Origin of the sequence: Pseudomonas sp. ERMR1:02, from assembly GCF_002277815.1 — a bacterium.
Classification (GTDB): Bacteria; Pseudomonadota; Gammaproteobacteria; order Pseudomonadales; family Pseudomonadaceae; genus Aquipseudomonas.
The window spans coordinates 516,505-573,603 of sequence record NZ_NKJI01000001.1; the positions used below are offsets into that span (position 1 = coordinate 516,505).

Consider the following 57,099-nt stretch of genomic DNA (forward strand, 5'->3'; position numbering starts at 1 on the left):
GACAAATCGCACAAACGTGCGCTGATCGCCATCGTCGATGTACCGAGCCAGGCTTATGGTCGCCGCGAAGAAGCGCTGGGGATTCATCAGGCTTTAGCTGGCGCGGCGGACAGTTATGCGCGTGCCCGTCTGGCCGGGCATGCAGTGATCGGTTTGCTGGTGGGTAAGGCGATGTCCGGGGCATTTCTGGCTCACGGTTATCAGGCCAACCGACTCATTGCCCTGCGTGATCCAGGCGTGATGGTGCATGCCATGGGCAAGGCGTCGGCGGCGCGGGTGACGCTGCGTAGCGTCGAAGAACTGGAAACCCTGGCCGCCAGCGTGCCGCCGATGGCGTATGACATTGACAGCTACGCCAGCCTTGGTCTGCTTTGGGAAACCTTGTCGGTGGAACAGATTGAACAGCCAACCGCCACCGATGTAAGTCGTGTGACTGAATGCCTGACCCAGGCCATTGGTGATGTCACCGAGAAAGGCCGTGACCTGAGCAGCCGTTTGGGCGCGAGCAACCGCGCGGCATCGAGCCATGTTCGCCAGCTTTTGAGAGAACAGTGGTGAACACGTTAATGGCCCACGACCTGCTCTGGGGCATGACCCTGCAGCAGTTGCCTGCGGATGCGCCGGCGTGGGTGGTTGAATCCATCAGCGCGGGGCAGCCGGTGGTGGTGCGCCGTGCGGTATCGGCTGCGGGGCAGGTCGCGGTCGGGGTGCGTGGACGTTTGCGTGAGCAGCGTTATGCAGCGTCGATGGCGATCACCTCGGTTTCGCGCCGGGTGCAGCCGGAACAACTCCGTCATGTCGATATCGACCGGGATTTGCCGGCAGTTCGAGCCCTGAAGCAATTGCGCCCGATGCTCGACGGCTGTGGTTGGAAATGGGGTGTCAGCGGCAGCGCCGGGTTTGAACTGGCCAGTGGATTTTCGGCTCTGCACGAGGGCAGCGATCTCGACCTGATTCTGCGTACGCCACAGTCATTGTCACGTGCTCAAGCGCGAGAGCTGGTGACTCGGCTTGATGCGGCGGCGTGTGTGGTAGACATGCAATTGCAGACTCCCTTCGGCGCCGTCGCCTTGCGCGAATGGGCCGGTTCTTCGAGCCGGGTGCTGCTCAAGAATGCCACCGAAGCCAGTCTGGTGTTTGATCCGTGGAACCCGCAGGAGCAAGCGGCGTGAGCAGCTTGTTGGTGTTCCCGGGCCAAGGCGCGCAGCAGCCGGGCATGCTCCAGCGTGTGCCGCGTGAAACCCTGTGCGAGGCAAGCGATGTGCTCGGTGAAGATGTATCGCTGCTCGATTCTGCCGAAGCATTGCAATCGACAAGGGCAGTGCAGCTTTGCCTGCTGATCGCTGGCGTGGCGGCTTCGCGGCAGTTGGCGATGCCGGCGGATTACGTCGCCGGATTGTCCATCGGTGCCTACCCGGCAGCGGTGGTGGCCGGCGCCTTGAGTTTCAGCGATGCATTGCACTTGGTCAGCCTGCGCGGTGAGTTGATGCAGCGGGCTTATCCACAGGGCTACGGCATGACTGCGATCATCGGTCTCGATCTGGCGACGGTGGAAGACTTGTTGGCGCAGGTTCACAGCGTCGATTCACCGGTGTACCTGGCCAACATCAACGCGGATGACCAGCTCGTGATTGCTGGCAGCGACGGCGCGATGAAAACGGTGGCCGTGTTGGCGAAAGAGCGCGGTGCCGGTCTGGCCAAGCGCCTGGCGGTGAGCGTGCCGTCGCATTGCCCGTTGCTGGAAAAGCCGGCAACCGTTCTGGCGGAAGCTTTTGCCAAGGTGTCGCTGAAAACACCCACGCTGGGATATCTGAGCGGCAGCCGTGCACGGCCCGTCACAAGCATAGAAGCCTTGCGCGACGATTTGGCCTTCAACATGTGCCGCATCGTGGATTGGCGCGGCACCGTACAAAGCGCTTATGAGCGTGGCGTACGTCTACAAATCGAACTGCCGCCCGGTGCGGTACTGACCGGGCTGGCGCGCCGGGTGTTCGAGCAAGGTACCGTGATCGCATTCGACGGTGCCCGCCTCGATACCCTGCAGGCGCTGTTGCGTGAGGAGGGAAGCCGCCAAATCTAAATCACCGACTCAGGCCTTCGAACAACAAAAAGAACATTCGACGATGCACTTTGAGGACGACAACAATGATTATTTACGGTGTGGCGCTGTTGGCGATTTGTACGCTGGCAGGGGTGATCATGGGCGACATGCTCGGTGTTTTGCTGGGCGTCAAATCCAACGTCGGCGGGGTCGGGATCGCGATGATCCTGCTGATCTGCGCGCGGCTGTGGATGCAGAAACGCGGCGGCATGACCAAGGATTGCGAGATGGGCGTTGGCTTCTGGGGCGCCATGTACATTCCGGTGGTGGTGGCCATGGCCGCGCAACAGAATGTGGTCACGGCCCTGCATGGCGGCCCGGTGGCGGTGCTGGCGGCGATCGGTTCGGTGGTGGTTTGCGGTTGCACCATTGCCTTGATCAGCCGGACCCACAAAGGCGAACCGTTGCCCGATGAACCGCCCGAAGTTACTCCGGTCGGCACTCCAGTAGGAGGTCGCTGATATGTGGGATCTCATGGAGAAAGGCTTGGTAAATAACAGTCTGGTCACGGCGTTCGCGTTCGTTGGCGTGATCATGTGGGTATCGGTCATTCTTTCGAAGCGCCTGACCTTCGGGCGCATTCACGGCTCGGCGATTGCCATCGTCATCGGCCTGGTCCTGGCCTGGGTCGGCGGCACCCTGACCGGCGGGCAGAAAGGTCTGGCGGACCTGACGCTGTTCTCCGGTATCGGCTTGATGGGCGGCGCGATGCTGCGGGACTTTGCCATCGTCGCCACGGCATTCGAAGTGCAGGCCACCGAAGCGAAGAAGGCCGGATTGGTCGGCGTGATCGCGCTGCTGCTGGGCACGGTGCTGCCGTTCATTGTCGGTGCGTGCATGGCCTGGGCGTTCGGATATCGCGACGCGATCAGCATGACCACCATCGGCGCGGGCGCGGTGACTTACATCGTCGGCCCGGTAACCGGCGCGGCGATTGGCGCGAGCTCGGATGTGATGGCGCTGTCGATTGCTACCGGGTTGATCAAGGCGATTCTGGTGATGGTCGGCACACCGATGGCGGCGCGCTGGATGGGCCTGGATAACCCGCGTTCGGCGATGGTGTTTGGTGGTTTGGCCGGGACGGTCAGCGGTGTGACAGCGGGGCTGGCGGCGACTGATCGGCGGTTGGTGCCTTATGGGGCGTTGACCGCGACCTTCCATACCGGGCTTGGGTGCTTGCTTGGGCCGTCGTTGTTGTACTTCATTGTTCGCGCGATTGTTGGTTAAGTTTCGAGCGAGAGTCGACTGACCTGACGCCTTCGCGGGCAAGCCTCGCTCCTACAGGTTTTGTGTCGTGCACAAATATTGCGGCATACGCAAATCCTGTAGGAGCGAGGCTTGCCCGCGAAGGGCGCGACTCGGGTTCAGATCTGGCGATTGGCATACATCCGGCATTCCGCCAGCAACGCCAGCAGATTCGGGTCGCGCTCCTTGGCCTTCATGAACACCACGCCAATGTGCTGCTGCATTCGATACTTCTCCTGCAACGGAATCAGCTTCACCCGGTTCTCATACACCGCCGCAATCCTCCCCGGCAGCAACGCATAACCAACACCGGAGCTGACCATGCTCAGCAAGGTGAAGATGTCATTGACCTGCATCGCCACCTTCGGCTCGAACCCTGCCTGGCTGAATACCCGATTGCTATCCTGATGCGTGGCGAAGCCCTGGGTCAGGGTGATGAAAGTTTCGTCGCGGACCTCGGCCAGGTCGACTTCGCTTCTTTGGGCAAACCTGGAATCGGCTGGCGTGGCCAGGAAGATATCGTCGGAAAACAGCGCGATGTGCTCCAGGTCCGGGTCGTTGATGCTGTCGTCCAGGGACACCAGAATCGCATCGACCTCCATGTTCTTGAGCTTGTACAACAGGTCGAAATTCGAGCCGAGAATCAGATCGATGTTGAGCTCACTGCGCCGGATTTTCAGGCCCATGATCAATTGCGGCACGGTCTTCACCGTCAGCGAATACAGCGAGCCCAGCTTGAAGCGCTCGGCGGAAAAACCGGCGGCCTCGCGGGTCAGGCGCACGCTTTCGACCACGTCCTGAATCAGCTTCTGCGCTCGCTCCTCCAATACGTAGGCGCTTTCCAGCGGTGTCAGGTTGCGGCCTTCGTGCTTGAACAACGGGCAGCGCAGGGCGCTTTCCAGGGAGTGGATTGCCCGGTGCACGCTGACGTTGCTGGTCTGCAACTCGGCAGCGGCCCGGGCCAGATTGCCGGTGCGCATGAAGGCCAGGAACACCTCGAGTTTTTTCAGGGTCAACTCTTCGTCGATCAGCATGGTGCAGACTCTTTTTGGAATGACCCGATTGTGCCCGCTATTGGCGGACCTTTGTAGGAGCTGGCTTGCCAGCGAAGGCTGTCTTTGAAACAACGCTAAATTCAAGGGACCCTTCGCCAGCAAGCCGGCTCCTACAAGGGCCTTGTGTTCTGAAACATTGCGCTTTTACGCTTGAGGCGTATTAACGATTTTCGAGGTGGGGAAACGATGTATCACGGGGAAAGATTGAACGCCTGGACGCATCTGGTCGGGGCATTGGCGGCGTTTGTCGGCGGTGTGTGGCTGATCGTTGTCGCCAGCCTGGACGGCAATCCGTGGAAAATTGTCAGCATGGCAATCTACGCCTTTACCCTGTTGGTGTTGTACAGCGCATCGACCGTGTACCACAGCGTGCGCGGGCGCAAGAAAGCGATCATGCAGAAGGTCGATCACTTCTCGATCTACCTGCTGATTGCCGGCAGCTACACGCCGTTCTGCCTGGTCACCCTGCGCGGACCGTGGGGCTGGACGCTGTTCGGAATTGTCTGGGGACTGGCGCTGATTGGCATCCTGCAAGAGATCAAACCGCGCTCGGAGGCGCGGATTCTGTCGATCGTGATTTATGCGGTGATGGGCTGGATCGTGCTGGTGGCGGTCAAGCCATTGCTGGCGGCGCTGGGCGGCGCCGGCTTCACCTGGCTGGCATCGGGCGGGGTGTTGTACACCGTGGGCATTATCTTTTTTGCTCTTGATCATCGGTTGCGGCATGCCCATGGGATCTGGCATTTGTTCGTGATCGCCGGGAGCTTGCTGCACTTTGTGGCGATCTTGTTTTACGTCCTCTAATCATGAACACATAGACCTGTAGGAGCGAGGCTTGCCCGCGAAGCTTTTGGCGGCCTTAAGGGCCCCTTCGCGGGCAAGCCTCGCTCCTACAGTTTTTTTGTGACCATATTCAAGAAGGTGTCGGGATCAGGCGATCGAGTTGTTCCTGGGCCCGGCGGCTGAAGATCTGTAACAGGTCGTTCAAAGTATGGGGCGGTGGTTCGGTGGCGCGGGTCACTGCGTACAGGGTGATGGGCAGCGGCGGCGCCAGTGGGCGAATGGTAGTCGTAGCAGGGGACGCGCCGAGGGCCGTGAACGGGTCGATCACCGCCAGCCCTGCTCCGGATTCCACCATCGCCCGGGCCAGCGAATAAGTCTGCACGGCGATGCGCACCCGGGGCGGCGGCTCGACCGCTTCGAGGTAGCTGTCGAGCCGGGCGGCCAACGGGTCGGCACTGGACAAGCCAATCAAGGGCGCATCGGCAAGGGCCATCAGTGGCAGCGGTTGGCCGACGTTCTCGTCCGGCCAGTAACCCTTCGGCGCCAATGCCACCAGTACCCCGGACGCCAAGGCCTGGGCCTTCAATCCCGGATGATCCGGTCGTTGCAGGGTCAGGGCGACATCCACTTCGCGCATCAGCAGGTTCTGCACCAGCTCGCGGCTATGGGCGCTGGACAGTTCGCAGGCGATGTCCGGGTAGCGCCCGGTCCATTCGTGAATGGCCGGCGGCAGTAACGAAAGGGCCAGCGCCGGGGTGGCGCCGATTCGCAGGCTGCGGCCCGGCGCGCGGCGCAGGCTCTGGGCAAGGCGTCGCACGCCTTGCAGGCTTTCGCTGACCTTATCGACCTCACGCTCCAGCTCCAGCGCTTCGGGCGTCGCCTGCAACTTGCCGCGTACGCGCAAGAACAACGGGAAACCCAACTGCTGCTCGGCATGTTGCAGCACTTTGGTCACCGCCGGTTGCGAGACGTGCAGCAATTGCGCGGCCGCGCTGATCGAACCGGTCTGGCGGATGGCCTGGAAAATCTCGATGTGACGAAGACGCATGGCAAGTCCATAACCTTTGTTTATGGGTCTGGCATCTTTATTCATTGTCCGCCGCCTGTCACCTGGCTCTAACCTCGGCCTCGACTTAACAACGGTTTTAAGGACGAATATGGCTCGTGTGTGCATCATCGGCGGCGGCGTGATTGGCCTCGCAACGGCCTATGCGCTGGTGCGCGACGGCTTTGAAGTGACAGTGGTCGAAGCCCGTGACTCGCTGGGCAGCGAAACCAGTTTCGCCAACGGCGGCCAGCTCTCCTATCGCTACGTTGCGCCGCTGGCTGACGCCGGTGTGCCGCTGCAAGCCATCGGCTGGATGCTGCGCGGTGATTCGCCCTTGAAGCTGCGCCCGCGTCTGGACCCGGTGCAGTGGCGCTGGATGGCTTCGTTTCTTGGCGCTTGCCGCCGCTCGGTGAACCGCGAGAATGCTGCGCACTTGCTGCGCCTTGCGCTGTTCAGTCAGGACACATTGAGGACTTGGCGTGAGGACGATGAGCTGACGGGCTTCCAGTGGCGGCGTAACGGCAAACTGGTGACTTTCCGCAGCGCCGGCAGCTTCGAGCATGCACGCAAGAGTCTCGCCGATCCGCAACAGCAGCAGGTGCTGTCGGCTGTCGAGTGTGCCGATCTAGACCCGGCGCTGGCCGATGGGCCGTTTGTGGGCGCGATCTATACGCCGGACGAAGAGGTCGGCGATTGCCACGGTTTTTGTCAGCAACTGGCGGCGCGGTTAAAAACATCTGGCCGTTGCGAATTTCGCCTTGGTCAAGCGGTGACTGGAATCCGCCACAGCAACGGAGCGGTCAGCGCTATCGAGCTGGGTAAAGAGGTGCTGCCGGTCGAACACCTGGTGATCGCCGCCGGCCACCGCAGTCCGCTGCTAGCGCTACCGGGCCTGCGCCTGCCGCTGTATCCGCTGAAGGGCTACAGCTTGACCGTGCCAATCGGCGCCGAACATCGGGCGCCGGACGTGAGCATCACCGACTACGACCGCAAGATCGTCTACGCGCGTATCGGCGAACAGCTGCGAGTGGCGGCGATGGTCGACATCGTCGGTTTCGACCCCGCTGTCGATCCCGAGCGTCTGGCCTTGATCAAGCGCCAGGCCCGCGACACATTCCCTGATGCCGGCGACTACGAGGCGGCCGTGGAGTGGGCCGGCATGCGCCCGGCGACGCCCAACGGTGTGCCGCTGCTGGGTGCCACGGCATATCGCAATTTGTGGCTCAACCTCGGCCATGGCGCGTTGGGTTTCACCTTGGCGTGCGGCAGCGGTCGGCTGCTAAGCGAGCTGATTGGCCAGCGCCAGCCTTCCATCGACCTGCACGGTTTCAATCACCGCGCTGCGTGAATTCCATTCGAAGAGGACATTGCAATGACCATTACCCGACTGCACAGCAACCCGCGCCTGTCTGGCGCCGTGACCTTTGGCGATTTGGTGTTTCTCTCCGGCCAGGTGCCGGGCTATGCCCTGGATGCGGGCGGCCAGACCCGCGAGGTGCTGGCGAAAATCGACACCTTGCTGGCCGAGGCTGGCAGCGACAAGGATCATCTGCTCAGCGCGACCATTTACCTGCAAAACATCACCGAAGATTTTGCCGCGATGAACGAGGTCTGGTCGGCGTGGCTGTCGCCGGGACAGGCGCCAAGCCGCACCACTGTTCAGGCTGAACTGGCGCGGCCGCATGTGCTGGTGGAAATCGCCGTCACCGCCGCCCGAATCTGATAAAAACACTACCCACAACGGAGAATAACAATGCAAAAAATCACGTTGCTCGGCTGCACGCTCGGTCTGTTGCTCGGCGGTCAGGTTCAGGCCAATGAAGCGCCACTGACCGGCACCCTGAGTAAGATCGCCAGTGCCAAGACCATCACCCTGGGCTATCGTGATGCGTCGGTGCCGTTCTCTTATGTGGGTGATCACACCGGCAAACCGATGGGTTATTCGGTGGATCTGGCGGGCAAGATTGTCGAGCGTATCCAGCAGCAACTGGCACTGCCGGATCTCAAGGTGAATTACAACCTGGTGACCTCGCAAACCCGCATTCCGCTTGTGCAGAACGGCACCGTGGATCTGGAGTGTGGCTCCACCGGCGTGACCGCCGAGCGGCAGAAGCAGGTGGCGTTCTCCTACGGTTTCATCTACGTCAAAGGTCAGTTGCTGACCGCTAAAGACAGCGGCATCAAAAGCTTCGCCGACCTGCGCGGCAAGAACGTGGTGACAACCGCCGGCACCACCAATGAGCGCTTCCTGAAGAGTTACAACATCGACCACAAGATCGACATGTTCGTGATCAGCGCCAAGGACCACGGCGAAGCCTTCCAGATGCTGCAGTCGGGTCGGGCGGCGGCGTTCTACATGGATGACGCGCTGCTATACGGCGAGCGGGCAAAGGCTCATGACCCGCATAAGTGGGTGGTGGTTGGGGAGGAACAGTCGCGGGAAATCTACAGCTGCATGGTGCGCAAGGACGATCCGCAGTTCCTGGCGCTGGTCAATGGTGCGCTGGCCGATCTTTACAGCTCAGGGGAAATCAACGGCATCTACCAGCGCTGGTTCGAACAGCCAATCCCGCCGAAAGGTTTGAACCTTGAGTTTCCGATGACTAGCGAACTGAAGGCGATCATCGCCAAACCGGTAAGTGATCCGGTGCAGTAGCGCCTCAAAGATCGTCCTCTAGACCGCGCCGCGGCCATTCGCGAGCAAGCCCGCTCCCACCTTTGACTTCTGCCGAACACAAATTTTGCATTCGCTGAAGTTCTAATGTGGGAGCGGGCTTGCTCGCGAAGAGGCCCTAGAAGTCGCCCCAAAGCTGTTGGGCTACCGCCAGCGCTACAACCGGCGCGGTCTCGGTGCGCAACACCCGCGGACCGAGGCGGGCAGCATGAAAATCGCTGGCCTTGGCCTGATCCACTTCAGCGTCCGACAGCCCACCCTCCGGGCCGATCAGGAACGCCAGGGTCGAAGGCTTGGCATGACTGACCAGCGGCTCGGCTACCGGATGCAATACCAGCTTCAATTCAGCTTCGGTCTGTTTCAACCAGTCGGCCAACAGCAACGGTGGATGAATCACCGGCACCCTTGAACGCCCGCATTGTTCGCACGCGCTGATTGCCACCTGACGCCAGTGCAACAGGCGTTTATCGGCACGTTCATCCTTGAGCCGGACTTCACAGCGTTCGCTGAAAATCGGCGTGATTTCACTGACGCCCAACTCGGTGGCTTTCTGAATGGCCCAATCCATGCGCTCGCCACGGGACAGGCCTTGGCCGAGATGAATTTGCAACGGCGACTCGACCTGGCCAGCGAAGCTTTCATCGATTTGCACCACAACGCGTTTCTTGCCGACTTCGACTAGCGTGGCCCGAAACTCATGACCCGAGCCGTCGAACAGCTGCAAAGCATCGCCTTCGGCCATGCGCAGCACTCGACCGATGTAATGGGCCTGGGCTTCGGGCAGTTCGTGCTCGCCGATGCTCAGGGGGCGTCGATAAAGAAGCGGGACAGTCTCATGCTGGGTCTCTGAAAAAGGTGTAAATCATCTGAAGGTCGTGCCGACCTTATCGCTAGCAAGCCAGCTCCTACAACGACCGCGATCCCCTGTAGGAGCTGGCTTGCCAGCGAAAGCGACAGACCAGGCACCACAGAAATTCCGCTGAAATCAATCAGCCCGGATCACGGAAACCCGGATGAAAGTCCTTCGGTACCGCCACGCTGACGCTGTCGCGGGTGGCGATGTCGATGCCTTCGCTGGCCACTTCGGCCAGAAAGTCTATCTGCTCCGCAGTGATCACATACGGCGGCAGGAAATACACCACGCTGCCCAATGGCCGTAGTAACGCACCGCGTTCCAAAGCGTGCTGGAACACCTTCAGGCCACGGCGCTCTTGCCACGGATAAGCTTCCTTGGTGGCCTTGTCCTTGACCATTTCGATGGCCAGCACCATGCCGGTTTGACGCACTTCGCTGACGTTCGGGTGATCGGCCAGATGCGCGGTGGAGGAGGCCATGCGTTGCGCCAGGGCCTTGTTTTTCTCGATGACGTTGTCTTCTTCGAAAATATCCAGCGTCGCCAAGGCTGCCGCGCATGCCAGCGGGTTGCCGGTGTAGCTGTGCGAGTGCAGGAAGGCACGCAGGGTTGGGTAGTCGTCGTAGAAGGCGCTGTAGACCTCGTCGGTGGTCAGGCACGCGGCCAGAGGCAGGTATCCGCCGGTCAGCGCCTTGGAGAGACAGAGGAAGTCCGGACGGATACCGGCCTGTTCACAGGCGAACATGGTGCCGGTGCGGCCGAAGCCCACGGCGATTTCATCGTGGATCAGGTGCACGCCATAGCGGTCGCAGGCTTCGCGCAGCAGCTTGAGGTACACCGGGTGGTACATGCGCATGCCGCCGGCGCCCTGAATCAGCGGCTCGACGATTACCGCCGCGACGGTGTCGTGGTGCTCGGCCAGGGTCTGTTCCATCGCGGCAAACATATTGCGCGAATGTTCTTCCCAGCTCATGCCCTCCGGACGCTGGTAGCAATCCGGACTCGGCACCTTGATGGTGTCGAGCAGCAGCGCTTTGTAGGTTTCGGTGAACAGCGGCACGTCGCCCACTGACATCGCCGCCATGGTTTCGCCGTGATAGCTGTTGGTCAGGGTGACGAAGCGTTTCTTGTTCGGCTGGCCGCGGTTGAGCCAGTAGTGAAAGCTCATTTTCAGCGCGACTTCGATGCAGGACGAGCCGTTATCGGCGTAGAAGCACCGGGTCAGGCCTTCCGGCGTCATCTTCACCAGACGCTCGGAGAGCTCGATCACAGGTTGATGGCTGAAGCCGGCGAGGATCACGTGCTCCAACTGATCGACCTGATCCTTTATGCGCTGGTTGATCCGCGGGTTGGCGTGGCCGAACACGTTGACCCACCAGGAACTGACGGCGTCGAGGTAGCGCTTGCCTTCGAAATCTTCCAGCCAGACACCTTCACCGCGCTTGATCGGGATCAGCGGCAGTTGTTCGTGGTCTTTCATCTGGGTGCAGGGATGCCACAGCACAGCGAGATCGCGTTGCATCCACTGATTATTCAGGCCCATTTTCACTCTCCTCGAGGCGATCCGTGACACGCGCGGACATACAATCGCGCAAGCCTATGCAATGCGTGCCGTTGGAACAACCCATTGTGTCGATTGAGCTACTTTGTATAGACCGTTAGACGTTGCTGGCGGGCGTCTGAGGGCTGACGTATCCTTCGCGGTTCTTTGAGTCGTCTGACTCGCAAAACAGTTTTTTCCTACGTGTTTTTCCGGAGTTCGCTGAATGTCTGTCGGTTGGCTACGCGCCTGTGCGCTGGTGATGTTGGGGCTGTTCAGCGTGTCTGCGCTGGCCAAGGATAAAACCGCGATCGTGATCGGTGGCGGGGTTGCGGGCCTCACCGCCGCTTATGAGCTGCAAAACAAAGGCTGGCAGGTCACGCTGCTGGAAGCCAAGCCGAGTCTGGGCGGTCGGTCCGGCATGGCCACCAGCGAGTGGATCGGCAACGACAAGACCCAACCGGTCCTCAACAAGTACGTATCGACTTTCAAGCTCAGCACCACGCCGGCGCCTGAGTTTGTACGGACCCCTGGCTATCTGATCAACGGCGAATACTTCAGCGCTGCGGATCTGGCGACCAAGCAGCCGGCCACCGCCGAAGCACTCAAACGCTACGAAAAAACCCTGGATGACCTGGCGCGTTCTATCGACGATCCGCAGAACCCGGCATCCAGCAACACACTGCATGCCCTGGATCAGATCAATGTGTCCAACTGGCTCGATCGCCTGAACCTGCCGGCCACTGCCCGTGAGTTGGTGAATCAGCAGATTCGTACCCGTTATGACGAGCCTTCGCGCCTGTCGCTGCTGTATTTCGCACAACAGAGCCGCGTATACCTTGGCGTTTCCGACCGTGACCTGCGCGCTTCGCGTCTGGTCGGTGGCAGCCCGGTGCTGGCCCAGGCCTTCGTCAAGCAACTGAAAACCATCAAGACCAATTCCCCTGTCTCGACCATTACCCAAGATAAGGACGGTGTCACCGTCAAGGCCGGCAGCGCCGATTACAAGGCCGACTACGTGGTATTGGCCGTGCCGTTGCGCGCCCTGAACAAGATCCAGATGACCCCGGCGCTGGATGCTCAGCACCTGGCGGCGATCAAGGGCACCAACTACGGCTGGCGTGACCAGATCATGCTGAAGTTCAAGACGCCAGTGTGGGAAAGCAAGGCGCGCATGTCCGGCGAGATCTACAGCAACACTGGCCTGGGCATGTTGTGGATCGAGCCTGCCTTGAAGGGCGGCGCCAACGTGGTGATCAACCTGTCCGGCGATAACGCCCGCGTAATGCAGGCGTTCGGCGACAAACAGATGGTCGATCAGGTACTGATTCGCCTGCACGAGTTTTATCCACAGGCGCGCGGTTCGTTTACCGGCTATGAAATCCGTCGCTACAGCACCGACCCTTCGATGGGCGGCGCTTACCTGGCCTTCGGCCCGGGGCAGATCAGCAAGTTTTGGCGCCTGTGGGAGCGTCCTGTTCAGCGTGTAGCCTTTGCCGGTGAACACACTGACACCTTGTATCCGGGCACCCTGGAAGGCGCGTTGCGTACTGGCCAGCGTGCGGCCAGCCAAGTCGAAGACCTGGCGGCCGGCAAGTCGTTTGAACCGACCAAGGCCGTTCCAGTGGTAGCCGCAGCGGCAGCCGGCGCCGTGGCAGCGAAGAAGGGCAACTTCTTTAGCAACCTGTTCGGTGGTTCGGATGATGAGAAGAAGGTGGAACCGGTCAAGGCGCCTGAGCCTGTTGTGCCGCCTGCACCAGCCCCGACTCCAGCTCCGGTAGTTGCGCCAGCACCAGTCGAGGCACCGAAGCCTGCTGTGCCGGTGAAGGCCGAGCCTGCCAAGAAGGCGCCGGCGAAAGCGCCGGTGAAGAAACCGGCAGCCAAGACCGAGGCGAAAAAAGCCACGGCCAAGGCACCGGCGAAAAAAGCTGAGCCGGTGAAGAAGCCAGCGACCACACCGACCACTGAGACCAAGGCTCAGTAAAGGTCAGGCGTAAAAAAGCGCGGCCCGAGGGTCGCGCTTTTTTTTGCTCGTGAGACATGCCCGCTTTGCCTGTGCAATGTCCGGAATTGCACACCTCACAATCCGGTCCTACAGGTTTTAGCGATACATCAGATACTTCCCACAAAATAATCAGAAACAAATGATAGGTAACGCCCGAATTGAAAATATATGCTCTTCAAAAACTGGAGGACATATGAAAGCACTAGTAACGATATTGATATTTATAATACTTGCTGGCTGTGCAAATGGCCGTTTCTTTCCTGGAGGACTTGGTTCGGAACTGGCGCATAAATGCCATATTGATCCGTACCATCCTGATTGCCTAAACCCGCCTCCAGTCTTCAAAAGCTACTAATTGCTAAGTCATTAATAATAATTAGAGCGGACCTAGTGAAAATTTCCATTCATAAATTTCTTTACCATCCGGTAGCACTTTGGTGAATCTTTCCGTTGGTTTTGGGATACGACCAGGAGCAAATCCAAAGCGGGCCCAGCGCAGATCTCCCGTGCGTTGATCGTAAATGACCAGATTTCCATCATCTTGAATAACCATACAAGTGTTGTACCAAAGCGATTTATCAATGCTATGGGTGCTTTCGGCAATCCACATACGCCTTCTGGCAGGATCGTATAGCATCCCGTTATTGGCGATCACAAACCGCAGAGGCTCATTCATTTTTTTCTGATATAGGGTCCTGCTATAAGGTTGGTTGTCATCTGCAACCCAAATTACAACTTCACCATCTTTAATAACCAAGTTTCCGTCAGCCTGTAATAGTAAGCTGAACCGCCTGTTATCGGACAAAAGAAACTGTCCGGGCGACATCGTTTGATTTGGAGGCAGCACCGAAGTGCCACTTGCTTGGAATGGGGTAAACGTAACAGCCATGTTTTCACCTTGATCAATGAATTGTTGAGCGCTCAGTTAATCAAGTTCAAACACGGAAATGGCGATACATATTTATGGCTTGTCTTAAATACATTTATCGCTGGGGCATGATGCCGGTCAGTTATGGAAGTAACCCTGTAGGAGCCGGCTTGCCGGCGAAGGCATCCTGATTGTCGATGCAAGACTCGAGGCCGCCTTCGCTGGCAAGCCAGCTCCTACAGAGATCGGACGTTTGCTGATCCAGGCTCAAGGGCCACGCTTTTCATGCATGAAGAAAAACCAGTGGCCGCCAATCGAATAAATTTTGTGCCAAGGTGTTCTTGGGTTGGGCTACATTCTTTTTCACTCATTGGCCTTTTAATCTCGCCTTAACTCAGCCATTTCAGACTCTTGATCGTATTTCTCGATATTTCAAAGCGAAATTTTCGGCTTTAATTCGATAGATAACTCGATAGTCTTGGGCCAGCACTTACAGGATCTAGGCAATGCAGCTACGTAACTCTACTTCCCGCTACGGCGGGGTCAGCATCTTTCTGCACTGGGCTGTGGCGCTGACGGTTTTCGGTTTGTTTGCCCTGGGCCTGTGGATGGTCGATCTCGGCTACTACGATCCCTGGCGCAAGGCAGGACCGGATATCCACAAGAGCATCGGTCTGATTCTGCTGGCGGTCATGGTGTTGCGCGTGTTGTGGCGCTTCATCAGTCCACCTCCACCGACGCTGACAAGCTACAGCCGCATGACGCGCCTGGGCGCCAAGTTCGGCCATGGCTTTCTGTATCTCTGTTTGTTCGCTGTGATGATTGCCGGTTACCTGATTTCCACCGCAGAGGGTGTCGGGATCCCGGTGTTTGATTGGTTTGAAGTGCCTGCACTGGTTTCCGGACTGCCGGACCAGGCAGATAACGCCGGTGCGATTCACCTCTACCTGGCGTGGGCGCTGGTAATTTTTTCCGGACTCCACGCGTTGGCAGCATTGAAGCACCACTTTATCGATCGCGATGTGACCCTCAAACGAATGCTGGGTCGCAAAGCCTGAAGCTCAACCTCGACTCCCAAGGAAAACAAAGCATGTTGAAAAAGACTCTCGCCGCTCTGGCAATCGGTTCCGCGCTGCTGTCCGCCGGTAACGTAATGGCCGCTGACTATGTCGTCGACAAACAAGGCCAGCACGCCTTCGTCAACTTCAAGATCAGCCACCTGGGTTACAGCTACATCTACGGTACTTTCAAGGACGTCGACGGCACGTTCAGCTTCGACGCTACCAAGCCTGAAGACAGCAAGATCACCTTCAATGTGAACACCGCCAGTATCTTTACTAACAATGCCGAGCGCGACAAGCACATCTCCAGCAAAGACTTCCTGGAAGTGGACAAATTCGCCAAGGCCACGTTTGTTTCCACCAGCGTCAAGTCCACCGGCAAAAACGCCGAAGGCAAAGACACTGCCGACGTGACCGGCGACCTGACTATCCATGGTGTGACCAAGCCGGTCGTGGTCAAGGCCATTTTCGTGGGTGAAGGTAAGGATCCATGGGGCGGCTACCGTGCCGGCTTCGAAGGCACTACCAGCATCAAGCGTTCTGACTTCGGCAAGATGATGGACCTGGGTCCACAGTCCGACGAAGTAAAACTGATCATCTCGTTTGAAGGTGTGAAAGCGAAATAATTTTCGCGCATGACAAAAAACGCCCGCTGCTCTCACGAGCGCGGGCGTTTTTTTATTGCCGTGCACAAAACCCTGTAGGAGCGAGCCTGCTCGCGAAAAACCCGAGAGCACCACTGGGTGTCAGGTTTCCAGCGTTATCGTTGACTACCATCGCGAGCGAGCTCGCTCCTACAGGGAAATGTTGGTGCATAAAAAATGCCCCGGATCTTTCGATGCGGGGCATTTTTCATTTCAGCGATAAATCAGCGGTTGCGAGTCAGCAACGCTGGTTTTTCGCCGCGAGGTCGGCTTGGTAGTTGATCAAGCTGTTCAGGTGTCGGGAAGCGATCAGCCTTCGACTCCTTGTGCATGATCTTCGGTGCCGGACCACGCGGGTTCTGCACGGCCGGTTCCGAAAGCGGCTTGTCGTCACGAGCCGGACGGCGGTTGCGCGAATCTTCGCGACGAGCCTGACCGTCACGTGGCGCACCATTGCGTGGACCATTGCGTTTGGCTGGCGGCGTACCGGTAGTGGCGCCATCGCTGTTGCGCGGACCGTTTTGGCGACCCTGTGGCTTGCCGCCACGTGGCGCGCCCGAACCGGCTGCCGTGCCTTGTGCCGGAGCACCCGGACGGCGGCCACGGCCTTGGGCCGGTTTCTGTTGTGGCACGTAGTCGACGCGGTTACCGAAGTTATCAACATCGTCGTCCAGGAACTCGTCCGGAGCGCGATCGGCAGCGGCGCGCGGCGGCTGGCTTGGCTGACGCTGCTCACGGGCCGGGGTGCCTTCGCGTGGCTTTTGCTGGCGAGCCGGGCGCTCACCGCGTTCGCCGGCAGGTTTTTCCTTGCCCTTTTCCTGGCCCTTGTCTTTGCCCTTGTCTTTACGACCGCCACCGCTGCCATTCGGACCGTCACCGCGAGGGCCACGTGGATTACGCGGGGTACGCATGTCCGGACGTTCGCGGGTTTCCGGTTTTTCGGCTTCCACGGCGCTGGCATCGAAGCCCATCAGGTCGCCATCGGCGATTTTCTGCCTGGTCATGCGTTCGATGCTTTTCAGCAGTTTTTCTTCGTCCGGCGCCACCAGCGAAATCGCCTCGCCCGAACGACCGGCACGGCCGGTACGGCCGATGCGGTGCACATAATCTTCATCAACGTTAGGCAGTTCGAAGTTGACCACGTGTGGCAACTGATCGATGTCCAGGCCGCGAGCGGCGATGTCGGTGGCGACCAGGATGCGCACAGCGCCGGCCTTGAAGTCAGCCAGGGCTTTGGTGCGGGCGTTCTGGCTCTTGTTGCCGTGGATCGCGACGGCGCTCAGGCCGTGCTTGTCCAGGTACTCGGCCAGGCGGTTGGCGCCGTGCTTGGTGCGGGTGAACACCAGCGCCTGTTCCCAGGCGCCTGCGGTGATCAGGTGCGCCAGCAACGAACGCTTGTGGCTGGCGTGCAGGCGGAACACACGCTGTTCGATGCGCTCGACCGTGGTGTTCGGCGGCGTGACTTCGATGCGTTCCGGGTTGTGCAGCAGCTTGCCGGCGAGATCGGTGATGTCCTTGGAGAACGTCGCCGAGAACAGCAGGTTCTGCCGTTTGGCCGGCAGACGGGCCAGGACTTTCTTCACGTCATGGACGAAGCCCATGTCGAGCATGCGGTCGGCTTCGTCCAGCACGAGGATTTCCACGTGGGACAGGTCGACGCTGCCTTGGCCGGCGAGATCGAGCAGGCGGCCTGGGCAGGCCACCAGCACGTCTACGCCACGGGACATGGCCTGTACCTGCGGGTTCATGCCGACACCGCCGAAGATGCAGGCGCTGACGAATTTCAGGTCACGGGCATAGACCTTGAAGCTTTCATGCACCTGGGCCGCGAGTTCGCGAGTGGGGTCAGGACCAGTACGCGCGGTTGACGCGGGCCGTGACGCTGGGATTTGTCCGGATGACCGTTGGGGAACAACCGCTCCAGGATCGGAAGGGCGAAACCGCCGGTTTTACCAGTACCTGTCTGTGCCGCGACCATCAGGTCGCGACCTTGCAACACGGCGGGAATGGCCCGCTGTTGCACCGGAGTAGGCTCGGTATAGCCCGCTGCCTCGATGGCGCGGACTAAAGCCTCGGAGAGACCGAGGGAAGCAAAGGACATGAGTAATCCTGTTTTAGTTAGGGCTTGGCCCAATGGGAGTCTTGCCTGGCGCGAATGGCGTTTAAGAGGACGCTATCCCGTCCGGTCCTGCTGGGTTTCGAAGGCTCGTCTGGGGCGCTCGCGCGGGCTGAAAAGCTGCGCTGTAGCGGGGTCGAGATGCCTTGAACGATTCCGAGCGTCCGGGCGTGAGCCTGGCGGGAAGGCCGGAGTATAACAGAGCAATCACTGTGCGCCGCTTTCCTGCTGCTCAACGGTTTTTGCACGGGTGGCGGTGGCATTTACGGCACTCGCTGCGCTCGCGGGATTTGCCGGGGCGGCGCCGTAGCGGGCGCTCAGCTCCGCGTAGGCGGGTTCGCGCTTGAAGCGTTTGAGCTCGGCACCGAAGCGCTGCACCAGCAAATCCATGCCGGCATTGCGACGCACCGCCAGAAACTGGCTCTGCTGGCTGATGACGGCCGGGTTTTCGGTAATCTTGTCGCGGATTTTTAACTCGTCGAGCAAATGCTGGCCTACCCGTCGGTCGGTAATCAACAGGTCGATCCGTCCGCGAACCAGTTTGCCGAAGTTGGCTTCATGGCTCGGTGCCGGTTCGCGGGTGAACAGCGTCGAGTCTCTGAAATCCTGGCTGTACAGGTAGCCCGGCGAGGTGCCGATGGTCAGGCCGCGCAGTTCGTCGAGGGTGCGAAAGGGGTGCGGTCGCTCGTTGGCGTAAAACATCACGAACTGGACTTCCGAGAGCGGTTCGCTGGGGTAGAGGAGGGTCGCGTCGCGCTCATCGCTGTGAAAAATGTCCAGCACGCCATCGGCCTGCCCCGTTTCGAGCATCGACAGGCAACGTTTCCACGGCAGGAACTGCCATTCCACTTCGATGCCCAGGCGCTTGAAGACAATTGCGGTGGTTTCGTAGTCCAGCCCAAGGGATCTACCGTCCTCCTCATAGACGTAAGGAGCCCACGGTTCCGTGACAATACGCAGTTTCTCGCCCCGAGCGGTGAAGCTCAGGCAAGTAAAAAGCACAACGGTCAGCAACTTGAAAATGACAGGCATCGCCTGAGATTAGTACGCTGGGCGCCTAATGAGAAGCTCTGGCTTGCATGTTTAGCCCTGACTTGAGCAGATTGGGCGCGACGTCTCTATTTACTCGGCGAATTGAGCAGGTGTTCATGGATCGCGGTGCGTCGCTGCCCAAGGATCAGCTTTACCAGCGTATGGGTGAACCAATCCTCCAGCAGGTGCCGGGAAACCGGAGTGCCAAGTCGTTCCTGCTGGTTTTGCAGCGCCTTGTCCCACCAGACAGGACCGCAGGCTCTGTCGAACTCGTTGGGGTGGTCGTAGCAGCCATAGAGGATTTCTCGGATGAACTGGCGCAAATGTACGGGCAGCGCCAGGGTGATGAGTTTGTAGAGCACTCGCTGGGAGCGTGGCGGCCGTGGAAGTCGCGCCGAAACGCGGCGGGTGTCGTCCAAAGCTGCCTGGCTGATGGGCTGGCCAGCATGTTTGCTGACCCAGGCCTGGACCTTGGCTCTGAACAATTGCTTGCGGCTCCAGTAATGATGGATCAGGTCCGGACACTTTCTGACTTCCAGCGTGCGGTAGGCCGCCACCGACAGGCAGAATTCTTCAAGGGTGTATGCACCCCGTGCGCACGGGAACAATTCGTCCATCAGGGCAATCGAGCGATCAAGCACCTGAGCATCATTTTGGTGCAAACCGATGACTCCGGAGTTGAGCAGCATCATCTGATCGTCAGCCAGCCCTCGTTCCACGAGGGTTGCCGACAGCGCGCTGTAAAGCAGGTTTTCTTTGTTGTTGCCGTACTGGGTGTAGTAGTCGTTGCACAGCAGGGTGCCGGGTTGTACACGCTCGAACAATTTGAGCGGTGAGCAGTGGAAGAAGGTGTCGGTGTCGATCAGTAGCGCGGTTTCGTACTCTTCCAGCACCGTGCGCAGGGCGACGTGTTTGGCGCGGAAGTGATAGCCATGGGGTTCGCTCCAGCGTCGGCGTGTCGCCTCGTCGAGTGGGCGTACGCGTACCGGCAATTTTTCGTATGGCTGTGGGTTATCGCTGAAAACCTGGATGTCGAGTGCAGCGTCCGGCGTTTCACGCAGCCATGCCAGGGCACTGGCGATACTGAACACGGCTTCCTGATGATAGGTCTCGGAACCGAAAACCAGATAGACGAGTTGAGGGCGTTGTGTCGAGGACGTCATCGCTACAGCATTCCGTTTTTAGTTCTGAATAAAAAAGACCCTCCGAAGAGGGTCCATGTTCCTGCGGGATGACAATCAGCGGGGAAGCTTCAAGTTATTCCACACAGCCAGGCTGGCTTCGGCCTGGTTGAGAGTATAGAAATGCAGCCCCGGTGCGCCGCCCTGCAACAAACGATCACACATTTCGGTGATGACCTGCTCACCGAAGCGCTGAATGCTTTGGGTGTCGTCGCCGTACGCTTCCAGTTGCTTGCGGATCCAGCGCGGGATTTCCGCACCGCAGGCGTCGGAGAAACGTGCCAGTTTGCTGTAGTTGGTGATTGGCATGATGCCCGGCACGATCGGGATGTTCACGCCCAGCGCCCGTACACGCTCGACAAAGTAGAAGTAGCTGTCGGCGTTGAAGAAGTACTGGGTGATCGCGCTGTCGGCGCCGGCGTTGGCCTTGCGCACGAAGTTGGCGATATCGTCTTCGAAGTTGCGCGCTTGCGGGTGCATTTCCGGATAGGCGGCAACTTCGACGTGGAAATGATTGCCGGTCTCTTCACGAATGAATTCGACCAGATCATTGGCGTGGCGCAATTCGCCGCTAGCCATGCCCATGCCTGAAGGCAGGTCACCGCGCAGGGCGACGATACGAGTGATGCCGGCGGCCTTGTACTGGCTCAGCAAGGCGCGCAAGTCGGCCTTGCTGTCGCCCACGCAAGACAAATGCGGCGCTGCAGGGATTTTGACTTCGCTTTCAAGCTGCAACACGGTGTTAAGGGTGCGATCACGGGTCGAACCGCCCGCGCCGTAGGTGCAGGAGAAGAAATCGGGATTGTACGTGGCCAGCTGACGAGCAGTGGCGAGCAGCTTTTCATGCCCAGCGTCGGTCTTCGTAGGGAAGAACTCGAAGCTGTAGCGACGATCTTGGGACATGGTCATATCCTTGGAAACACATAATGCGGACGCTGGCCCTTGTAGGAGCGAGCTCTGCTCGCGAAAAACCTGAAGACAACGCATTTATCCAGACAGCACGCGTTATCGTTAACGTCCATCGCGAGCAAGCTCGCTCCTACACAGGAAGAACCGGCCGATCAGTAGCGGTAGGCGTGCGGCTTGAACGGGCCTTCGACGGTCACGCCGATGTAATCGGCCTGGGTCTTGGTCAGTTGAGTCACAACACCGCCGAAGCCGCGGACCATTTCCAGGGCCACTTCTTCGTCGAGTTTCTTCGGCAGTACTTCAACGGTCAGGCGCTCGGCTTTCTGGGCTTGCGACAAGTCGGCGTATTTCTGGCCGAACAGGAGGATCTGCGCCAGAACCTGGTTGGCGAACGAACCGTCCATGATGCGGCTTGGGTGACCGGTTGCATTGCCCAGGTTAACCAGACGGCCTTCGGCCAGCAGGATCAGGTAGTCGTCGTTCTGGGCATCGAATGCACCAGCGCCGGTACGGTGGATCTTGTGAACCTGTGGCTTCACTTCTTCCCATGCCCAGTTCTTGCGCATGAAAGCGGTGTCGATTTCGTTGTCGAAGTGGCCGATGTTGCAGACAACAGCGCGTTTCTTCAGGGCCTTGAGCATGTTCGAGTCGCAAACATTGACGTTACCGGTGGTGGTCACGATCAGGTCGATCTTGCCCAGCAGCGCTTTGTCGATGCTCTCTTCAGTGCCGGTGTTGATGCCGTCGATGAACGGCGAAACCAGTTCGAAACCGTCCATGCAGGCTTGCATGGCGCAGATCGGGTCAATTTCGGAAACCTTGACGATCATGCCTTCCTGACGCAGGGACTGAGCGGAGCCCTTGCCCACGTCACCGTAACCGATGACGAGTGCTTGCTTGCCGGACAGCAGGTGGTCGGTACCGCGCTTGATCGCATCGTTCAGGCTGTGACGGCAGCCGTACTTGTTGTCGTTCTTGCTCTTGGTGACCGAGTCGTTGACGTTGATGGCCGGGATTTTCAGCTCGCCCTTGGCCAGCATGTCCAGCAGGCGGTGAACGCCAGTGGTGGTTTCTTCGGTCACGCCGTGGACGCGGTCCAGGACAGCCGGGTATTTTTTGTGCAACAGCTCGGTCAGGTCGCCGCCGTCGTCGAGGATCATGTTGGCATCCCAAGGCGCGCCATCTTTGAGGATGGTTTGCTCCAGGCACCACTCGTACTCTTGCTCGGTTTCACCTTTCCAGGCGAAAACCGGAATGCCAGCAGCAGCGATGGACGCAGCAGCCTGGTCCTGAGTCGAGAAAATGTTGCAGGACGACCAGCGCACTTCGGCACCCAGGGCAACCAGGGTTTCGATCAGTACGGCAGTCTGAATGGTCATGTGGATACAGCCGAGGATCTTCGCGCCCTTGAGCGGTTGCTCTTCGGAGTACTTGCGGCGCAGACCCATCAGGGCCGGCATTTCGGATTCGGCGATGATGGTTTCGCGACGGCCCCAGGCAGCCAGGGACATGTCGGCGACTTTGTAATCGTTAAAATCTGCAGGCGTGATAACAGCGCTCATGAGAGCCTCCATTCGTAATGTATGCGAATGGGCGCCGTTGTGCGTTTAGTGTCGGGCCGATCAAGGCCTGGCAACGCCCCATCCGAGCCTGACAGGTCTAGCCTGCTGCAGCGCCCCTCGGACAGGTGGCGGGAAAACGGTAGCAAGTGGAAGTTACCGTTTTGAAACGGTGGCGATTATAGCGGGCTATGCTGATCTTCCAAAGGGTTTCTGTCGGTCAATGTGCGAACGGTAATAGAGGCTATAGAAGATGCCGAATAGAGCCCTGGCTCGGGGTCTGCCAAGATACCGTCCATCATTCGGCAAGACGCTCAGGAGTGAACATGAATTTCCACACCCGCAAATGGGTTAAACCCGAAGACCTCAACCCCAATGGCACGCTGTTCGGTGGCAGTCTTCTGCGCTGGATCGACGAAGAAGCGGCCATTTATGCCATCGTCCAGTTGGGCAACCAGCGCGTCGTGACCAAATACATTTCCGAAATCAACTTTGTCAGCGCTTCGCGCCAGGGCGACATCATCGAACTGGGCATCACCGCCACCGAATTCGGTCGCACCTCAATCTCCCTGACGTGCGAAGTGCGCAACAAGATCACCCGCAAAAGCGTCCTGACGGTAGAGAAAATGGTCTTCGTCAACCTCGGCGAAGACGGTTTGCCAGCGCCGCACGGCCGGACCGAAATCAAGTACGTCAAAGACCAGTTCAAGGACGATGACATCGACGAATGATGCAAGACCCTGTAGGAGCGAAGCTTGCTCGCGAAGGCGTCATTTGTACCACCGCCGAAACCAAGGTGAACCCTTCGCGGGCAAGCCTCGCTCCTACAGGGACGGGTTCGTTTGATGGAACGGTGAACAGCTCCGAACCGCGCGTGTCGTAAATAAATCGCACGCCAACGGTTCAGGAGCGTTATGGACACTCAAAAAGCCGGCAAGACCCCCGACCTCTCGGCAAAAGAGCAGCAGGAGGTCGAAAAGAGCCAGCCACCGCGTGCGGCGGTGCTGCATGAAATCATCCGCATCCAAGGCGATCAGGAACTTGAACGCAGCGTTGCCGCGCTGTGGTGGTCGGCGCTGGCCGCCGGCTTGAGCATGGGGCTGTCGCTGATGGCCATGGGTTTGCTCAATTCCCGTTTACCGGATGGCGAAGGTTTCAAAGTGATTACCAGTTTCGGCTACTGCGCCGGGTTTCTCGCGGTGATCCTCGCCCGCCAGCAATTGTTCACCGAAAACACGCTGACCGCCGTGCTGCCGATCATGAGCAAACCCACGCTGGGCAACTTCGGTCGATTGCTGCGTCTATGGACGGTGGTGTTGGCCGGCAACCTCTGCGGCACCTTGCTGGTGGCTTACGTGATGCTGGAGCTGCCGATTTTCGATAGCAAGACCGACATGGCCTTCCTCGACATCGGCCGCAAGGTCATGGAAAACCACACCGGTCAGATGTTCGCCAAGGGCATTATTTCGGGCTGGATGATCGCCACCATGGTCTGGATGATCCCGTCGATGGAAAGCGCCAAGATGTGGATCATCATCCTCATCACCTACTTCATGGCGCTAGGGGATTTCACCCACATCGTAGTCGGTTCGCTGGAGGTCTCGTACCTGGTGTTTGCCGGTGAATTGCCTTGGAAGGATTTCTGGCTAGTGTTCGCAGGGCCCACGCTGGCGGGGAACATCATCGGTGGCAGTTTTATCTTCGCGTTGATCAGCCATGCACAGATCCGCAGTGAAAGCGGGCCGCCGAAAGGCACTGCGGATCAGGACAAAGAACTGTAACGCACTCTTTGTAAGCTGCTGCTGACGTATCGCGAATAAATTCGAGCTAGCGCCTACGATGGATTGGGTGACTTTAAAAGGAGTGTGCCGTGCTTGCGACGGCCCTGGTGTTAGTAGCAGCGTTGTTGCACGCGGCGTGGAATACCCTGATCAAATTCAGTGCCGAACGGCTGCTGGTGGTGGCCTGCATGGACAGCGTGGCGATGTTGTTTGTCGCCGTAATGCTGCCGTTTGTGACGTTGCCGCCGCTGGACATCTGGCCGTGGATTCTGGCCTCGGCCGCATTCGAGCTGATCTACCGCTATTTGCTGATTCAGGCGTACCGGGTCGGCGACCTCGGGCTGGTCTATCCGCTGATGCGAGGGTTGTCACCGCTGGTGGTGCTGGCGCTGACACTGATCTTCGCTGGGGAGGCGCTGACCGATCAGCAGATCTTCGGGATTCTGCTTATCCCGCTCGGCATGCTGTGCTTGCTCTGGCAGGGCGGAGGTGGGGCACGCCTGCCTTGGTCGATGTTACCCGTGGTGGCGCTGATCGGTCTGTGCATCGGTTGCTACACCTATATTGATGGCCAAGCGCTGCGGCGCTGGTCGCATCCGCTGGATTATCTGGTTTGGGTGACGCTGCTCAGCGCCTGGCCGTTCCCGATGCTGGCATGGGTGCGCAAGCGACCGGCGTTCAGGTTGTTCTGGCGCGAGCAGTGGCGATTGGGGCTGGCGGTCGGGTTCTGCGTGTTGTTCAGCTACGCTCTGGTGCTGTGGGCGATGCAGCTGGGGTCGATTGCCGAAGCGGCGGCCTTGCGCGAGATCAGCGTGATTCTGGTGGTGCTGTTCGGCGTGCGTTATCTGAAAGAACCTTTCGGCAGGCCCAGGCTTCTGGCGTGTGGGCTGGTGCTGATCGGCATGCTGGTGATGAAATTCTGACTGCTCTGACAATGTGAAGAAGGGACTGCTTTATGACGGTTGCTCTGTGGTGCATTTTGATCGCGATTTTCCTGCCCTATATCTGCACGGGCGTCGCCAAGGTCAGCGGCGGGTTTGGTCTGAAAGACAATCATGACCCCCGGGACTTTCTCGAATCACTGAATGGCTTGGGCAGACGCGCGCATGCGGCGCAATTGAACAGTTTTGAAGTAACCCTGCATTCGCGGCAGCCGTGATCGTGGCGCACCTGGCCGGCAATGCCGAACTGGTAACGATCAATGTGCTGTCGGTGTTGTTCATCACCAGTCGGCTGCTGTACATCATTTGCTATCTGGCGGACTGGGCGGTGTTGCGGTCGTTGGTGTGGTTTGTGGGGATGGGCTTGATTGCGGCGTTTTTTGTTGTGTCTGTTTGAATATTCTTTGTCGGTGAGGGCCCCTTCGCGAGCAAGCCCGCTCCCACAGGGGCATGCATTCCAATGTGGGAGCGGGCTTGCTCGCGAAAGCTATCTAACTGCCAACGCTAGTCTCAGGGTTTAGTCTTCTCTGCATCGGCAACCTGCGGCACTTGCGGCAGTGCGGCACCTTTGGGCCACAGCATCCAGATCTGCCCTTGCTGCTTCATGTCCCCGGCAAGTTGCCCGGCCGCATCACCGGTGCCCCAGAACAGGTCTGCGCGAACTTCGCCGGCAATCGCGCCGCCCGTATCTTGCGCCGCCACCGGCCGTACCAATGCTGTGCCGTCCGGTTTGGTTGTGGATAACCACAACAGGCTGCCCAACGGAATGACCTTGCGGTCCACCGCCGCGCTATAACCAGCAGTCAACGGCACGTTCAATGAGCCACGAGGCCCTTCGTTGCTGTCGGGATTGCGGGTGAAAAATACATAGCTGGGATTGCTGCCAAGCAGTTCCGGAATGCGCGACGGATTGGCTTTGGCCCAGTCGCTGATCGCGCCCATGGTCACGTCTTCTTTTTTCAGCGCACCTTGTTCCACCAGCCAGCGTCCGATCGGCCGATACGGATGGCCGTTCTGGTCGGCATAAGCGATACGCAACTGGCGACCAGTGTCGAGCTGGATGCGCCCCGAACCCTGGATTTGCAGAAACTGCAGGTTCATCGGATCGGTCAACCACGCCACCACCGGCGCCTTGACCCCTTGGTTTCAATTGTTGCGGCATCGTCGTAAGGCTTGAGCACGCGACCTTCAAGTCGGCCGCGCAGGCGTTTACCTTTGAGTTCCGGGTAGATACTGTCCAGGGCGACGATGATCATGTCATCGGGCACGCCATACACCGGGATGTTTGCGGTTGTGGTCTGGGTCAGGCTGCCGGGGTAGACCGGTTCGTAGTAGCCGGTAATCAGGCCATTGGCGTTGTCATTAGCGGCGCGCAAGCCGTACACATCGAGGTTCTGCTTGAGAAAACCGCGGATGTCGCTGGCGTTTTGCGCAACGTTGGCTGCAGCTGCGCAAGTACCACCCCAGACCGGGTCGGCCTTGAGTCGCGTGCAGGCGCTGCGCCACGAGCCGAAACCGGCGACGAGGTCGTTATCGGAAACCGCCGGCAGTGCTTCCCATGTGGCGCTGGAGTAGGTGGCCAGGGCATGGGTTTTCGGTTGCTTGTTGTCGCCGCCGGTGCAACCTGCGAGCAGGGCGACCATCGGCAGGGTCCAGGCAAGGCTTTGACGCCACGCCTTGAAACGGCTGTTCATGGAGTAATTCCTTTGCCGGTTGCCTGAGTGTTCCATGCGTTCATGCAACCCGTATTGATAATAGGGCTATTGGTGTTTGCCGGGGACGCGAGGATACTGGCCGCCGTTTCCCGTGACTTGAAGCCACCATGACTCTTAAAAGACTTTCTGTTGTATTGCTGGCCTGTCTGACGTTGTCCGCTTGCGGCGGTGTCGATCCTAATTCGCCGCTCGGTCAGCGCAAGGCCATTTTCAAGCAAATGCTCAAGACCGGTGAAGACCTGGGCGGCATGTTGCGTGGTCGTATTGCGTTCGATGGCCCGAAATTCGCTGACGGTGCGGTGAAGCTCGACGCGTTGTCCCATGAACCATGGAAGCACTTCCCGCAGGTGCGTGAACAAGACCACACCAGCGCCAGAAGCGATGTATGGCAGCAGCAGGAGCGCTTTCAGGAAATGGCTCGCAGCCTTGAAACCGCCACTGGTGAATTGGTGACCGCCAGCCAGGTTCAACCCTACAACGCCAGCAACCTGGGGCCGGCGGTGCAGAAGGTCGAAGATGCCTGTAGTGCGTGCCATAAAAAATTTCGGGATCATTGATTGGCGGCGTCGGGTATTGATCGTTCCCACGCTCTGCGTGGGAATGCAGCCCGTGACGCTCCGCGTCACTGGACGCAGAGCGTCCCTTGAGGCATTCCCACGCAGAGCATGGGAACGATCATATCCCCGGGATTACTTGTCGAGCTCATCGACGGCTTCCTGCAATTCCTTGCGGGACTCGGCGAGTTTGTCTTTGCGCTTGTTGATCTTGTCCGGATCGCCTTTTTTCATGGCCTTGTCGAGATCCGCCTGACGCTTGCTGACTTCGTGCTTGGCGTCGAGCACCTTGTTTTCCCGTTCTTTTTTCAGCGAGGCATCGGTGCAGTTGGCAGTGACTTCGCTCAGGGCTTTTTCCAGGCCTGCCTGCTGGTCAGCATTGCCGTGGGACTTGGCCAGTTCGATCTGGTTGATGATGCCTTGTTTCTTGGCGGCACAGCCGGTGAGCTCTGGCGCCTCTTCGGCGGCCATCAGCGGGGCGGCCATCACACTGCAAAGAGTCAGCAGGGCGAGCGGTGAAAAAAATTTCATAAAAGCTCCATGTGAAAAGGCAATCGGGTCGATGCGGCGATGGCTTGTTTGAGCCCATCGGTACTACAGGGTTCCCGGGCGCCAAGACATTGCCGGCCGCTAAAAACCGTCAATCCCTGCATCCCGTAATGTTTCACTCAAGGCCAGGACATGCGGGTCGCGGAAAAACGCGCTCAATTGCGCTGCGCGTCCCGGTCCGATCCCGGCTTCGGCCTGCCATTGTTCGGTGTCTCGTTGCGCCAGTGCCTGCCATGAATCAGCGAGGTTCGCCTGGCCTGTCGGCGGCATGCCCAAGGCTTTGAGCCAGCGGGCGAAAGGGCGTTGCCGGGCACTGTCGAAACTGGTCAATAGACGCGCGGCACTGCGCTCGCCCAAACCATCAATGTTAGCAAGCTCTTGAGCATCGAGGGTCAACCAATCCAGCAGACTGTTCAGGTGGCCTGCTTGAAGAAGTTTTTCCCAGGTGCCGGGACCGACATGGGGCAAAGCCAGGCCCTGCTTGCCACTGAGCCAGGTCAGGCGTGCGAGAAACTGGCCTTCGCATTCGGGTGTGGGCTGCCAACAACTCAGTGGATGAAAGTCCGCTGCCAGCGGCACGTTCAGTTCCGGGCGCTCAGTACTACGTAACAGCACACCGTCCAGCCTGGGAATGGTCAGGCCGGCCAGGCTGATGGCGACCTGGTCGCCAGGTCGAATGTCCAGCGCTTGCCAGCGTTGCAGGGAACTCACACTGACGCGTTTGATTTGCCGGTCATCGAGCATCACCGGCGTCAGTTCCAGCACCGGGGTGATCCGCCCGGTCCTGCCGATCTTGAAGTGCACCTTGCGTACCTGCGCCAGGGCCTGGGCGAAGGGATACTTCCAGGCAACGCTCCAGTAGGACGGTTTGGTTTGCCAGCGCTCGGCGAGTGGGCGTTGCGCCTGACGCAGGACGATGCCGTCGCTGGCAAACGGCAGGGGCGAGCGATACCAGTGATCACGCCAGCGCTGCGCATCGGCCAATGCGCTGATTGGCTGGCTATACGGCGCGGTAACTGGAAAACCCAACTCATCCAGCGTCGCGACGCGCTCTGGCAAGCTTGCCGGACCTTGGGGCCAGTCCCAGGCAAAGAGGCCTATCCCGGATGCCTGCTCTGCATTCAATGTCTTGCGGGCCATCAAGCCGGCGACCACGGCCCGGGCATTGAGGCTGCCGGCCTGAGCCTGCACGTGCTCGGTCAGGCGCCAGTAGAGTTCGCCTTGCACCAGCAGGTCCAGCGGCTGGGACAGCTGCTGGGGAATGGCAGCAATCTGGCGTGCCGAAGCCGTCCAGTCCTGGCCATGTGAACCGTCGCCGCGGCTGATCGCCTGGTTCAGCAGGCCATTACGGTAAATCAGGGTCACGGCAACGCCGTCGACCTTGGGTTGGACCCAGACATCCGTACGATTTCGCAGCCAATGTTCGACGGCTTGCTTATCGTGCAGTTTTTCCAGGCCGGTGTGGGCGATGGGGTGGGCCATTGTGCCGCGCGCAGTGCGCAGCGGATCAGTGGGGATCCCCGGATTGAAGCATTGGCGCCATTGGGAAAGGCGTGCGCGGGACTGGTCGTAGAGTTCGTCGGTGACGAGGGATGTTCCTGTGCGGTGATAACTGTCGTCCCAGGTGTCGATCTGTTTTTGTAGCGCGGTGACTTCGTTTGAGGCGCGTTCGGGTGGCCAGTCGGGGCATTGGGTGGCGTTGGCGTTCAGATAGGAAAGGGCCAGTAGGCAAGTGACAAACAGGCGCAGGGTGAGGGGCATCGGGAGCTTCCTTGCTCATTGGGATGCATCAAGGCTAGGTCAGTATGGGGGGGCTCAAAGTATGGGTGTTTTGCCGAATATTTTTGCTGGCATTGCCGGCCTCTTCGCGAGCAAGCCCGCTCCCACAGGGGATCTCGGTCGTACACAAATTCTGTCTTCACTGAAGAGCAAATGTGGGAGCGGGCTTGCTCGCGAAGGGGGCGCCACGGTCTCAGCGTAAGCCAATAAAAAGCCCCACACGGAAAAACCGTGCGGGGCTTTTGGTACAGCCGGGAAAGGCTTACAGGCCGGCAGCAGAACGCAGGGCGTCGGCGCGGTCGGTTTTTTCCCAAGTGAAGGTGGTGAAAGTATCGTCACCCACAGTCTTGGTCGCCGGGGTGCGACCGAAGTGGCCGTACGCAGCGGTTTCCTGGTACATCGGGTGCAGCAGGTCGAGCATTTTGGTGATCGCGTATGGACGCAGGTCGAATACTTCGCGAACCAGTTTGACGATCTTGTCGTCGCTGATCTTGCCGGTGCCGAAGGTGTTCAACGAGATCGAAGTCGGTTGCGCGACGCCGATGGCGTAGGAAACCTGGATCTCGCAACGCTCGGCCAGGCCAGCAGCGACGATGTTCTTGGCCACGTAACGACCGGCGTAGGCAGCCGAACGGTCAACCTTCGATGGATCTTTACCGGAGAATGCACCGCCGCCGTGACGGGCCATGCCGCCGTAGCTGTCAACGATGATCTTGCGACCGGTCAGGCCGCAGTCGCCTACCGGGCCACCGATGATGAACTGGCCGGTCGGGTTGATGTGGAACTGGGTGTCCTTGGACAGCAGCTCGGCAGGCAGAACGTGCTTGACGATCAGTTCCATCACGCCTTCGCGCAGGTCGGTGTACGACACTTCCGGGTTGTGCTGGGTCGACAGAACTACGGCGTCGATACCGACAACCTTGCCGTTTTCGTAGCGGCAGGTCACTTGCGACTTGGCGTCCGGACGCAGCCAAGGCAGCAGGCCGGATTTACGGGCTTCAGCCTGGCGCTGCACCAGCTGGTGCGAGAAGGTGATCGGTGCAGGCATCAGCACGTCGGTTTCGTTGCTGGCGTAGCCGAACATCAGGCCCTGGTCGCCGGCACCCTGATCTTCAGGCTTGGCACGGTCGACACCCTGGTTGATGTCAGGAGACTGCTTGCCGATGATGTTCATCACGCCGCAGGTCGCACCGTCGAAACCGACGTTGGAGCTGGTGTAGCCGATGTCGGTGATCACGTCACGAACGATCTGCTCCAGGTCAACCCAGGCCGAGGTGGTGACTTCGCCGGCGATGATCGCCACGCCCGTTTTTACCAGAGTCTCGCACGCCACACGGGCGAACTTGTCTTCAGCGATGATGGCGTCCAGCACCGCATCAGAAATCTGGTCGGCGATTTTGTCCGGATGCCCTTCAGACACGGACTCGGAGGTGAAAAGGGAGTATTCGCTCATCTCGATGTTTTCCTGAAATTACCGATGGTGAGTGTCGCCAGCCGGCCGCTGAAAATGGCGGACCTGAATCTGGAAACCATTACGTAAGCCTACATAGAGGCTTTCCCCGGGAACGAGTCCCGCAGCGGTGGCCCAACGGGCCAGATCGTCCTGTTCAAACCCCAACCACAGATCACCGCAGGCTTCCCTGGCCCAACTCTGGTTGTGGCTACATAACTCTGTCACTAACAGGCTACCGCCTGGTTGCAGCAAATTGGCCATGTGCTTGAGCGCATCGGCCGGCGCGGCGAAATGGTGCAGCACCATGTTCAGTACAACGCAATCGGCCTTGAGACTCACGCCGTTCAAGGCATCGGCCAATTGCAGGCTGACGTTAGTCAGCATTTGACGTTCACACACCTGGCGCGCCAGTTCGAGCATCGCCTGGCTATTATCCAGCGCCGTGACCTGGGTGAAGCGGCGCGCCAGTTCCGGTAGAAAAGCGCCGTCGCCGGGGCCGACCTCGATGGCTGTAGCGCCTTCGCTGAAACTCAGCTTTTCGAGCAGGGCCACCACGCTATCGCGGTACTGCGGCAGGCCGGCGATCAAGTCTTGCTGGGCGCGAAACTTTTCCGCGACCCGTGAGAAAAAGTCCTGGCTGGCCGCTTCTCGTTGCCCATGGACCTGAGTGATCCGTGACTGCACATCGGCAGGCAGGGCCAGGTCATCCACTTCTTCAAGCAAGGCTGCATGCAGTTTGCCGCCGAGCAGGTCGGTGTGGGGCAGGGCGCGACGGTAGAAAATCGCGTTGCCTTCACGGCGGGTCGCCACCAGGTCGGCCTGGGCCAATACCTTAAGGTGATGACTCATGCCCGATTGGCCGATGCCAAAGATCTGCGCCAGCTCCAGTACGCCAAACGAATCGTTGGCCAGCGCGCGCAAAACATTCAAACGCAACGGATCGCCGCCGGCCTTGCATAGGGCCGCCAGCTCATCGCAATCGTCATGGCGAATGGAAGGCACGCGTAAGTTCATAAGGCCGGCAGTCTAGTCACGCACCGGAAGCATCGCAAGAGCAATATCAAAAAGTTTTGATATTGCTCGATAGATGGCACTTCTTAACGTTAGCTTCAGTCAACAAACGAATGGCGGAAAGGTTTCATCAACCGAAACCTTGGTTATCCATTGGAAAAACCCCTCCAGATGACTATCTGTCATTGCCCCGAGGCGGCTCGGTGAGGGAAAATGCTCGCCTTTTTTCCGTTTCGTTTTATTCACTCTCGTTTCAGAACCCGCAGGAGAACAGCGATGCCTAGCCGTCGTGAGCGTGCCAATGCCATTCGTGCCCTCAGCATGGATGCTGTGCAAAAAGCCAACAGCGGCCATCCCGGTGCCCCTATGGGTATGGCGGATATCGCCGAAGTGCTTTGGCGCGACTACCTCAAGCACAACCCGAGCAATCCATCGTTCGCCGACCGTGACCGCTTTGTGCTGTCCAACGGTCATGGCTCGATGTTGATCTACTCGCTGCTGCACCTGACCGGCTACGACCTGTCGATCGAAGACCTGAAACAGTTCCGCCAACTGCACAGCGGCACCCCGGGTCACCCGGAACTCGGCTACACCCCAGGCGTTGAAACCACCACCGGTCCACTGGGCCAAGGCCTGGCCAACGCTGTTGGTTTTGCCCTGGCTGAAAAAGTCATGGCGGCACAGTTCAACCGTCCTGGTCACAACATCGTCGATCACCACACCTACGTTTTCCTGGGTGATGGCTGCATGATGGAAGGCATTTCCCACGAAGTCGCTTCTCTGGCCGGCACCTTGGGCCTGGGCAAGCTGATCGCCTTCTACGATGACAACGGCATCTCCATCGACGGCGAAGTCGAAGGCTGGTTCACCGATGACACGCCGAAGCGTTTCGAAGCCTACAACTGGCAGGTGATCCGCAACGTTGACGGCCACGACCCGGAAGAGATCAAGATTGCGATCGAAACCGCTCGTAAAAGCGCTCAGCCAACACTGATCTGCTGCAAGACCACCATCGGCTTCGGTTCGCCGAACAAGCAAGGTAAAGAAGACTGCCACGGCGCTCCACTGGGTGAGGCGGAAATCGCTCTGACCCGTAAGGCGCTGAACTGGAACTACGGTCCTTTCGAAATCCCGGCCGACATTTATGCCGAGTGGGATGCCAAGGAAGCAGGCAAAGCGGTCGAAGCCGAGTGGGACCAGCGTTTCGCTGCCTACTCCGCTGCTTTCCCGACCGAAGCCAACGAACTGATCCGTCGCCTGAGCGGCGAGCTGCCGGCTGACTTCACCGAGAAGGCCGATGCCTATATCGCCGAAGTGGCTGCCAAGGGCGAAACCATCGCCAGCCGTAAAGCCAGCCAGAATGCCCTGAACGCGTTTGGCCCGCAGCTGCCAGAGTTCCTCGGTGGTTCGGCTGACCTGGCAGGTTCCAACCTGACCCTGTGGAAAGGCTGCAAAGGCGTCACCGCTGAAGACGCCAGCGGCAACTACATGTACTACGGCGTGCGCGAGTTCGGCATGACCGCCATCATGAACGGCGTTGCCCTGCACGGCGGCCTGGTGCCTTACGGCGCGACCTTCCTGATGTTCATGGAGTACGCCCGCAATGCCGTGCGCATGTCGGCTTTGATGAAGCTGCGTGTGATCCACGTCTACACCCACGACTCCATCGGTCTGGGCGAAGACGGCCCGACTCACCAGCCAATCGAGCAACTGGCAAGCCTGCGCTGCACGCCGAACCTCGATACCTGGCGTCCAGCCGATGCCGTTGAATCGGCGGTGTGCTGGAAGTACGCGCTGGAGCGTAAAGACGGTCCTTCGGCCCTGATCTTCTCGCGTCAGAACCTGCAGCACCAAACCCGCAATGCTCTGCAGATCGCTGATATCAACCGCGGCGGTTACGTGTTGAAGGACTGTGCTGGCGAGCCTGAGCTGATCCTGATCGCTACCGGTTCGGAAGTGGGCCTGGCTGTTCAGGCCTTCGACAAACTGACCGAGCAGGGTCGCAAGGTGCGTGTGGTTTCCATGCCTTGCACCAGCGTGTTCGACGCCCAGGACGCCGGCTACAAGCAATCGGTTCTGCCGTTGCAGGTCAGCGCGCGTATCGCCATCGAGGCCGCTCACGCGGACTACTGGTACAAGTATGTCGGCCTGGAAGGTCGCGTAATCGGCATGACCACCTACGGCGAGTCGGCACCTGCGTCGGCCTTGTTCGAAGAGTTCGGTTTCACCCTGGAAAACATCCTGGGTCAGGCTGAAGAGCTGCTGGAAGACTAAAACACAACGCGGCAGTTTCCGAACCGCCGCGATCCCCTGTAGGAGCGAGCCTGCTCGCGATGGTCGTTAACGATAACGCGGGGCGCCAGAATGCCCGCGTTGTCTGGGCCTCCATCGCGAGCAGGCTCGCTCCTACAGGGGGGATGTGTTGTTAACGAGAATTCGTTTGCCTGCGTCTATCGAGAACCCCCATGCCTCAACCGCGTCCCTACAAAGTTGCACTCAACGGCTACGGCCGGATTGGTCGTTGCGTCTTGCGTGCGTTGTTCGAGCGCGGCGAGAAGGCTGGGTTTGAGATTGTCGCGATCAACGATCTGGCCGACATGGCCAGCATCGAATACTTGACACGCTTCGACTCCACTCACGGGCGCTTTCCCGGTGAGGTGAAGGTCGACGGCGATTGTCTGCATATTAATGGTGACTGCGTGAAGGTCCTGCGCAGTGCCACTCCCGAAGGCATCGATTGGGCGTCGCTGGGCGTCGATCTGGTGCTGGAGTGCTCGGGTGCTTATCACACCCGTGAAGACGGCCAGCGTTTTCTCGACGCCGGCGCGCCGCGCGTGCTGTTTTCTCAGCCGATGGCCAGCGAGTCGGATGTCGACGCCACCATCGTCTACGGCGTGAATCAGGATTGCCTGACCGGCGACGAGCTGTTGGTGTCCAACGCCTCCTGCACCACCAACTGTGGCGTACCGCTGTTGCGCCTGCTCGACCAGGCCATTGGCCTGGAGTACGTGTCGATCACCACGATTCACTCGGCGATGAACGATCAGCCGGTGATCGACGCCTATCACCACGAAGACCTGCGCCGCACCCGTTCGGCGTTCCAGTCGGTGATTCCGGTGTCCACCGGTCTGGCGCGCGGCATCGAACGCCTGTTGCCGGAACTTGCCGGGCGAATTCAGGCCAAAGCCGTACGTGTGCCGACGGTGAACGTGTCTTGTCTCGATATTACGATGCAGACTGTGAGTGATACCGACGCCACCGAGGTCAACCGGATTCTGCGCGAGGCTGCCTCCAGCGGCCCGCTCAAAGGCCTTCTGGCCTATACCGAGTTGCCTCATGCCAGCTGTGATTTTAACCACGACCCACATTCGGCCATCGTCGATGCCAGTCAGACCCGCGTTTCCGGCCCACGGCTGGTGAACATCCTGGCCTGGTTCGACAACGAATGGGGTTTTGCCAACCGAATGCTGGACGTTGCAGAGCACTATCTGCAAACAGCTATTTCAAAAAAACCTGCTCTCTAAGAACAGCTATTCAGGAAATGCGACCCATGACCGTGTTGAAGATGTCCGACCTCGATCTGCAAGGTAAACGCGTACTGATTCGCGAAGACCTCAACGTCCCAGTCAAGGACGGTGTAGTCACCAGCGATGCGCGAATCCTGGCTTCGCTGCCGACCATCAAGCTGGCCCTGGAAAAAGGCGCGGCAGTGATGGTTTGCTCGCACCTTGGCCGTCCTACCGAAGGCGAGTTCTCCGCCGAGAACAGCCTCAAGCCAGTCGCCGACTACCTGACCAAGGCCCTGGGCCGTGAAGTGCCGCTGGTGGCCGACTACCTGAACGGTGTCGACGTAAAAGCCGGCGACATCGTGCTGTTCGAAAACGTGCGCTTCAACAAGGGCGAGAAAAAGAACGCCGATGAACTGGCCAAGCAATACGCGGCCCTGTGCGACGTATTCGTAATGGACGCCTTCGGCACCGCGCACCGTGCCGAGGGTTCGACCCACGGCGTGGCCAAATTCGCTAAAGTCGCAGCGGCAGGTCCGTTGCTGGCGGCTGAACTGGACGCACTGGGCAAAGCCCTCGGCGCCCCGGCCAAACCAATGGCTGCCATTGTTGCCGGTTCCAAGGTTTCGACCAAACTCGACGTGTTGAACAGCCTGAGCCAGATCTGCGACCAGCTGATTGTCGGCGGCGGCATTGCCAACACCTTCCTGGCGGCTGCCGGTCACCCGGTTGGCAAATCCCTGTACGAGCCTGACCTGCTGGATACCGCCCGCGCTATTGCAGCCAAGGTCAGCGTTCCGTTGCCGGTGGATGTAGTAGTTGCCAAAGAATTCGCCGAAAGCGCTGCGGCCACTGTGAAACTGGTCGCTGACGTTGCTGCCGACGACATGATTCTGGACATCGGCCCGCAGACCGCAGCGAATTTCGCTGAACTGCTGAAATCGTCGAAAACCATTCTGTGGAACGGCCCGGTGGGCGTGTTCGAATTCGACCAGTTCGGTAACGGCACCAAAGTGTTGGCCCAGGCCATCGCGGACAGCGCGGCGTTCTCCATCGCTGGCGGCGGCGACACCCTGGCGGCCATCGACAAGTATGGCATTGGCGAACAAATCTCCTACATTTCTACTGGCGGCGGCGCATTCCTCGAATTCGTCGAAGGCAAAGTGCTGCCAGCCGTTGAAGTCCTGGAAAGCCGGGCCAAGGCCTGAGGGCCGCCCGTTTGACCAGGCAAGGGAGTGTTGACATGGTCAAGACGTTAGCGCTGTTGATCGTCGCGGGTTCGCTGGTGGCTTGCGGGAGTAACCCGAAAGCCCCGGAGGTGCCCGAGACGCCTGCACAGGATAAAGGCTGCTATCAGGCCGACTGGCAGGCGGAAACCAATCCGGTGCTCAACAAGCGTTCCGGACCTGACGGCCTGGACAAATACGAGACACAGACCCCCGCCAAGGAACGTGGTTGTCCTTGATGGGTCTGATTCTTCACGCAGGGCCGGTGGCGTGCGCTGTCGGCCGAGGAACACGGATGAAAGGATTTATCGCCATTACGGCGCTGGCACTGTTGGCCGGGTGCGCTAACTTGAACCCGTTCAAGTCGTCCGCCCCGGCTGACAACTGGACCACCTGGACCTGCGACAGCCAGGCCAAAGTGGTTTGGCGCTACACCGATGACAGCCACAAGGACGTCGACGTGCGACTGGGTGGCGCCGATCAGGTCTACCGCTTGAAGCAGGAGCCAGGTGCGTCGGGTTCGCTGTATAGCAACGACATGCTGGCGTTTCACATAAAAGGTGAGGAAGGCCTGGTTTACTGGGTTGCCACCAATGATTTGATTGGCCGCGGCTGTCACCTGTAGGAGCGAGCATGCTCGCGATGGTCGTCAACGATAACGCTGGGCGCCTGAATGCCCGTGTTGTCTGGGCTACCATCGCGAGCATGCTCGCTCCTACAGGGGGGGCAGCCACCAGATGCAACACCGAATTCGCAGCCCGGCTTAACCCCCGATCTGCAATAACTTGAATAGCCGCCGCCGCTCCGGCAGGCTGGCACGATTAACGACCCTCAACCGGGAGAGACACACACAATGGCACTTATCAGCATGCGCCAGATGCTGGACCACGCAGCCGAGTTCGGCTACGGCGTTCCAGCCTTCAACGTCAACAACCTTGAGCAGATGCGCGCCATCATGGAAGCCGCTGACAAGACTGACTCCCCGGTGATCGTCCAGGCTTCGGCCGGTGCTCGCAAATACGCCGGCGCGCCGTTCCTGCGTCACCTGATCCTGGCGGCAATCGAAGAATTCCCGCACATCCCGGTGTGCATGCACCAGGACCACGGCACCAGCCCTGACGTCTGCCAGCGCTCCATCCAACTGGGCTTCAGCTCGGTCATGATGGACGGTTCCCTGGGCGAAGACGGCAAGACACCGACCGACTACGACTACAACGTGCGCGTTACCCAGCAAACCGTGGCCATGGCTCACGCCTGTGGCGTTTCGGTAGAAGGCGAGCTGGGCTGCCTGGGTTCGCTGGAAACCGGCATGGCCGGTGAAGAAGACGGCATCGGCGCCGAAGGCGTTCTGGATCACAGCCAGATGCTGACCGACCCGGAAGAAGCCGCTGACTTCGTCAAGCGCACCCAGGTCGATGCCCTGGCCATCGCCATCGGTACCAGCCACGGTGCGTACAAGTTCACCAAGCCACCTACCGGTGACGTATTGGCGATCGACCGCATCAAGGAAATCCACAAGCGCATTCCGAACACTCACCTGGTGATGCACGGTTCGTCTTCGGTTCCGCAAGAGTGGCTGGCGATCATCAACCAGTACGGCGGCGACATCAAAGAAACCTATGGCGTGCCAGTTGAAGAAATCGTTGAAGGCATCAAGCACGGCGTGCGCAAGGTCAACATCGACACCGACCTGCGTCTGGCATCCACCGGTGCGATGCGTCGCCTGATGGCCACCAACCCGAGCGAGTTCGACCCACGTAAATTCTTCGGTGCCACCGTGACTGCGATGCGTGATGTTTGTATCGCTCGCTACGAAGCATTCGGCACCGCCGGCAACGCTTCGAAGATCAAGGCGATCTCGCTGGAAGGGATGTATCAGCGTTACCTGAAAGGTGAGTTGAACGCCAAGGTCAACTAAGCCCTGAGCGCTTAAGTCCCACAAAAAACCCGCAGAAATGCGGGTTTTTTTATGGTTCAAGATCGTTCCCACGCTCCGCGTGGGAATGCAGCCCGGGACGCTCCGCGTCCCACTCGAGAGCTGGAACGCGGAGCGTCCCTTGAGGCATTCCCACGCAGAGCATGGGAACGATCACTGTAAGGCTACTTATCGTGATCAATATCCAGCTTGCTGAACGTCGCTTTCCCGCCCTCGCTGGTGTACCCGGTGTTGTCCTGCACATACACCCCGGCCTTGAAGTACAACGGCTTGTCGCGCCATGTCGCGCTGATCTTGGTGTCCCACTGGTAGCCCGCGGCGCTGAGGCCCAGGGCCCCGCCGGGGCTGAGGTGGATCAGGTAGGAGAATTCACGGTCCAGTTTCACGCCGGTAGCGATGGTGATGACCCGACCTTCATCGTCATCGGGATGCATGCGTACTTTGGCGACGATGTTGCCGGTTTGGGTCTTGGTCTTGTATTGGTATTCGAGTTTCACCAACGGTTTTTGGCTTTCATAGGCATGGATCTGGCCTATCACGATCTTGCCCGAACTCGGCACCTGGTTCACGGTCAAGGTGGCACGCAGGGTGTTGTCGGCGTCCGGGTAGTACCAGTTTTTCAATGTGCCGTTGCTGTAGGTTTCCCGCAGTTCCGTGCGTGGATAGATAGCGTTTTCAGTGCGAGAGCCAGTCACCGGGGCCCAGAAAAACAGAGTGCCGGTGTCGGAATGAAAGTACTGATCCTTGAAGCCTTTCACCAGTTTGGAGGTTTCTACGGTGTACGGCGGGTTGCCGACAGGAACGCTGAGGTTCCAGGATGCGAGGTCGATCATAGGCAAAGCTTCCACGGATTTTTGCAGCACGGACGTACCAGAAGCTCTAGCACGCGCCTTTGGGGCGGCCTTTATAAGCCTGGAAGGCTTTTTTGTTAATGCTGGCCTGACAAAAGGGTGACGTCAAAATCCTGTTAAAAGGCCATCCTTCCCGGTTTTAGCGGTCTTCAGACGTGACCGTTAGTCGGCAAATGAACGCATTGGTTAAATGATGGCGTACTGACACCTTCTGCTTTCCGGGATCCAGGTCTAGAGTGAAGTATTAGAAATTGTCCGGTTTTCACGAGAGACCGACCTGACGTCCTGAACAAAGAGAAGCAGCATGGAATGCGCGCAATCCCAGCCAACTGAAGGCCGTTCAACGTTATTAATTGTCGACGATTACCCTGAAAGCCTGATCAGCATGCGCGCATTGTTGCAGCGCCAGGACTGGCAGATCATCACCGCTGCCTCGGGTTTCGAGGCGCTCAGTCTGTTGCTTGAACACGATATCGATCTGGTGCTGCTGGATGTGCAGATGCCAGGCATGGACGGCTTCGAAGTAGCGCGGCTGATGCGCGGCAGTCAGCGCACCCGCCTGACTCCGATCATTTTCCTCACCGCCAACGAGCAGTCCCAGGATGCCGTGATCAAGGGCTATGCCAGTGGCGCCGTGGATTACCTGTTCAAACCATTCGACCCGCAGATTCTCAAACCCAAGATCCAGGCGTTGCTGGAGCATCAGCGCAATCGCCGGGCTTTGCAGCGCTTGAGTCATGATCTGGAAGTCGCTCGCGCCTTCAATGCCTCGGTGCTGGATAACGCCGCCGAAGGCATCCTGGTGGTGAATGAGGACGGTCTGATCCGTTTTGCCAACCCGGCGATGTCTCGGCTCCTCAATGCCATGGTGCAGGAGCTGCAAGGCAAGGAGTTTCTGGATTTCCTGCAAAAACCGCATATCCCGGTGTGGGCGGATTCGGATCTGCTGGCCGGATACAAGCGCGGTGAGACGTTACGCCTGCACGACGCAATGTTACGCACCGCGCCCGGCCAACAGGTGCCAGTGGCGCTGTCCTGCGCGCCATTGCCCTCGGAACAGCGCGCCATGGTGGTGACGGTGCTAGATATGTCGGTGGTGCGCCACCTGCATCAGCAACTCGAGTTCCAAGCCGTTACCGACCCGCTGACCGGATTGCTTAATCGCCGGGGTTTTTACCAGACCGTGGAAAACCTGCTGCTGCGCGGCGAACGCACTGACAGCACCTGGGTCCTGTTGTACCTGGACCTCGACGGTTTCAAGCGGGTCAATGATTCGCTCGGTCATGATGCTGGCGATCGTGTATTGCGTTGGGTATCCGAGCAGTTGAAGGCCTGTCTGCGGCCCTTCGACATTCTGGCGCGCATGGGCGGCGACGAATTCACCGCATTGCTGGACCTGGAGTTCCCTGAACAAGCGGCGAAGATCGCGGAGAAACTGATTGAGCGCGTGTCGATCTGTCAGCAAATCGATGGTCTGGATATCGTCTTGGGCGCCAGCATCGGCATTGCTACGTACCCTGATTGTGGGGCCAATCTGGACGGTTTGCTGCGGGCGTCCGACATCGCCATGTACGAAGCCAAGCGCGCCGGCCGCCAGCAATATCGCTTCTACGATCACGAAATGAATGGCCGCGCACGCTCGCGGCTGATGCTCGAAGACAGCGTGCGCACAGCCATCGAGAACCGCGATTTCAACTTGGTCTATCAGCCGCAGGTGGCCATTGCCGGTGGGCAGATTCGCGGGTTCGAAGCGCTGCTGCGTTGGCAGCACCCAAGCGTCGGTGACGTTCCTCCGGGGCTGTTTTTACCGTTGCTGGAAGAGGCGCGATTGATCAGTCGCTTGGGCAGCTGGATTTATCAGCGCGGCGCCGGACAACGCAAAGCCTGGGAAACCCTGTTCGCCGAGGATCTGGTGCTGGGCGTCAGTTTGAGCGGCACACAGTTCGCCATGCCCAATCTGGTCACCGAGTTGCGCCAGGTGCTGGAGCGTCATGGTTTGCAGTCCCGTCACCTGGAAGTCGAGATCACGGAAGAGGCCTTGACGCTCAACCCGGAAGAAACCCGCAAACAGTTGCGTTTGCTGCGTAACCTGGGGTGAGGGTGGCGCTGGATGATTTCGGATCCGGGGCTTGTTCGCTGGCTCATCTGCGCGATCTCGAGCTGGACACGCTCAAACTCGATCGCCATTTGATCGCCCGACTGCCGGAGTCCTCTCGGGACGCAGCGCTGGTGCGCAATGTGATCGAACTGTGTAAGCAGTACGGCATTCTGGTGATCGCCGAAGGGGTGGAAACCATGGCGCAATACGATTGGCTGCAAGCCAATGGCTGCGAGTATGTACAGGGTTTTCTGGTGGCGCGGCCGATGATGGCCGAAGACACCGGTCACTTTGTGCAGCCCTTCGACTGGAGCGCGCTAGTGCGCTGAATTCGCTACACTGGCGATCTTTTCGTCATGTGTGCTGCCGTTGCGATGACCGCGTTGAAATACCTCCAGGCCTATCCCGCCTCGTTGCAGGATCAGGTGCGCCAGCTGATCGCCGACGGTCGGCTGGGCGATTACCTGATCAAGCGCTACCCCGAAAAGCATGGGGTGCAGAGCGACAAGGCGCTGTACACCTACGCGCTGGACCTCAAGCAGGAGTACCTGCGTAACGCCCCGGCCATCGACAAAGTTCTGTTCGACAACCGTCTGGACCTGACCCACCGCGCCCTCGGCCTGCACACCACAATCTCACGGGTGCAGGGCGGCAAACTCAAGGCCAAAAAAGAAATTCGCATCGCTTCGCTGTTCAAGGAGGCGCCCTCCGAATTTCTGAAAATGATCGTGGTTCACGAGTTGGCGCATTTCAAAGAGTCCGATCACAACAAGGCGTTCTACAAGCTGTGCGAACACATGTTGCCGGGATATCACCAGGTGGAATTCGATGTGCGGGTGTATCTGACCTGGCGGGATCTGTAGGAGCTGCCGCAGGCTGCGATCTTTTAAGGAGCGTTAAATGGACGTAAGCAAGACCAAGAGCAGCTTCTATCGACGCTTGTACGTGGCGTACCTGATCGATAGCGGGCTTGCCAGCAGTGTTCCGGCGTTGACCGATGTCACTGGCATGCCGCGGCGCACGGCTCAGGACACTATCGCCGCGTTGGCGGATCTGGATATCGTTTGCGAATTCGAGCAGGAAGAAGGTGCGCGCAACCATGCGGGGCGCTATCGGATTCGTGACTGGGGAGCGATTGATCGGGGGTGGATCGAGCGTCATCTTCGGCTGATCAAGACGGTGCTGGAGTATCCCTGAGATTTGCATTGCCTGGACTGGCGCCTTCGCGGGCAAGCCTCGCTCCTACAGCGAAGAGGTCCTTACTGACGACGCATCCCTATGTGTGGAATGCCATCCTCGACATACTCCTCGCCCGCCACCTCAAACCCGTACCGCCCGTAATACCCCTGCAAATGCGCCTGGGCCGAGAGATAGATCGGCATGTCGGGCCAGTGATTTTCCGCCTGCTTCAGCGCCTGGGCCATCAACTCATGCCCAAGCCCCGTGCCCCGCACCTCGGGCGCAATGATCACCCGGCCAATGACTACATCGCCGCCTTGTAGCTCGGGATCGAGCAAGCGCAGGTAAGCCACCAGTCGCTCTGCGTCCCAGGCCATCAAATGACAGGTGTCACCTTCCAGATCCTGACCATCGATGTCCTGATAGACGCATTTCTGCTCAACGACAAACACCTCGGCGCGCAACTGCAAAATGGCGTACAGCTGCTCTTTGCCCAGATCGCTGTGGTGTTTGCAGACCCATTCGATTGTCATGCCCTGATTCCCTGAAAACGTCCCTGTGATACTAAGCGCCCGAACGATGGATGTCTTTATGGCGGAGAAATCTGTGACAAAGACCAAAATGCCATCATTCATTTCGCGCGACGCTGACTTCTTTGTGTAATCTGCAATCAAGCGATGTGCAGTGGCTTTAATGAGCTAACGTTTAGTGCCCGGGTGTGCCGGTAAGGGGCTTGGAGTTTTAGCTGAAAATACGTCGGGCAGGCCGCCCGCTAAGGATTTACTAGCATGCCGCGATTGCATCGAGCCTTTGCTTTGATTGGATTGCTGTTGCTGATTCACGACGCGGCAGCGGAAAAGTTGCGTCTGGTAGCAGATGCCTGGCCGCCTTTTACCGACGCCACGCTGATCAATGGCGGGTTGGCCACGGATATCGTGAGTACCGCACTGGCACGAGCCGGCTATGCCAGTGATTTCGAGCAGGTGCCATGGGCGCGGGCTTTGCTGGGCGTGGGCGAGGGCCGATACGATGTGCTGGTCAACGCCTGGTACACCGAGGAACGCACCAAGCTCGGCCAGTTTTCCGGCGAATACCTGATCAACCGTGTGCGGTTTATCAAGCGCAAAGATGCGCCGATCGAATTCAACAATCTTCAGGAACTGCACACCTACCCGGTCGCGGTAGTGCGTGGTTACGCCTATTCGCCAGCGTTCGATGACGATGCGTCACTGCAGAAAGTGCCGGTGCACAACTTCGCCATGGCCGTGCGCATGGTCGCCGCCGACAGGGTCAAGCTGACCCTGGAAGACGAATACGTCGCGCGTTATTACCTGGCCCGAGAATCCGCCAAGGTGCGCAATGCCGTGGAATTCCTGCCCAAGCCGCTGAGCGAGAACAGCCTGCACATCCTGGTCAGCCTGAAGAACCCCGGGCATGAGCAGATCGTCGCCGGCTTCGACCGCGAGATTGCCAAAATGAAGGCGGATGGGAGTTACGCGCGGCTTTTGAAGCAGCATGGGATGTAAGGTGTGGCTGATGGCCTCTTCGCGGGCAAGCCTCGCTCCTACAAATTTCGTGTCGTTCGCAAAAAATACGCACGACATGAAACCTGTAGGAGCGAGGCTTGCCCGCGAAGAGGCCCGATCAGGCGCTACACCTCTTCACTCGTATCCTTGATCAAATGAGCTGCCAACGTCCGCAAAGGCCCCAGTTGCCTACAGATCAGCCCCAATTGTGTCTGCACCAGGCGCTGGCCTTCATCAATCTCATCGGGCATCTGCTCAAGCTCATTAGCCAGCGCTTCTTCCTCATCGCTCTGGATCGCAATGGCGGATTTGCTCGCCAGCCCTTGGGCGATTTCGTCGATGCTGACGGCCAGTTTCACCCCAGCGCCCTCAATCAAATGCTCGCGCACATCCTGTGGCAGCTGGGTTTCCCGGTGTGCGCCCAGGCCTGACAAGTAACTGAGCAACGTGTGCGACAGCACCAGGAAGCGGAAACCCACATCCGCTTCCTTACGGAAATGCCCCGGTTCCATCAGCATGTTAGCCAAGGTGGTAGACAGCGCCGCATCGGCGTTGTGCGCGTTGCGTCGGGCCAGGCGATAGGCCAGGTCGTCGCTCTTGCCAACGGCGTATTGCTGCATGATCTGGCGCAAGTAAATGCTGTTGCAGGTCAGGGTGTTGGCCAACACTTTATTCAGGCTTCGGCCCTGCCAGTCCGGCAGGAACAGGAATACTGCAAGCCCGGCGATCAGACCGCCAAGCAAGGTATCGAGCAGCCGCGGCAGGAATAGTCCGTAACCGTCGCCCACCTGGTTGAAGCAGAACAGCACCATCAAAGTGATCGCCGCCGTCGCCAGGGTGTAGCGGGTGGTTCGGTTGGTAAAGAACACCACCCCGGCGGCGATTGCGAAGCACGACTGGACTAGCGGGCTCGGGAACAGGTCGAACAACGCCCATGCCAGAGTCAGGCCGATGGCAGTGCCGAAAATCCGCTGACCGAGTTTGCGTCGGGTGGCGCCGTAGTTCGGCTGGCAGACAAACAGGGTGGTGAGGATGATCCAGTAACCCTGGGACGGGTGGATCAAATGCACCATTGCGTAGCCGATGCTCAACGCCAGGGGCAAACGCAGGGCATGGCGGAACAGCAGCGAAGTCGGCGTCAGCTGCGTGCGCAAGCGCGCCCAGACGTCCTGAAGGTTACGCGGAGAACGGTCGAGCAGGCTGCTGTCGGTGGCGTCGGCCAGGGCATCGGGGTTGCTGGCGTCACTGAGCAAGCGGTCGAGGGTGGCAAGGTTTGCCGCCAGCGCCCGCAACGAGCGCAGCAAACCGCGCCAGGCCGGGTTGCTCTGGACGCGCAGGTGTTCGAGGGAGGCGTGCAGATCGCTCAGGGCTTCGGCGAAGCTGGCGTCATAGATGAACGGCTGACGCATCTGAATCGACTCGGCGAGCGCCCGGCAGGCCTTGCCTTGCTGGCGCAGCAGGCGCTGGCAGCGGAACAGCACGTCGCTGTGGAAAAACGCCTCGGCCAAGGCGTTGTAAGGGTAGTGCGAGGAGCTGGCACGCTCATGGATGTCCTGGGCGAGGAAGTACAGCTTCAAGTAACGGCTGACTTTCGAGCCCGGGCGACCGTTGCCGACCCGGTGCAGGATGATTTCCTTGGCGGCATTCAGGGCGGCGACCACGCGACCGTTCTGTTGGGCCAGTTCCAGTCGCCGCGCTTGCACGTCTATCTGACGAATCGGCTCGAACAGCGACGACTTCAGCTTCAGGTAGAAACCCAGTTCACGGAACAGCCGCGCCAGGCTCTGCTGCACCGGCTGATTGGAAAACAGCGCCTGCCACAACACCGAGAGCAGTCCGTACCAGGCTGCACCGGCCACCAGCAGCACCGGTTCGTGCCAGACATCGGTGACCGCACCACCGCGCTGGTCCACGCCGATCATGGTGTACACCGACAGAATCAGCGTCGCCGAGGCAATCGCGCCATAGCGCTCGCCCAAGGCACCGAGCATGGTCAGGCAGAAGGCGGCCAGGGCGAAGGCGATGATGAAAAAGATGGGATAGGGGAACAGCAGTTCAACCGACAGCGCAGCGACCAGGAAACACACCAGCGTCACGGCCAGCGCATTGAGACGGCCTTGCCAACTGTCGTCGGTCTCGGCCAGGGCGCTGGCAATAATCCCCAGGAACAACGGGATCAACAGCCCCATTTCATCCTGATACCAACACAATGCCATGGTGCCGGTCAGGGCGATGAACACCCGCACGCTGTAGCTGAATTTATCCAGCGCCCAAAGGCGACGCAGAGACTGACGAAACGAAGTCGATGACATGAAGTGCGAAGGCCTTCCGAGGCAATGACGCTAAATTGAGCCAGTAATGACGCCGACGCAATGGCGGCGATCACATCAGGCAGCAAAATCTGTTCCTTGTATTTGATATTGCCTGTCAGGACGCCTTCGCGGGCAAGCCTCGCTCCTACAGGTTCGATGTGAATCGCATTATGTGTTCGACACAAATCCTGTAGGAGCGAGGCTTGCCCGCGAAGAACGATAACGCGGTGTATCAGACGTACTGCGCAGCCGCGTAACCCGACGCCCACGCCCACTGGAAGTTGAAGCCGCCCAGATGCCCGGTGACGTCCAGCACTTCGCCGATGAAGTACAGGCCCGGGCTTTTCAGCGATTCCATAGTCTTGGATGACACTTCGTTGGTGTCCACGCCACCCAGCGTCACCTCGGCGGTGCGATAGCCTTCGGTGCCGGCCGGCACGACTTTCCAGCTCGCCAGTTTTTCGGCGATGTCCGCCAATTCGGCATGGGTGTACTGCTTCATCGGTTTGGAGACGAACCAGTTGTCCGCCAGCAGGTTGGCCATCTTCTTGGTGAAAATTTCACCAAGCAGGGTTTTCAGCTCACTGTTGGGGCGTTCGGTTTGTTGCTGTTGCAGCCAGGTCGGCACGTCGTGGTCCGGCAGCAGGTTGATCTCGACCGTGTCGCCGGATTCCCAGAATGAAGAAATCTGCAAAATTGCCGGGCCGCTGAGGCCGCGGTGGGTGAACAGGATGTTCTCGCGAAAGCTCTGGTCGTTGCAGCTGACCAGGCAATCCACCGACGTACCGGACAACTCAGTGCAAAGTTCCTTGAGCTGATCGGTGATGGTGAACGGCACGAGCCCGGCGCGGGTCGGCAGCAGTTCGTGACCAAACTGCCTGGCGACCTGGTAACCAAAACCGGTGGCGCCCAGAGTCGGGATCGACAGACCGCCAGTGGCGATCACCAAGGATTCGCATGTGATCTGGCCCATCGTGGTGTCGAGCAGATAGCCTTTCTCAAGCTTCTCGATGGTCTGGATCGAGGTGTCCAGGTGCAGGCTGGCGCCGACCTGACTGCACTCGTGGAGCAGCATTTCGAGGATGTCGCTGGATTTGTTATCGCAGAACAACTGGCCGAGCTTTTTCTCGTGATACGGCACGCCGTGCTTGGCCACCATGCCAATGAAATCCCACTGGGTGTAGCGGGCCAGGGCCGATTTGCAAAAGTGCGCGTTTTGCGAGAGAAAATTGCTCGGTTCGGTATACATGTTGGTGAAATTGCAGCGGCCACCGCCAGACATCAGGATTTTCTTGCCGGCCTTGTTGGCATGGTCGAGCAACATCACCTTGCGCCCGCGCCCGGCGGCGGTCAGCGCACACATCAACCCTGCGGCGCCAGCGCCAATGATCACGACTTCGGTAGAGCGCAAAACAGTGTCCTCTATATGACAAAAGACCTGTAGGAGCGAGCCTGCTCGCGATGGTCGTCAACGATAACGCGGGGTGTCTGATACCCAGCGGTGCTCTGGCGTGCATCGCGAGCATGCTCGCTCCTACAGAGGGGCGTTGCGTTTTTACAGGATACGCACGCGCAACGAACGGCCCTTGATTTTGCCGTCGTTCAGGCGCTGCAAGGCCTGTTTGGCGATGCCGCGTTCCACGGCCACGAAAGCCTGGAAGTCGAAGATCGCGATCTTGCCGACCTGGGCGCCAGGAATGCCGGCATCGCCGGTCAGTGCGCCAAGGATGTCGCCCGGACGAACCTTGTCTTTGCGACCGGCACCGATGCACAGCGTGCTCATTTGTGGCAGCAGCGGACCACCGCCCTGGGAGGTGAGGTTGTCCACCTGATCCCAGGTCAATGGCGTTTTCTGCAACTGTTCGATGGCTTGCGCACGCTGCGCCTCGGACGGTGCGACCAGGCTGATCGCCAGGCCTTTTTCGCCGGCACGACCGGTACGACCCACGCGGTGAATGTGGATTTCCGAATCACGGGCCAGTTCGACGTTGATCACCATGTCCAGCGCATCGATGTCCAGGCCGCGAGCGGCGACATCGGTAGCCACCAGAACGGAGGTGCTGCGGTTGGCGAACATGGCCAGCACTTGATCGCGGTCACGCTGTTCCAGATCGCCGTGCAGGCCGACCGCGGAAATGCCTTTGGTGGTCAGGTGATCAACGGTTTCCTGAACCTGCTGCTTGGTGTAGCAGAACGCCACGCAGGACGCCGGACGGAAGTGACCGAGCACCTTGGTCACCGCGCTCATGCGTTCTTCCGGGGAGATCTCGTAGAAACGTTGCTCGATCTGCGTATCGTCGTGGAACGCCTCGGCCTTCACTTGCTGCGGGTTGCGCATGAATTTCGACGCCAATTGCTTGATGCCCACCGGGTACGTGGCGGAGAACAGCAGGGTTTGGCGACGCTCCGGAGCCTGCATGATGATTTCTTCGATGGAGTCGTAGAACCCCATGTCGAGCATGCGATCGGCTTCGTCGAGGATCAAGGTGTTCAGGCCATGGAGCACCAGCGAACCCTTGCGCAGGTGCTGCTGAATGCGCCCCGGCGTGCCCACGATGATGTGCGCGCCGTGTTCCAGCGAAGCGATCTGCGGGCCGAGGGACACGCCGCCGCACAAGGTCAGCACCTTGATGTTGTCTTCGGCGCGGGCCAGGCGACGGATTTCCTTGGCGACCTGGTCGGCCAGTTCGCGGGTAGGGCACAGGATCAGTGCCTGGCAGCCAAAGTAGCGCGGATTGATCGGGTTCAACAGGCCGATACCGAAGGCAGCGGTCTTGCCGCTGCCGGTCTTGGCCTGGGCGATCAGGTCCATCCCCTTGAGGATCACCGGCAAGCTTTGCGCCTGGATCGGCGTCATCTGGGCATAACCGAGGGAGTCCAGGTTAGCCAGCATGGCGGCGGACAGCGGCAAAGTATTAAAAGCGGTGGCGATGGTGGTCACGGGACTGGCCTGCAAAACAAAATGTCGCGCAGTGTACCAGCCCTGCCGTAACAACCTGCAAATTCTAGACGAGCAGCCCTGTAGCACCTGCCGAGGAACGAGGCTGCGTTGGGCTGCGCAGCGGCCCCCGAGGGCGGTCCTGGGGACGCGCAACGCAGCCTCGTGCCTCGACAGCTGCTACAGATCAGTGCTCGATATCGTGTTCGCGGCTGACCACTCGTCGGCCATCGTTTGGTGAAAGTTGCGAGAAGATCGTTGCGGCCAACATCGCCATGATTCCAACGGTCACGAACGTCAGCTGAAAGGCGCCCAAAACGGTCTCAACACCATCGTTTCCGACCTGCGCGGTAAAACCGCCGAGCAGGGCACCGGCGCAAGCCACGCCGAGGCTCAGGGACAATTGCGCCACCACCGACAGCAGGCTGTTGCCGCTGCTGGCGCTGGCGTCGTCGAGGTCGATCAGGGTCACAGTGTTCATCGCGGTGAACTGCAAGGAGTTGATCGCCCCGAGGATCGCCAGCAGGCACAGCAGCAGCCAGTACGGCGTCTGCTCGCTGACCAGGCCCATGCTCGCCAACATGATCCCCAGCGCCAGGGTGTTGCCGGTCAGCACGATGCGATAGCCCAGGCGTTCGATCAATGGCCGTGCCACCCACTTGGCGATCATCGCCGCCGCAGCCAGCGGCAGCATGCTCATCCCGGCTTGTGACGGTGAATAGCCCAGCGCCACTTGCAGCAGCAATGGCACGAGGAAAGGCAGGGCGCCACTGCCGAGTCGGGCGAACAGGTTGCCGAGAATGCCGACGGCGAAGGTTCGGGTCTTGAACAGCGACGGCGCGAACAACGGATTGTCGATATGGCTTGCGCGCAACCAATAAGCCGCCAGACAGGCCATGCCGCCGAACAGCAGCAACATTACTCGCAGGTGCGGCAGGTGCAGTTCGCCCAGGCCCTCCATGGCGATGGTGATCAGAATCATCGCCGCGCCGAACATCAAAAAGCCAAGGCTATCGAATTTAGTGCGTTCGGAGCCGCGCAGGTCCGGGATAAATTTCCACACCGCGTAGCAACCGATCACACCCACCGGCAGATTGATCAGGAAGATCCAGTGCCAGGTCAGGTATTGCACCATCCAGCCGCCCATGGTCGGGCCGATCAGCGGGCCGAGCAGGCCGGGAATGGTGATGAAACCCATGATGCGCACCAGTTCCGAGCGCGGGTAGGCGCGCAGCACCACCAGTCGCCCGACGGGCAGCATCAACGCGCCGCCCAGACCCTGAATGATTCGGGCTCCAATCAGCTGGGTCAGGCTGCTCGACATCGCGCAGAGCAATGAGCCGATGCTGAACAACAGAATGGCGCTGAAGAAGATTTTCTTGGTGCCGAAGCGATCGGCGATCCAGCCAGAAGCAGGGATCAGCAACGCGACCGTGAGCATGTAGGCGATGATCACGCCCTGCATGCGCAGCGGGTCTTCCGCCAGATCCGCGGCCATGGCCGGCAGGGCGGTGTTGAGGATGGTCCCGTCGAGGGATTGCATGAAGAAGGCAATGGCGACGACCCACGGCACCCAGCGGGCGGTGACAGCGTCGAGAGGCGGGCGGTTGGGCATGGGACCTCTTGTCAGTGTGAATCAGGGAGTCCGTGGTGGCTTCTTCGCGGGCAAGCCTCGCTCCTACAGGATTCACGCAAACCCCGTAGGAGCGAGGCTTGCCCGCGAAGCTTTTTATAGCGTCAACGTGAGCCGGCTGACGAGCGCACCGGGCAACAACGCCGAAGCCGTCGCCCGCTGGCTGTAGGTGCTGGCCGACAACAGCAACTCGCGTTCCTGGGTCAGTGCTTCCAGCTGCGAACCGAGCAGGCTGAAGGCGCTGTCATCGAAGCGCATGGTGCTGACCGGTGCCTGGATCTCGCCATTCTCGACCCAGAAGGTCGCAAACCGGGTCATGCCGGTCAGGCGTGCCGCTGGTTGATCGGAGAAGTTCAGGTACCACAAGTTACTGATGTACAAACCGGTGCCCAGTTGCTTGAGGATTTGCGCTTCTGGCAGCACACCCGCCTGCATGTTCAAGGCGCTCGGCGATTCCCCGCCGCTGGCGCCGTTGGCCGTCAGGCCGTATTCGGCGGCACTGCGTGAACCGACCAGTTGCTCGCCTGCCTGGCCCTCGACAATCAATCCCAGATCACTGCGCGGATAGCCTTCTTCGGAGAACGCCGGGCTCAACGATCCGCTGACTTTTTCATCCAGCGAGACCATCGGACTGAAGCGTTGATCGCCCCCGTAGAGCTTTTGCAGTGGACTGTTTTTGCTGGCAATCGACTGCGCGGAAAAACCACCCCAACACAGCATGCCCATGATCTCTTCCAGCGCGGCGGGCGCAAGGTAAGCGCGGTACTGACCCGGCGCCAATGTGAGCAGCGGTCGACCCAGATATTCAAGCTGTTCGCGGGCCTGCTGGAAGCGTTTGGCAAAGCCTTCGCTGTTCCAGTCGTGCCCGGCGTAGCTGGCCTTCACGGCCTGGCCGTTCTCATGGAACAGGCTGAAATCGAAGTTGAAGCTGTTGGCCTGATGCCAGCCGAATGCGCCGGCGGAACTGGCGAAACCACGGCTGATCGGACCGGCAGCGTAGAAACCCACCAGGTCCAGGCCTTCAGCGGCGCGGGTAATTTCGGCAACCACTTGCTCGGTGTCCGGCAGCGGATGTTCCTGCGCGTTGTTGCTTTGCCAGCCGTTGTAGTTGAGCAGCAGGTATGGGTCTTGCGGCAGCAGCGGCAGGGTTTCGCGCAGTTGTTGCAGACCTTCGGCCAGGCGCTGCTGATCCTCCTGCGGATCGCCGGAAAGGGTGATGTCGAGGTCGGCGTGACGGCCATCGTTGATCAGTTTCAGACCGATGCTCGCCTGCTGCACCTGCCCGGCCTGACGCACCTTGGCGTGGTTGAAACGCACGAAGGCCGACGACTCGGCGGCGAAACTGAGGGTGAACTGTTCCGGTTCGCGCAGGGCCTCGCGCAAGCCGTTGACCAGTGTATTGAATGACTCGACCTGATCTTTGGAGGCGCTCGTAAAAGTACTCATCAGGCGTCTCCCCCAAACACATCAACGTTGCTGAACACGCAGGCCGGCGATGCATGGCCGACGCGGATCACCTGATTCGGTTCGCCCTTGCCGCAGTTCGGCGTGCCGAGGACCTTGAAGGTGCCGGCATCGCCGACAGCGCTGAGGCTCTTCCAGAACTGTGCGGAAATCGCTCGGTAATTCGGATTCTTCACCACGCCCTTGAGTTCACCGTTTTCGATCAACTGGCCCCATTCGCAGCCGAACTGGAACTTGTTACGCGCATCATCAATAGACCAGGAGCGGTTGGTGCTCATCAGGATGCCGTGCTCGATGTTGCCGATCAGTCGCTCCAGCGGTTGATCGCCAGGCTCGATATTCAGGTTGGCCATGCGGTCGATCGGCGGACGATTCCAGCCGCAGGCGCGGCTGTTGGCGACGCCATCCAGGCCAGCACGGAACTGCGACAGTGCACCGCCCAACGGGCGCAGCAACAGGCCTTCACGAATCAGGAATTGTTTGCTGGCGGCAGTGCCGTCGTCGTCATGGCCGTAGCTGGCGAGCTGCTCGGGAATGTCCGGGTCGAAGGTCACGTTAAGCAGCTTCGAGCCGTATTGCAGGGTGCCGAAGTCTTCAGCCTTGACGAAACTGGTGCCGGCGTAATTGCGTTCATCACCGAGAATGCGGTCCAGTTCCAGCGGGTGGCCAATGGATTCGTGGATCTGCAGCATCATCTGGTCGGGCATCAGCAGCAGGTCGCGCGGACCTTGCGGGGTATTCGGCGCCAGCAGCAATTGCAGGGCCTGATCGGCGACTGTCGGCCCGGCACCGACCAGACCGCAGCGGCTGATGACATCGGCGCCGCCCTGCTGGCCGAAGTTCTCGCGACCGAGGCTGCGGGTCTGGCTGTCGTTGCCGTCGTAGGCGGTGACGTCCAGGCCTGGGTAGACGAAGCGCTGTGCCTGACGCAGTTCGGCGCCGGCGCTGTTGAGGTAAATCTGCTCGACGTGAGTGATGCCAATGCTCACCTGCCAGTTCACCAGACGCTCGTCCTTGGGCACGGCGGCGGACTCGGCACCGAGCAGTTGGTAGCAATCGCTCAGGGACGGGAACGGCTGGTCGAGGTTCGGCGAGAAGTAATCGGCGCGGTCGCTGGAGACGGCTTGTTCGCGCAGGTCCAGGAGGGCGTGTGGCTTGAGTCGACGGGCCTGGTGTTCGGCGCGTTCGAGGGCGGCTTGCAGGCCTTGTTGCGACAGGTCATTAGTCGCGGCATACGCTTCGACACCATTGACCCGCACGGTCAGCATCGCGCCTTCGTCACGGCGCAGGCTCGGCGGCTCTGCCACGTTCTTGCGCACCGACAGGTACTGGCCGGATTCGCGCACATAACGCAGGGAAAAGAATTCAGCGCCCGTGCGCAACGCAGCGAAACGCTGCTTGAGCTGGGGGTGGAAATCGAACATTCGGGAACCTCCTTGGTGTGGAGCATCGATGTTGCGAGGGGAGGGTGAAACGTTTGCGTGGCGCTAGAGTAGGCCTGCGTGGGGGGTGGGATCAAGGATGGAGCTGATGTAGGAAAAGTACGAAGTGCAAAGGGCGATTCTAAGGTTGGTTGGTAATTGAAGCTCGCGAACATCCCATTGCGGTTTGCCCGCGAGCGATCCTTCCAACCAACGAGAGCTGCTTTCAGCCGTTCAGATAGACGAACGCTGTCACATACATGCACAGGCTCGCAAAGAAAGCAGGCAGGATTTTCTTTGTTTTTGCGACGGCGATGAAGGTAGCGACAAGCAAGAATAGCTTGAGTCCATCCAGCCATTGGAACTGCTGTATCAGTGTTAACGCATCCATCTTGTTGAATGCAGTGTCGTAAATAATGACCCCAACATTGCTTGCGCGCTGTAGCTGATAAACCGATAAAAGCTGCCCTGGGTTAGAGTGAGCGCCGCACTGTTTTTGAAAGCAAATGGTAAGGCGCGAAATGCAAAGGCAGTAACAGCGGAAAATGCAATAAGAAGCCAGATTGTCATGCGGCTACTCTGCCTCTTTCCTTGTAACGGTTTTCAATTAACACGATCAATCCACCGATTATGAAAGGCGTGCACAGCAAGCTGTAATCCTTGAATAAATAAATCAGCAGTGGTGCAGCTATAAAGCCCAACCAGTAACTTGATACTTCCGCATAATTAGGCCAGTGCTTGCCTGCCAAAGCCGTGAACTGCAATGGCAAAAGCAACGTCATGGCGGCATAGAAGACGGGTGAGGTCAATTTTGCACCGGCGATAAATCCGATATAGGTGCAAAGAATAGAAATGCTGAATATTGGAAGGCCAAGGCCGATCATATAAGTGAAGGGATGGTCGGCTCGCCGTTTGAAGCGAGTGATGCATCCCGTGAATATTGATGGTGTGATCAGAATCAAGGATGCCATCGTTTTTATGGTCGAGGTGTGCCTTATGAAAGGTGCAAGTGTCGCGGACATTAGTACGAAGCGAGCGTTAAGTGCCAGTATGATGGGTAATAATATCCACCCATCGTTGTAGCTTTGTATGAGGAGGAATTGTAAAGGAGTGGAAAATATTAACAGTGTCGTAGCAAGAGCCTGGCTCAATGATAAAGATTGTGTGGCGCTTACGACACCAATTGATAGGTATAGAAAGATGAAGGCGACGCCAAACGTGATCGCATCGCGTGTTCCTTCCATATATACGTTAGCGATCGAAGATTGAGTTGACGCGTCCGAGGCAGGCATCAACCAGCAACCTGCATATTTGTCGTTTTATCCAGTAGATGATATTGCTTCCTGGGACCTTTGCTTCGGAACAATAAACGAGGCGTTGTATTGAACGTTGAATGCTTCGCTTGTTCACGAACTTCATTGGCATCGATATTCAGCGTAGAGCGTGCATGCAGTACCTTGTGGTTGGCTATGATCAGGAACGTACCGGTTTGAGCCGTTGAGTAGTGATTTTTTGCGTTGGGCAGGCCAGCGCGGATTTTGTCCAGTACGTGCTGACCATTATTTATCGCACGCATCCGTTCACCGTTCTGTGGGTCAACGCGGAAATCCAGCGAAAAGTGAAAGCCGTAAATATCGGAATATTCGACGATGTGTCGAACCCGTTTTTTTAAACCGTTAACGTTTTTTCCGGAAATAAAGGTAGCTTGCATCGACAGTAATTCGGCTATCTCTTCATCGCTCAGTTCGCAAAGTAAGTCTTTCGGGAAATAATAAGCCGTGGGGGTTTTTGTGATGTCACGGCAAACAGTCAATGCCAGATAGTCAACGTTCAGGTTTTCATATAGGTCATCGGAGTGCGGCGTGATGTATCCAAATCCATTACCCCATTCCCGATGTTTTTCTGCGGAGGGTTTTAGGTACAGAGCTTTGTGTTCTTCGTATTTGTACTCAATGTCCGTGAGATGAAACAGATCGGCTAACGCTTCATGCACGGTTAACGCCAGTTTCGGTGAATCTATGCTGAATATATTTTTTATACAAACGGCTGCTCCTCCGTCCGACAAGCCCACCTTGTCGAAATGGAAAATGTCTTCGGCTCGCAGGTAGTTGAGAAATATATTTATAAGTTGAATTTTTAGTATGTGCGTGTCTTGAAGATTATTTTTTTTCCACCAGGATTCAATGGTGCCAGCCAAGTAGGTGAAGTCCAAAATTACTATTTTTTCTTTAGATATTGTTTCACGAAAAAAATCTACACTTTTGGTTGTGTCGATGTTGCGCATACTCTTGATTTCCTTTGGGATTGTGAGCGTACATCTGAAGCGCGGCGGATAGTAATGAATGTTTTTAATTTCGTCCAAATGCAACTGTTACGAGCTTTGTTAGAGTGTTGAGGTAAGTTTTAGTTACTTGGTGTGAAGGCTGTTGTTTGGTTCGAAGAAATTATGGTAGGCGAAAAAAAACCGCCGACCCAGAAAGGTTGGCGGTTTTGTTTGAAGCAATTGTGCTAACTATTACTAAGCCGTCTGGCCCACTTCCCGCACCGGCTTG

At 58.9% G+C, this 57,099-nt stretch carries 49 protein-coding genes, 5 pseudogenes and 1 riboswitch (2 of these 55 cut by a window edge); of the genes and pseudogenes, 27 read left to right on the forward strand and 27 right to left on the reverse strand.

Going from position 1 to position 57,099, the window contains the following annotated elements; genetic code table 11:
* The 5 genes from mdcE to madM all read left to right on the forward strand — a co-directional run.
* On the forward strand, window positions 1–558 hold the 3' portion of the coding sequence (mdcE, locus tag CES87_RS02530; RefSeq protein WP_128604820.1) for a biotin-independent malonate decarboxylase subunit gamma. The gene continues 246 nt to the left of window position 1, outside the view; the window shows 558 of its 804 coding nt (coding positions 247–804); the start codon falls outside the window, past its left edge; its stop codon occupies window positions 556–558.
* Window positions 552–1,172 carry a malonate decarboxylase holo-ACP synthase gene (locus CES87_RS02535; RefSeq protein ID WP_128604821.1) on the forward strand — a complete coding sequence of 207 codons (621 nt, stop codon included), beginning with the start codon at window positions 552–554 and terminating at the stop codon, window positions 1,170–1,172. The genes mdcE and CES87_RS02535 overlap by 7 nt, the downstream gene beginning before the upstream one ends.
* Window positions 1,169–2,080, forward strand: coding sequence for a malonate decarboxylase subunit epsilon (gene mdcH, locus CES87_RS02540; RefSeq protein ID WP_128604822.1), 912 nt, complete (start codon window positions 1,169–1,171; stop codon window positions 2,078–2,080). The genes CES87_RS02535 and mdcH overlap by 4 nt, the downstream gene beginning before the upstream one ends.
* Window positions 2,081–2,145: 65 nt before the next feature.
* Window positions 2,146–2,562, forward strand: coding sequence for a malonate transporter subunit MadL (gene madL / locus CES87_RS02545; protein ID WP_128604823.1), 417 nt, complete (start codon window positions 2,146–2,148; stop codon window positions 2,560–2,562).
* Window position 2,563: 1 nt separating this feature from the next.
* Entirely contained in the window at window positions 2,564–3,328 is a 765-nt protein-coding gene (madM, locus tag CES87_RS02550; protein WP_128604824.1) for a malonate transporter subunit MadM, read from the forward strand.
* A gap of 137 nt (window positions 3,329–3,465) precedes the next feature.
* Here madM and CES87_RS02555 read toward each other — a convergent pair whose 3' ends face one another.
* A complete protein-coding gene (locus tag CES87_RS02555; protein ID WP_128604825.1) occupies window positions 3,466–4,380 on the reverse strand; it encodes a LysR substrate-binding domain-containing protein in 915 nt (304 codons plus the stop codon).
* A gap of 207 nt (window positions 4,381–4,587) precedes the next feature.
* Here CES87_RS02555 and CES87_RS02560 point away from each other — a divergent pair, with 207 nt between their 5' ends.
* On the forward strand, window positions 4,588–5,205 hold the full coding sequence (locus CES87_RS02560) for a hemolysin III family protein (RefSeq protein WP_128604826.1): 618 nt from the start codon (window positions 4,588–4,590) through the stop codon (window positions 5,203–5,205).
* 109 nt (window positions 5,206–5,314) lie between these two features.
* Here CES87_RS02560 and CES87_RS02565 read toward each other — a convergent pair whose 3' ends face one another.
* On the reverse strand, window positions 5,315–6,232 hold the full coding sequence (locus CES87_RS02565) for a LysR family transcriptional regulator (RefSeq protein ID WP_128604827.1): 918 nt from the start codon (window positions 6,230–6,232) through the stop codon (window positions 5,315–5,317).
* A gap of 109 nt (window positions 6,233–6,341) precedes the next feature.
* On the opposite strand from CES87_RS02565, the gene CES87_RS02570 reads away from it, so the two are divergent.
* The 3 genes from CES87_RS02570 to CES87_RS02580 are packed head-to-tail and all read left to right on the forward strand — an operon-like array spanning window position 6,342 to window position 8,888.
* The gene (locus CES87_RS02570; protein WP_128604828.1) at window positions 6,342–7,580 is read left to right on the forward strand and encodes a D-amino acid dehydrogenase; all 1,239 of its coding nucleotides are present in this window, start codon (window positions 6,342–6,344) and stop codon (window positions 7,578–7,580) included.
* Window positions 7,581–7,604: 24 nt separating this feature from the next.
* Entirely contained in the window at window positions 7,605–7,955 is a 351-nt protein-coding gene (locus CES87_RS02575) for a RidA family protein (RefSeq protein ID WP_128604829.1), read from the forward strand.
* A 30-nt stretch (window positions 7,956–7,985) separates the two neighbouring features.
* The gene (locus tag CES87_RS02580; protein WP_128604830.1) at window positions 7,986–8,888 is read left to right on the forward strand and encodes a transporter substrate-binding domain-containing protein; all 903 of its coding nucleotides are present in this window, start codon (window positions 7,986–7,988) and stop codon (window positions 8,886–8,888) included.
* Window positions 8,889–9,024: 136 nt separating this feature from the next.
* Here the strand turns inward: CES87_RS02580 and CES87_RS02585 are convergent.
* Together CES87_RS02585 and CES87_RS02590 are read right to left on the reverse strand one after the other, a co-directional pair.
* Window positions 9,025–9,743: pseudogene (locus CES87_RS02585) on the reverse strand (16S rRNA (uracil(1498)-N(3))-methyltransferase).
* Window positions 9,744–9,895: 152 nt separating this feature from the next.
* The gene (locus CES87_RS02590) at window positions 9,896–11,302 is read right to left on the reverse strand and encodes an adenosylmethionine--8-amino-7-oxononanoate transaminase (RefSeq protein ID WP_128604831.1); all 1,407 of its coding nucleotides are present in this window, start codon (window positions 11,300–11,302) and stop codon (window positions 9,896–9,898) included.
* Window positions 11,303–11,525: 223 nt separating this feature from the next.
* Here CES87_RS02590 and CES87_RS02595 point away from each other — a divergent pair, with 223 nt between their 5' ends.
* A complete protein-coding gene (locus CES87_RS02595; RefSeq protein ID WP_128604832.1) occupies window positions 11,526–13,283 on the forward strand; it encodes a flavin monoamine oxidase family protein in 1,758 nt (585 codons plus the stop codon).
* A 397-nt stretch (window positions 13,284–13,680) separates the two neighbouring features.
* On the opposite strand, the gene CES87_RS02600 is transcribed toward CES87_RS02595, so the two are convergent.
* A complete protein-coding gene (locus CES87_RS02600; RefSeq protein WP_128604833.1) occupies window positions 13,681–14,193 on the reverse strand; it encodes a hypothetical protein in 513 nt (170 codons plus the stop codon).
* 485 nt (window positions 14,194–14,678) lie between these two features.
* Here CES87_RS02600 and CES87_RS02605 point away from each other — a divergent pair, with 485 nt between their 5' ends.
* Together CES87_RS02605 and CES87_RS02610 are read left to right on the forward strand one after the other, a co-directional pair.
* Window positions 14,679–15,230: a cytochrome b gene (locus tag CES87_RS02605; protein WP_128604834.1), complete on the forward strand. Its 552-nt coding sequence runs from the start codon at window positions 14,679–14,681 to the stop codon at window positions 15,228–15,230.
* A gap of 32 nt (window positions 15,231–15,262) precedes the next feature.
* A complete protein-coding gene (locus CES87_RS02610) occupies window positions 15,263–15,859 on the forward strand; it encodes a YceI family protein (RefSeq protein WP_128604835.1) in 597 nt (198 codons plus the stop codon).
* A 242-nt stretch (window positions 15,860–16,101) separates the two neighbouring features.
* Here CES87_RS02610 and CES87_RS02615 read toward each other — a convergent pair.
* The 5 genes and pseudogenes from CES87_RS02615 to ahcY form a co-directional block, all read right to left on the reverse strand.
* Window positions 16,102–17,978 (reverse strand): annotated as a pseudogene (locus CES87_RS02615) (DEAD/DEAH box helicase).
* 222 nt (window positions 17,979–18,200) lie between these two features.
* Entirely contained in the window at window positions 18,201–19,025 is an 825-nt protein-coding gene (locus CES87_RS02620) for an ABC transporter substrate-binding protein (protein ID WP_128604836.1), read from the reverse strand.
* Between the two features lie 86 nt (window positions 19,026–19,111).
* The gene (locus CES87_RS02625) at window positions 19,112–20,188 is read right to left on the reverse strand and encodes a hypothetical protein (RefSeq protein ID WP_128604837.1); all 1,077 of its coding nucleotides are present in this window, start codon (window positions 20,186–20,188) and stop codon (window positions 19,112–19,114) included.
* 75 nt (window positions 20,189–20,263) lie between these two features.
* A complete protein-coding gene (metF, locus tag CES87_RS02630) occupies window positions 20,264–21,109 on the reverse strand; it encodes a methylenetetrahydrofolate reductase [NAD(P)H] (protein ID WP_128604838.1) in 846 nt (281 codons plus the stop codon).
* Between the two features lie 158 nt (window positions 21,110–21,267).
* Complete coding sequence (gene ahcY / locus CES87_RS02635) at window positions 21,268–22,677, reverse strand: adenosylhomocysteinase (protein ID WP_128604839.1); 1,410 nt, start codon at window positions 22,675–22,677, stop codon at window positions 21,268–21,270.
* A 22-nt stretch (window positions 22,678–22,699) separates the two neighbouring features.
* Window positions 22,700–22,802, reverse strand: a riboswitch (S-adenosyl-L-homocysteine riboswitch).
* 198 nt (window positions 22,803–23,000) lie between these two features.
* On the opposite strand from ahcY, the gene CES87_RS02640 reads away from it, so the two are divergent.
* The 4 genes and pseudogenes from CES87_RS02640 (at window position 23,001) to CES87_RS02655 (ending at window position 25,793) form a co-directional block, all read left to right on the forward strand.
* Complete coding sequence (locus CES87_RS02640) at window positions 23,001–23,405, forward strand: acyl-CoA thioesterase (protein ID WP_128604840.1); 405 nt, start codon at window positions 23,001–23,003, stop codon at window positions 23,403–23,405.
* A gap of 183 nt (window positions 23,406–23,588) precedes the next feature.
* Window positions 23,589–24,455: a formate/nitrite transporter family protein gene (locus CES87_RS02645; RefSeq protein WP_128604841.1), complete on the forward strand. Its 867-nt coding sequence runs from the start codon at window positions 23,589–23,591 to the stop codon at window positions 24,453–24,455.
* Window positions 24,456–24,544: 89 nt separating this feature from the next.
* A complete protein-coding gene (locus CES87_RS02650; RefSeq protein WP_128604842.1) occupies window positions 24,545–25,378 on the forward strand; it encodes an EamA family transporter in 834 nt (277 codons plus the stop codon).
* A 32-nt stretch (window positions 25,379–25,410) separates the two neighbouring features.
* Window positions 25,411–25,793: pseudogene (locus CES87_RS02655) on the forward strand (MAPEG family protein).
* 113 nt (window positions 25,794–25,906) lie between these two features.
* On the opposite strand, the pseudogene CES87_RS02660 reads toward CES87_RS02655, so the two are convergent.
* Window positions 25,907–27,090, reverse strand: a pseudogene (locus tag CES87_RS02660) (murein transglycosylase A).
* Between the two features lie 128 nt (window positions 27,091–27,218).
* On the opposite strand from CES87_RS02660, the gene CES87_RS02665 reads away from it, so the two are divergent.
* Entirely contained in the window at window positions 27,219–27,668 is a 450-nt protein-coding gene (locus CES87_RS02665) for a cytochrome c (RefSeq protein WP_128604843.1), read from the forward strand.
* A 132-nt stretch (window positions 27,669–27,800) separates the two neighbouring features.
* Here the strand turns inward: CES87_RS02665 and CES87_RS02670 are convergent, their stop codons facing one another.
* The 4 genes from CES87_RS02670 to CES87_RS02685 form a co-directional block, all read right to left on the reverse strand.
* A complete protein-coding gene (locus CES87_RS02670) occupies window positions 27,801–28,196 on the reverse strand; it encodes a DUF1090 domain-containing protein (protein ID WP_128604844.1) in 396 nt (131 codons plus the stop codon).
* Between the two features lie 99 nt (window positions 28,197–28,295).
* Entirely contained in the window at window positions 28,296–29,975 is a 1,680-nt protein-coding gene (gene ligB, locus CES87_RS02675) for an NAD-dependent DNA ligase LigB (protein WP_128604845.1), read from the reverse strand.
* Window positions 29,976–30,255: 280 nt separating this feature from the next.
* Window positions 30,256–31,446, reverse strand: a complete 1,191-nt coding sequence (gene metK, locus CES87_RS02680) for a methionine adenosyltransferase (protein WP_128604846.1) — start codon at window positions 31,444–31,446, stop codon at window positions 30,256–30,258.
* Between the two features lie 18 nt (window positions 31,447–31,464).
* On the reverse strand, window positions 31,465–32,460 hold the full coding sequence (locus CES87_RS02685; protein ID WP_128604847.1) for a metalloregulator ArsR/SmtB family transcription factor: 996 nt from the start codon (window positions 32,458–32,460) through the stop codon (window positions 31,465–31,467).
* 273 nt (window positions 32,461–32,733) lie between these two features.
* Here CES87_RS02685 and tkt point away from each other — a divergent pair, with 273 nt between their 5' ends.
* The 6 genes from tkt (at window position 32,734) to fba (ending at window position 39,107) form a co-directional block, all read left to right on the forward strand.
* A complete protein-coding gene (gene tkt, locus CES87_RS02690; RefSeq protein WP_128604848.1) occupies window positions 32,734–34,731 on the forward strand; it encodes a transketolase in 1,998 nt (665 codons plus the stop codon).
* 191 nt (window positions 34,732–34,922) lie between these two features.
* Complete coding sequence (gene epd, locus CES87_RS02695) at window positions 34,923–35,981, forward strand: erythrose-4-phosphate dehydrogenase (protein ID WP_128604849.1); 1,059 nt, start codon at window positions 34,923–34,925, stop codon at window positions 35,979–35,981.
* A gap of 26 nt (window positions 35,982–36,007) precedes the next feature.
* Window positions 36,008–37,171, forward strand: coding sequence for a phosphoglycerate kinase (locus tag CES87_RS02700; protein ID WP_128604850.1), 1,164 nt, complete (start codon window positions 36,008–36,010; stop codon window positions 37,169–37,171).
* A gap of 35 nt (window positions 37,172–37,206) precedes the next feature.
* The gene (locus CES87_RS02705; protein ID WP_128604851.1) at window positions 37,207–37,428 is read left to right on the forward strand and encodes a hypothetical protein; all 222 of its coding nucleotides are present in this window, start codon (window positions 37,207–37,209) and stop codon (window positions 37,426–37,428) included.
* Between the two features lie 56 nt (window positions 37,429–37,484).
* The gene (locus tag CES87_RS02710) at window positions 37,485–37,814 is read left to right on the forward strand and encodes an MliC family protein (RefSeq protein WP_128604852.1); all 330 of its coding nucleotides are present in this window, start codon (window positions 37,485–37,487) and stop codon (window positions 37,812–37,814) included.
* 228 nt (window positions 37,815–38,042) lie between these two features.
* Entirely contained in the window at window positions 38,043–39,107 is a 1,065-nt protein-coding gene (gene fba, locus CES87_RS02715) for a class II fructose-bisphosphate aldolase (RefSeq protein WP_007981624.1), read from the forward strand.
* Window positions 39,108–39,289: 182 nt separating this feature from the next.
* Here the strand turns inward: fba and CES87_RS02725 are convergent, their stop codons facing one another.
* Window positions 39,290–39,958 carry a polysaccharide lyase family 7 protein gene (locus CES87_RS02725; protein WP_128604853.1) on the reverse strand — a complete coding sequence of 223 codons (669 nt, stop codon included), beginning with the start codon at window positions 39,956–39,958 and terminating at the stop codon, window positions 39,290–39,292.
* A gap of 322 nt (window positions 39,959–40,280) precedes the next feature.
* Here CES87_RS02725 and CES87_RS02730 point away from each other — a divergent pair.
* The 3 genes and pseudogenes from CES87_RS02730 to CES87_RS02740 all read left to right on the forward strand — a co-directional run bounded on the left by CES87_RS02730 (window position 40,281) and on the right by CES87_RS02740 (window position 43,271).
* A pseudogene (locus CES87_RS02730) lies at window positions 40,281–42,403 on the forward strand (putative bifunctional diguanylate cyclase/phosphodiesterase).
* 45 nt (window positions 42,404–42,448) lie between these two features.
* Window positions 42,449–42,937 carry a M48 family metallopeptidase gene (locus CES87_RS02735; protein WP_128605000.1) on the forward strand — a complete coding sequence of 163 codons (489 nt, stop codon included), beginning with the start codon at window positions 42,449–42,451 and terminating at the stop codon, window positions 42,935–42,937.
* A gap of 37 nt (window positions 42,938–42,974) precedes the next feature.
* Window positions 42,975–43,271, forward strand: a complete 297-nt coding sequence (locus CES87_RS02740; protein ID WP_128604854.1) for a helix-turn-helix domain-containing protein — start codon at window positions 42,975–42,977, stop codon at window positions 43,269–43,271.
* Between the two features lie 62 nt (window positions 43,272–43,333).
* Here CES87_RS02740 and CES87_RS02745 read toward each other — a convergent pair whose 3' ends face one another.
* Complete coding sequence (locus CES87_RS02745) at window positions 43,334–43,786, reverse strand: GNAT family N-acetyltransferase (protein WP_128604855.1); 453 nt, start codon at window positions 43,784–43,786, stop codon at window positions 43,334–43,336.
* Window positions 43,787–44,041: 255 nt separating this feature from the next.
* On the opposite strand from CES87_RS02745, the gene CES87_RS02750 reads away from it, so the two are divergent.
* Window positions 44,042–44,779, forward strand: a complete 738-nt coding sequence (locus CES87_RS02750) for an ABC transporter substrate-binding protein (protein WP_128604856.1) — start codon at window positions 44,042–44,044, stop codon at window positions 44,777–44,779.
* A gap of 125 nt (window positions 44,780–44,904) precedes the next feature.
* Here the strand turns inward: CES87_RS02750 and yccS are convergent, their stop codons facing one another.
* The 10 genes from yccS to betA all read right to left on the reverse strand — a co-directional run.
* The gene (yccS, locus tag CES87_RS02755) at window positions 44,905–47,091 is read right to left on the reverse strand and encodes a YccS family putative transporter (protein WP_128604857.1); all 2,187 of its coding nucleotides are present in this window, start codon (window positions 47,089–47,091) and stop codon (window positions 44,905–44,907) included.
* A gap of 232 nt (window positions 47,092–47,323) precedes the next feature.
* Window positions 47,324–48,502, reverse strand: coding sequence for an NAD(P)/FAD-dependent oxidoreductase (locus CES87_RS02760; protein ID WP_128604858.1), 1,179 nt, complete (start codon window positions 48,500–48,502; stop codon window positions 47,324–47,326).
* Window positions 48,503–48,646: 144 nt separating this feature from the next.
* The gene (gene dbpA / locus CES87_RS02765) at window positions 48,647–49,984 is read right to left on the reverse strand and encodes an ATP-dependent RNA helicase DbpA (RefSeq protein ID WP_371858171.1); all 1,338 of its coding nucleotides are present in this window, start codon (window positions 49,982–49,984) and stop codon (window positions 48,647–48,649) included.
* Window positions 49,985–50,216: 232 nt separating this feature from the next.
* The gene (gene mdtD, locus CES87_RS02770) at window positions 50,217–51,644 is read right to left on the reverse strand and encodes a multidrug transporter subunit MdtD (RefSeq protein WP_128604860.1); all 1,428 of its coding nucleotides are present in this window, start codon (window positions 51,642–51,644) and stop codon (window positions 50,217–50,219) included.
* 114 nt (window positions 51,645–51,758) lie between these two features.
* On the reverse strand, window positions 51,759–53,108 hold the full coding sequence (locus tag CES87_RS02775) for a TldD/PmbA family protein (protein WP_128604861.1): 1,350 nt from the start codon (window positions 53,106–53,108) through the stop codon (window positions 51,759–51,761).
* On the reverse strand, window positions 53,108–54,550 hold the full coding sequence (locus CES87_RS02780) for a TldD/PmbA family protein (RefSeq protein WP_128604862.1): 1,443 nt from the start codon (window positions 54,548–54,550) through the stop codon (window positions 53,108–53,110). The genes CES87_RS02775 and CES87_RS02780 overlap by 1 nt, the downstream gene beginning before the upstream one ends.
* A gap of 223 nt (window positions 54,551–54,773) precedes the next feature.
* On the reverse strand, window positions 54,774–54,938 hold the full coding sequence (locus CES87_RS32800; RefSeq protein ID WP_256590810.1) for a hypothetical protein: 165 nt from the start codon (window positions 54,936–54,938) through the stop codon (window positions 54,774–54,776).
* Between the two features lie 175 nt (window positions 54,939–55,113).
* Window positions 55,114–55,839, reverse strand: coding sequence for an AzlC family ABC transporter permease (locus tag CES87_RS02790; protein ID WP_128604863.1), 726 nt, complete (start codon window positions 55,837–55,839; stop codon window positions 55,114–55,116).
* Window positions 55,839–56,831 (reverse strand): hypothetical protein, encoded by a 993-nt coding sequence (locus CES87_RS02795; protein WP_128604864.1) that lies wholly within the window; start codon window positions 56,829–56,831, stop codon window positions 55,839–55,841. Before CES87_RS02795 ends, CES87_RS02790 begins: the two co-directional genes overlap by 1 nt.
* A gap of 234 nt (window positions 56,832–57,065) precedes the next feature.
* Window positions 57,066–57,099, reverse strand: partial view of a choline dehydrogenase gene (gene betA / locus CES87_RS02800; protein WP_128604865.1) — the 3' end only. Its footprint extends 1,667 nt past the window's final position; only the last 34 of its 1,701 coding nucleotides appear in the window; its start codon lies beyond the right edge, outside the window; it ends in the stop codon at window positions 57,066–57,068.

Excerpts from the sequence above, each read along its gene's own strand:
- madL (WP_128604823.1), top strand. The coding sequence starts at position 2,146 with ATGATTATTTACGGTGTGGCGCTGTTGGCGATTTGTACGCTGGCAGGG.
- madM (WP_128604824.1), top strand. The coding sequence starts at position 2,564 with ATGTGGGATCTCATGGAGAAAGGCTTGGTAAATAACAGTCTGGTCACG.
- CES87_RS02555 (WP_128604825.1), bottom strand. The coding sequence starts at position 4,380 with ATGCTGATCGACGAAGAGTTGACCCTGAAAAAACTCGAGGTGTTCCTG.
- CES87_RS02560 (WP_128604826.1), top strand. The coding sequence starts at position 4,588 with ATGTATCACGGGGAAAGATTGAACGCCTGGACGCATCTGGTCGGGGCA.
- CES87_RS02565 (WP_128604827.1), bottom strand. The coding sequence starts at position 6,232 with ATGCGTCTTCGTCACATCGAGATTTTCCAGGCCATCCGCCAGACCGGT.
- CES87_RS02570 (WP_128604828.1), top strand. The coding sequence starts at position 6,342 with ATGGCTCGTGTGTGCATCATCGGCGGCGGCGTGATTGGCCTCGCAACG.
- CES87_RS02575 (WP_128604829.1), top strand. The coding sequence starts at position 7,605 with ATGACCATTACCCGACTGCACAGCAACCCGCGCCTGTCTGGCGCCGTG.
- CES87_RS02580 (WP_128604830.1), top strand. The coding sequence starts at position 7,986 with ATGCAAAAAATCACGTTGCTCGGCTGCACGCTCGGTCTGTTGCTCGGC.
- CES87_RS02590 (WP_128604831.1), bottom strand. The coding sequence starts at position 11,302 with ATGGGCCTGAATAATCAGTGGATGCAACGCGATCTCGCTGTGCTGTGG.
- CES87_RS02595 (WP_128604832.1), top strand. The coding sequence starts at position 11,526 with ATGTCTGTCGGTTGGCTACGCGCCTGTGCGCTGGTGATGTTGGGGCTG.
- CES87_RS02600 (WP_128604833.1), bottom strand. The coding sequence starts at position 14,193 with ATGGCTGTTACGTTTACCCCATTCCAAGCAAGTGGCACTTCGGTGCTG.
- CES87_RS02605 (WP_128604834.1), top strand. The coding sequence starts at position 14,679 with ATGCAGCTACGTAACTCTACTTCCCGCTACGGCGGGGTCAGCATCTTT.
- CES87_RS02610 (WP_128604835.1), top strand. The coding sequence starts at position 15,263 with ATGTTGAAAAAGACTCTCGCCGCTCTGGCAATCGGTTCCGCGCTGCTG.
- CES87_RS02620 (WP_128604836.1), bottom strand. The coding sequence starts at position 19,025 with ATGCCTGTCATTTTCAAGTTGCTGACCGTTGTGCTTTTTACTTGCCTG.
- CES87_RS02625 (WP_128604837.1), bottom strand. The coding sequence starts at position 20,188 with ATGACGTCCTCGACACAACGCCCTCAACTCGTCTATCTGGTTTTCGGT.
- metF (WP_128604838.1), bottom strand. The coding sequence starts at position 21,109 with ATGTCCCAAGATCGTCGCTACAGCTTCGAGTTCTTCCCTACGAAGACC.
- ahcY (WP_128604839.1), bottom strand. The coding sequence starts at position 22,677 with ATGAGCGCTGTTATCACGCCTGCAGATTTTAACGATTACAAAGTCGCC.
- CES87_RS02640 (WP_128604840.1), top strand. The coding sequence starts at position 23,001 with ATGAATTTCCACACCCGCAAATGGGTTAAACCCGAAGACCTCAACCCC.
- CES87_RS02645 (WP_128604841.1), top strand. The coding sequence starts at position 23,589 with ATGGACACTCAAAAAGCCGGCAAGACCCCCGACCTCTCGGCAAAAGAG.
- CES87_RS02665 (WP_128604843.1), top strand. The coding sequence starts at position 27,219 with ATGACTCTTAAAAGACTTTCTGTTGTATTGCTGGCCTGTCTGACGTTG.
- CES87_RS02670 (WP_128604844.1), bottom strand. The coding sequence starts at position 28,196 with ATGAAATTTTTTTCACCGCTCGCCCTGCTGACTCTTTGCAGTGTGATG.
- ligB (WP_128604845.1), bottom strand. The coding sequence starts at position 29,975 with ATGCCCCTCACCCTGCGCCTGTTTGTCACTTGCCTACTGGCCCTTTCC.
- metK (WP_128604846.1), bottom strand. The coding sequence starts at position 31,446 with ATGAGCGAATACTCCCTTTTCACCTCCGAGTCCGTGTCTGAAGGGCAT.
- CES87_RS02685 (WP_128604847.1), bottom strand. The coding sequence starts at position 32,460 with ATGAACTTACGCGTGCCTTCCATTCGCCATGACGATTGCGATGAGCTG.
- tkt (WP_128604848.1), top strand. The coding sequence starts at position 32,734 with ATGCCTAGCCGTCGTGAGCGTGCCAATGCCATTCGTGCCCTCAGCATG.
- epd (WP_128604849.1), top strand. The coding sequence starts at position 34,923 with ATGCCTCAACCGCGTCCCTACAAAGTTGCACTCAACGGCTACGGCCGG.
- CES87_RS02700 (WP_128604850.1), top strand. The coding sequence starts at position 36,008 with ATGACCGTGTTGAAGATGTCCGACCTCGATCTGCAAGGTAAACGCGTA.
- CES87_RS02705 (WP_128604851.1), top strand. The coding sequence starts at position 37,207 with ATGGTCAAGACGTTAGCGCTGTTGATCGTCGCGGGTTCGCTGGTGGCT.
- CES87_RS02710 (WP_128604852.1), top strand. The coding sequence starts at position 37,485 with ATGAAAGGATTTATCGCCATTACGGCGCTGGCACTGTTGGCCGGGTGC.
- fba (WP_007981624.1), top strand. The coding sequence starts at position 38,043 with ATGGCACTTATCAGCATGCGCCAGATGCTGGACCACGCAGCCGAGTTC.
- CES87_RS02725 (WP_128604853.1), bottom strand. The coding sequence starts at position 39,958 with ATGATCGACCTCGCATCCTGGAACCTCAGCGTTCCTGTCGGCAACCCG.
- CES87_RS02735 (WP_128605000.1), top strand. The coding sequence starts at position 42,449 with ATGACCGCGTTGAAATACCTCCAGGCCTATCCCGCCTCGTTGCAGGAT.
- CES87_RS02740 (WP_128604854.1), top strand. The coding sequence starts at position 42,975 with ATGGACGTAAGCAAGACCAAGAGCAGCTTCTATCGACGCTTGTACGTG.
- CES87_RS02745 (WP_128604855.1), bottom strand. The coding sequence starts at position 43,786 with ATGACAATCGAATGGGTCTGCAAACACCACAGCGATCTGGGCAAAGAG.
- CES87_RS02750 (WP_128604856.1), top strand. The coding sequence starts at position 44,042 with ATGCCGCGATTGCATCGAGCCTTTGCTTTGATTGGATTGCTGTTGCTG.
- yccS (WP_128604857.1), bottom strand. The coding sequence starts at position 47,091 with ATGTCATCGACTTCGTTTCGTCAGTCTCTGCGTCGCCTTTGGGCGCTG.
- dbpA (WP_371858171.1), bottom strand. The coding sequence starts at position 49,984 with ATGCTGGCTAACCTGGACTCCCTCGGTTATGCCCAGATGACGCCGATC.
- mdtD (WP_128604860.1), bottom strand. The coding sequence starts at position 51,644 with ATGCCCAACCGCCCGCCTCTCGACGCTGTCACCGCCCGCTGGGTGCCG.
- CES87_RS02775 (WP_128604861.1), bottom strand. The coding sequence starts at position 53,108 with ATGAGTACTTTTACGAGCGCCTCCAAAGATCAGGTCGAGTCATTCAAT.
- CES87_RS02780 (WP_128604862.1), bottom strand. The coding sequence starts at position 54,550 with ATGTTCGATTTCCACCCCCAGCTCAAGCAGCGTTTCGCTGCGTTGCGC.
- CES87_RS32800 (WP_256590810.1), bottom strand. The coding sequence starts at position 54,938 with ATGGATGCGTTAACACTGATACAGCAGTTCCAATGGCTGGATGGACTC.
- CES87_RS02790 (WP_128604863.1), bottom strand. The coding sequence starts at position 55,839 with ATGCCTGCCTCGGACGCGTCAACTCAATCTTCGATCGCTAACGTATAT.
- CES87_RS02795 (WP_128604864.1), bottom strand. The coding sequence starts at position 56,831 with ATGCGCAACATCGACACAACCAAAAGTGTAGATTTTTTTCGTGAAACA.